The 57,671-nt window shown below is 65.9% G+C and carries 48 protein-coding genes and 1 pseudogene; 34 read left to right on the forward strand and 15 right to left on the reverse strand.

Features of this window, described 5'->3' with window-relative positions; genetic code table 11:
* Nucleotides 1-1,675 (reverse strand): annotated as a pseudogene (locus ASE43_RS15805) (RHS repeat protein); the annotation flags it as partial.
* A 456-nt stretch (nucleotides 1,676-2,131) separates the two neighbouring features.
* Here ASE43_RS15805 and ASE43_RS22180 point away from each other — a divergent pair.
* On the forward strand, nucleotides 2,132-2,434 hold the full coding sequence (locus ASE43_RS22180; protein WP_162258802.1) for a hypothetical protein: 303 nt from the start codon (nucleotides 2,132-2,134) through the stop codon (nucleotides 2,432-2,434).
* A 79-nt stretch (nucleotides 2,435-2,513) separates the two neighbouring features.
* Here the strand turns inward: ASE43_RS22180 and ASE43_RS15810 are convergent, their stop codons facing one another.
* The 7 genes from ASE43_RS15810 to ASE43_RS15830 form a co-directional block, all read right to left on the reverse strand.
* Nucleotides 2,514-3,440 carry an HNH endonuclease gene (locus ASE43_RS15810; protein ID WP_057161159.1) on the reverse strand — a complete coding sequence of 309 codons (927 nt, stop codon included), beginning with the start codon at nucleotides 3,438-3,440 and terminating at the stop codon, nucleotides 2,514-2,516.
* A 432-nt stretch (nucleotides 3,441-3,872) separates the two neighbouring features.
* Nucleotides 3,873-4,115: a hypothetical protein gene (locus ASE43_RS15815; protein ID WP_057161160.1), complete on the reverse strand. Its 243-nt coding sequence runs from the start codon at nucleotides 4,113-4,115 to the stop codon at nucleotides 3,873-3,875.
* 198 nt (nucleotides 4,116-4,313) lie between these two features.
* Nucleotides 4,314-6,341 carry a hypothetical protein gene (locus ASE43_RS21930; RefSeq protein WP_157500004.1) on the reverse strand — a complete coding sequence of 676 codons (2,028 nt, stop codon included), beginning with the start codon at nucleotides 6,339-6,341 and terminating at the stop codon, nucleotides 4,314-4,316.
* 13 nt (nucleotides 6,342-6,354) lie between these two features.
* Nucleotides 6,355-7,389, reverse strand: coding sequence for a metallophosphoesterase (locus ASE43_RS21380; protein WP_082607323.1), 1,035 nt, complete (start codon nucleotides 7,387-7,389; stop codon nucleotides 6,355-6,357).
* Between the two features lie 88 nt (nucleotides 7,390-7,477).
* The gene (locus ASE43_RS15820; RefSeq protein ID WP_057161161.1) at nucleotides 7,478-9,109 is read right to left on the reverse strand and encodes a DUF6119 family protein; all 1,632 of its coding nucleotides are present in this window, start codon (nucleotides 9,107-9,109) and stop codon (nucleotides 7,478-7,480) included.
* 54 nt (nucleotides 9,110-9,163) lie between these two features.
* Complete coding sequence (locus tag ASE43_RS15825) at nucleotides 9,164-9,709, reverse strand: hypothetical protein (protein WP_057161162.1); 546 nt, start codon at nucleotides 9,707-9,709, stop codon at nucleotides 9,164-9,166.
* A 558-nt stretch (nucleotides 9,710-10,267) separates the two neighbouring features.
* Nucleotides 10,268-12,289 carry a M13 family metallopeptidase gene (locus ASE43_RS15830; protein ID WP_157500005.1) on the reverse strand — a complete coding sequence of 674 codons (2,022 nt, stop codon included), beginning with the start codon at nucleotides 12,287-12,289 and terminating at the stop codon, nucleotides 10,268-10,270.
* A 392-nt stretch (nucleotides 12,290-12,681) separates the two neighbouring features.
* Here ASE43_RS15830 and ASE43_RS15835 point away from each other — a divergent pair, with 392 nt between their 5' ends.
* The gene (locus tag ASE43_RS15835) at nucleotides 12,682-13,167 is read left to right on the forward strand and encodes a hypothetical protein (RefSeq protein WP_157500007.1); all 486 of its coding nucleotides are present in this window, start codon (nucleotides 12,682-12,684) and stop codon (nucleotides 13,165-13,167) included.
* Nucleotides 13,168-13,541: 374 nt separating this feature from the next.
* On the opposite strand, the gene ASE43_RS15840 is transcribed toward ASE43_RS15835, so the two are convergent.
* Both ASE43_RS15840 and ASE43_RS15845 read right to left on the reverse strand, forming a co-directional pair.
* Nucleotides 13,542-14,759 (reverse strand): hypothetical protein, encoded by a 1,218-nt coding sequence (locus ASE43_RS15840; protein ID WP_057161165.1) that lies wholly within the window; start codon nucleotides 14,757-14,759, stop codon nucleotides 13,542-13,544.
* Nucleotides 14,760-15,030: 271 nt separating this feature from the next.
* Nucleotides 15,031-15,588, reverse strand: coding sequence for a DUF3228 family protein (locus tag ASE43_RS15845; RefSeq protein WP_057161166.1), 558 nt, complete (start codon nucleotides 15,586-15,588; stop codon nucleotides 15,031-15,033).
* A gap of 291 nt (nucleotides 15,589-15,879) precedes the next feature.
* On the opposite strand from ASE43_RS15845, the gene ASE43_RS15850 reads away from it, so the two are divergent.
* A complete protein-coding gene (locus ASE43_RS15850) occupies nucleotides 15,880-17,430 on the forward strand; it encodes an SDR family oxidoreductase (protein ID WP_235568801.1) in 1,551 nt (516 codons plus the stop codon).
* 172 nt (nucleotides 17,431-17,602) lie between these two features.
* On the opposite strand, the gene ASE43_RS15855 is transcribed toward ASE43_RS15850, so the two are convergent.
* Both ASE43_RS15855 and ASE43_RS15860 read right to left on the reverse strand, forming a co-directional pair.
* On the reverse strand, nucleotides 17,603-19,351 hold the full coding sequence (locus ASE43_RS15855; protein WP_157500009.1) for a hypothetical protein: 1,749 nt from the start codon (nucleotides 19,349-19,351) through the stop codon (nucleotides 17,603-17,605).
* A 39-nt stretch (nucleotides 19,352-19,390) separates the two neighbouring features.
* The gene (locus ASE43_RS15860; RefSeq protein ID WP_057161169.1) at nucleotides 19,391-22,876 is read right to left on the reverse strand and encodes a methylmalonyl-CoA mutase family protein; all 3,486 of its coding nucleotides are present in this window, start codon (nucleotides 22,874-22,876) and stop codon (nucleotides 19,391-19,393) included.
* Between the two features lie 396 nt (nucleotides 22,877-23,272).
* Here ASE43_RS15860 and ASE43_RS15865 point away from each other — a divergent pair, with 396 nt between their 5' ends.
* The 15 genes from ASE43_RS15865 to ASE43_RS15935 all read left to right on the forward strand — a co-directional run bounded on the left by ASE43_RS15865 (nucleotide 23,273) and on the right by ASE43_RS15935 (nucleotide 40,169).
* Complete coding sequence (locus ASE43_RS15865; RefSeq protein WP_057161170.1) at nucleotides 23,273-23,590, forward strand: YXWGXW repeat-containing protein; 318 nt, start codon at nucleotides 23,273-23,275, stop codon at nucleotides 23,588-23,590.
* A gap of 76 nt (nucleotides 23,591-23,666) precedes the next feature.
* On the forward strand, nucleotides 23,667-24,935 hold the full coding sequence (locus ASE43_RS15870) for a 2OG-Fe(II) oxygenase (RefSeq protein WP_057161171.1): 1,269 nt from the start codon (nucleotides 23,667-23,669) through the stop codon (nucleotides 24,933-24,935).
* A 799-nt stretch (nucleotides 24,936-25,734) separates the two neighbouring features.
* The gene (locus ASE43_RS15875; protein WP_057161172.1) at nucleotides 25,735-26,838 is read left to right on the forward strand and encodes a Glu/Leu/Phe/Val dehydrogenase dimerization domain-containing protein; all 1,104 of its coding nucleotides are present in this window, start codon (nucleotides 25,735-25,737) and stop codon (nucleotides 26,836-26,838) included.
* A 94-nt stretch (nucleotides 26,839-26,932) separates the two neighbouring features.
* Nucleotides 26,933-28,090, forward strand: coding sequence for an isovaleryl-CoA dehydrogenase (locus ASE43_RS15880; protein ID WP_057161173.1), 1,158 nt, complete (start codon nucleotides 26,933-26,935; stop codon nucleotides 28,088-28,090).
* Between the two features lie 723 nt (nucleotides 28,091-28,813).
* A complete protein-coding gene (locus ASE43_RS15885; RefSeq protein ID WP_057161174.1) occupies nucleotides 28,814-29,989 on the forward strand; it encodes a thiolase family protein in 1,176 nt (391 codons plus the stop codon).
* 122 nt (nucleotides 29,990-30,111) lie between these two features.
* Nucleotides 30,112-30,480, forward strand: a complete 369-nt coding sequence (locus tag ASE43_RS15890; protein ID WP_057161175.1) for a hypothetical protein — start codon at nucleotides 30,112-30,114, stop codon at nucleotides 30,478-30,480.
* A gap of 201 nt (nucleotides 30,481-30,681) precedes the next feature.
* On the forward strand, nucleotides 30,682-31,074 hold the full coding sequence (locus ASE43_RS15895; RefSeq protein ID WP_056173905.1) for a hypothetical protein: 393 nt from the start codon (nucleotides 30,682-30,684) through the stop codon (nucleotides 31,072-31,074).
* A gap of 176 nt (nucleotides 31,075-31,250) precedes the next feature.
* Nucleotides 31,251-32,861: a carboxyl transferase domain-containing protein gene (locus tag ASE43_RS15900; RefSeq protein ID WP_056173902.1), complete on the forward strand. Its 1,611-nt coding sequence runs from the start codon at nucleotides 31,251-31,253 to the stop codon at nucleotides 32,859-32,861.
* A 255-nt stretch (nucleotides 32,862-33,116) separates the two neighbouring features.
* A complete protein-coding gene (locus tag ASE43_RS15905) occupies nucleotides 33,117-34,808 on the forward strand; it encodes a molecular chaperone HscC (protein ID WP_057161176.1) in 1,692 nt (563 codons plus the stop codon).
* Nucleotides 34,805-36,094 (forward strand): J domain-containing protein, encoded by a 1,290-nt coding sequence (locus ASE43_RS15910; RefSeq protein ID WP_057161177.1) that lies wholly within the window; start codon nucleotides 34,805-34,807, stop codon nucleotides 36,092-36,094. The genes ASE43_RS15905 and ASE43_RS15910 overlap by 4 nt, the downstream gene beginning before the upstream one ends.
* Nucleotides 36,095-36,106: 12 nt before the next feature.
* Nucleotides 36,107-37,558 carry a hypothetical protein gene (locus ASE43_RS22385; RefSeq protein ID WP_057161178.1) on the forward strand — a complete coding sequence of 484 codons (1,452 nt, stop codon included), beginning with the start codon at nucleotides 36,107-36,109 and terminating at the stop codon, nucleotides 37,556-37,558.
* Nucleotides 37,559-37,853: 295 nt separating this feature from the next.
* Nucleotides 37,854-38,444, forward strand: coding sequence for a polymer-forming cytoskeletal protein (locus ASE43_RS15920; protein ID WP_057161179.1), 591 nt, complete (start codon nucleotides 37,854-37,856; stop codon nucleotides 38,442-38,444).
* A complete protein-coding gene (locus ASE43_RS15925; RefSeq protein ID WP_056173888.1) occupies nucleotides 38,441-38,803 on the forward strand; it encodes a hypothetical protein in 363 nt (120 codons plus the stop codon). Before ASE43_RS15920 ends, ASE43_RS15925 begins: the two co-directional genes overlap by 4 nt.
* 156 nt (nucleotides 38,804-38,959) lie before the next feature.
* Entirely contained in the window at nucleotides 38,960-39,157 is a 198-nt protein-coding gene (locus ASE43_RS15930; protein ID WP_057161180.1) for a hypothetical protein, read from the forward strand.
* The gene (locus ASE43_RS15935) at nucleotides 39,144-40,169 is read left to right on the forward strand and encodes a zeta toxin family protein (protein WP_057161181.1); all 1,026 of its coding nucleotides are present in this window, start codon (nucleotides 39,144-39,146) and stop codon (nucleotides 40,167-40,169) included. The genes ASE43_RS15930 and ASE43_RS15935 overlap by 14 nt, the downstream gene beginning before the upstream one ends.
* Before the next feature lie 919 nt (nucleotides 40,170-41,088).
* Here ASE43_RS15935 and ASE43_RS15940 read toward each other — a convergent pair.
* From ASE43_RS15940 to ASE43_RS15950, 3 genes are read right to left on the reverse strand one after another with little or no spacing between them, the layout of a single operon-like run.
* On the reverse strand, nucleotides 41,089-41,331 hold the full coding sequence (locus tag ASE43_RS15940; RefSeq protein ID WP_056173878.1) for a DUF6587 family protein: 243 nt from the start codon (nucleotides 41,329-41,331) through the stop codon (nucleotides 41,089-41,091).
* 2 nt (nucleotides 41,332-41,333) lie between these two features.
* Nucleotides 41,334-43,208 carry a ferrous iron transporter B gene (locus ASE43_RS15945; RefSeq protein WP_056176471.1) on the reverse strand — a complete coding sequence of 625 codons (1,875 nt, stop codon included), beginning with the start codon at nucleotides 43,206-43,208 and terminating at the stop codon, nucleotides 41,334-41,336.
* A gap of 14 nt (nucleotides 43,209-43,222) precedes the next feature.
* Nucleotides 43,223-43,477, reverse strand: coding sequence for a FeoA family protein (locus ASE43_RS15950; RefSeq protein ID WP_056173873.1), 255 nt, complete (start codon nucleotides 43,475-43,477; stop codon nucleotides 43,223-43,225).
* 148 nt (nucleotides 43,478-43,625) lie between these two features.
* Between ASE43_RS15950 and ASE43_RS15955 the strand changes: the two genes are divergently transcribed.
* From ASE43_RS15955 to ASE43_RS16030, 16 genes are all read left to right on the forward strand, one after another.
* On the forward strand, nucleotides 43,626-44,408 hold the full coding sequence (locus tag ASE43_RS15955; RefSeq protein ID WP_057161182.1) for an enoyl-CoA hydratase-related protein: 783 nt from the start codon (nucleotides 43,626-43,628) through the stop codon (nucleotides 44,406-44,408).
* Between the two features lie 48 nt (nucleotides 44,409-44,456).
* A complete protein-coding gene (locus ASE43_RS15960; protein ID WP_056173866.1) occupies nucleotides 44,457-44,846 on the forward strand; it encodes a VOC family protein in 390 nt (129 codons plus the stop codon).
* 115 nt (nucleotides 44,847-44,961) lie between these two features.
* A complete protein-coding gene (locus ASE43_RS15965; RefSeq protein ID WP_056173862.1) occupies nucleotides 44,962-45,348 on the forward strand; it encodes a VOC family protein in 387 nt (128 codons plus the stop codon).
* A 50-nt stretch (nucleotides 45,349-45,398) separates the two neighbouring features.
* On the forward strand, nucleotides 45,399-47,408 hold the full coding sequence (locus ASE43_RS15970; protein ID WP_057161183.1) for a biotin carboxylase N-terminal domain-containing protein: 2,010 nt from the start codon (nucleotides 45,399-45,401) through the stop codon (nucleotides 47,406-47,408).
* Nucleotides 47,405-48,031 carry a hypothetical protein gene (locus ASE43_RS15975; RefSeq protein ID WP_057161184.1) on the forward strand — a complete coding sequence of 209 codons (627 nt, stop codon included), beginning with the start codon at nucleotides 47,405-47,407 and terminating at the stop codon, nucleotides 48,029-48,031. Before ASE43_RS15970 ends, ASE43_RS15975 begins: the two co-directional genes overlap by 4 nt.
* Complete coding sequence (locus ASE43_RS15980) at nucleotides 48,028-48,921, forward strand: hydroxymethylglutaryl-CoA lyase (RefSeq protein WP_056176469.1); 894 nt, start codon at nucleotides 48,028-48,030, stop codon at nucleotides 48,919-48,921. The genes ASE43_RS15975 and ASE43_RS15980 overlap by 4 nt, the downstream gene beginning before the upstream one ends.
* 29 nt (nucleotides 48,922-48,950) lie before the next feature.
* A complete protein-coding gene (locus ASE43_RS15985; RefSeq protein WP_235568773.1) occupies nucleotides 48,951-51,494 on the forward strand; it encodes an EAL domain-containing protein in 2,544 nt (847 codons plus the stop codon).
* 214 nt (nucleotides 51,495-51,708) lie between these two features.
* Complete coding sequence (locus tag ASE43_RS15990) at nucleotides 51,709-53,070, forward strand: amidohydrolase family protein (RefSeq protein WP_057161186.1); 1,362 nt, start codon at nucleotides 51,709-51,711, stop codon at nucleotides 53,068-53,070.
* Between the two features lie 31 nt (nucleotides 53,071-53,101).
* Nucleotides 53,102-53,872, forward strand: a complete 771-nt coding sequence (locus ASE43_RS15995; RefSeq protein WP_056173852.1) for an SDR family NAD(P)-dependent oxidoreductase — start codon at nucleotides 53,102-53,104, stop codon at nucleotides 53,870-53,872.
* 123 nt (nucleotides 53,873-53,995) lie between these two features.
* Nucleotides 53,996-54,562 (forward strand): elongation factor P-like protein YeiP, encoded by a 567-nt coding sequence (yeiP, locus tag ASE43_RS16000; RefSeq protein WP_056173850.1) that lies wholly within the window; start codon nucleotides 53,996-53,998, stop codon nucleotides 54,560-54,562.
* Nucleotides 54,563-54,791: 229 nt separating this feature from the next.
* Nucleotides 54,792-55,073, forward strand: coding sequence for a hypothetical protein (locus ASE43_RS16005; RefSeq protein WP_057161187.1), 282 nt, complete (start codon nucleotides 54,792-54,794; stop codon nucleotides 55,071-55,073).
* Between the two features lie 57 nt (nucleotides 55,074-55,130).
* Entirely contained in the window at nucleotides 55,131-55,673 is a 543-nt protein-coding gene (locus ASE43_RS16010; protein ID WP_057161188.1) for a CbrC family protein, read from the forward strand.
* Nucleotides 55,674-55,929: 256 nt separating this feature from the next.
* On the forward strand, nucleotides 55,930-56,655 hold the full coding sequence (locus tag ASE43_RS16015) for a hypothetical protein (RefSeq protein ID WP_057161189.1): 726 nt from the start codon (nucleotides 55,930-55,932) through the stop codon (nucleotides 56,653-56,655).
* A 46-nt stretch (nucleotides 56,656-56,701) separates the two neighbouring features.
* Nucleotides 56,702-56,986 carry a hypothetical protein gene (locus tag ASE43_RS16020; RefSeq protein WP_057161190.1) on the forward strand — a complete coding sequence of 95 codons (285 nt, stop codon included), beginning with the start codon at nucleotides 56,702-56,704 and terminating at the stop codon, nucleotides 56,984-56,986.
* 19 nt (nucleotides 56,987-57,005) lie between these two features.
* On the forward strand, nucleotides 57,006-57,293 hold the full coding sequence (locus ASE43_RS16025) for a hypothetical protein (protein WP_162258803.1): 288 nt from the start codon (nucleotides 57,006-57,008) through the stop codon (nucleotides 57,291-57,293).
* Between the two features lie 48 nt (nucleotides 57,294-57,341).
* Nucleotides 57,342-57,650: a hypothetical protein gene (locus ASE43_RS16030; RefSeq protein WP_057161192.1), complete on the forward strand. Its 309-nt coding sequence runs from the start codon at nucleotides 57,342-57,344 to the stop codon at nucleotides 57,648-57,650.
* Nucleotides 57,651-57,671: the final 21 nt, after the last annotated feature.

A 57,671-nucleotide genomic window follows, 5' to 3' on the forward strand; every position in this document is an offset into this window, starting at 1 on the left:
CGTTGGGGTCTTTGACCGACAGCGGACGACCGGCGCCGTCGTAAGCCAGGGTTTCCGTGACTTGGCCCAGCGCGTTGGTGACCTTCCACAGGTCGCCTTTGCGATGCGGACAGGTGGCCGGGGCGCTGGCGCAGGTGGCGTCGTCGCTGGCGTAGTAGGTGAGCTGGGTGGTGTCGGCCACGTCGGTTCGCGGGCCGTTGACCGACGTGACCAGACCCAGCAGCGGGCAGGTGCCGGCGGTGATGTCGCCCTGCTCGCAGTAAGTGGTGGTGCTGGTACGGGTACTAGCGGGTGTCGCCGGGTCGGTGGCGGTCGACGTCAGCGCTTGGCCGCGTGCGTTATAGCTGTAATCCTGCTTGGCCAGCAAGGCACCGCTGGCGGTGTAGGTCTGACGCAGCGTGGGCAGGTCCAAGGCGGTGTCCCAGGCCGTGGTTTCGCTGCGAAGGCGGGTACTGGCTGCGGCCAAGACGTCGGTGGCCGGGCATTGGGCCGTAGTGGCCGCCGGGTAGTCGTAACGCGCGATTACGCGCAGCCAATCGGTGTCGTAGTACAGGCAGGTCAGCAAGTCGCCACGGCGGCGGTTGGAGACATTCGACTTGGTGTCGTAGACGGTGCCCGCAGCGATCGTCACCCCACCTGCCCCCGACTCCACCTGCTGGCTCGGCACCCGCATGCCGAACCGGGTCTGGAACTGGAACTGGGTATTGCCGCCCTGCGGCGTGGTGACGTTGACATTGCTACCGTCGGCGCCGTAGTTGACCACGTAGCGCTCGACACCGCCGGCATGCTCGGTGGTGATGGCGCGGCCGCTGCCGTCGTAGGTGAACGTGGCGTACGCCACGCCGTTGTACGCCACTTCGGTCAGGTACCAGCTGTTGACGATCTTGATGTAGCTGTAGGACGTGACCGAGTCGCCCTGGGTGACGCTGGCCAGCTGGCCGTCGGCGTTGTAGGCGTAGACGATGGCCTGCCCGTCGGGCAGGTCGATGCGGCTGAGCTGATCGTTGACGCCGTAGGTCATCGTGGACACGCGGCCGTTGGCGTCGGTGACAGAGGCCACCCGGCCGTTGGCGTCACGCGCGTAGGTCGCCACCACGCGGCCGTCGCGCAGATCGCGCTGGATCAAGCCCTGAGCGTCGTAGATCTCCTGTGCGTTGCCCGGCTTACGCAGCTCCCAGAAGCTTTGCCCGCCCACCTGATACGGAATGAGCCGGTACTGGCGCAGGTCGTCCTCGGGCTTCCATTGGCCATTGCCGTCATGGGTGAACGCCAGCGAGCGCCCGTCCGCACGCATCACCAGCGCCGCCTGGAACTGCGAGGGCCGCGCGTCGCTCACGACCAATTCGCGCGTCAGGTCGGAGAACCACGAGCCGCCATACGGGTTCGGTGAGCCGATGAAGGTGGGGAAGGAGTTGTAGCTACGCGCCAAGCTCAGCTGCGCGGTCAGCTCATCGCGCGCGTGCTTGATCTTGACGCCGCTGTTGACGGAAATGGGGTTGCCGACATCCGTGGGGCAGTGCTGGCAGGCCTTGGCGGGCGCCACCACCGATGAGTAGCGCACACAGGTGAACTGGTTCTTCAGGTAGTTGTACCCAGCCGGGCACACCTGTTTGAGCGCCACGTAGTTCTGGTGGAAAACGTTGTACTGCGTCTGCCCAGTCGAGCGATCGGTCACGTCGTAATAGCACCCTATGCCTGAGGTCGGATGGGTGCCGAATCGGCCATTCGCGTAGGTGATTGGCGGTTGAGGCGAGTTCCGGGTGATGGAGTCGCCGACCAGTCGACAGGCCACATTCGCGTTCGCAAAGAGCAAGGTCTTGCCGTCAACACCGGCTTGATACATGGTGGTGGACGGCAGCGTGTGCTCCTGTGCCCCAACGTTGGCCGTTGCGCACAGCAGCAGCAGCGCGAGCGCGAAGGCCCGTGTAATCCGTGTCATCCCCAGTCCCCGAAGTGTTGCGATCAGCAGACATGATCGCGGTCGGGGCCCACGTGGCACAAGGCGCGCGGCTTGTCTATTTATGGCGGAGTGGGTTTGTGTCCGCGTCGACAGGCCAGAACCGGCGCCAGCGTGGATTTTTCTCGCCCAAGCGGTGGCGCTGTCGCTACAGCGAGCTCGCCCCATATGTGTATGGTTGCTCCCACGCCCGGCCGCTATCGCTGGTCGAGCAACCATGCCAGCGCATTCGGCGAACACGCCCCACTGATCACCGCGCACCCCGCCTACCTGGGATTGGACCCGCAGACCGAACGGCGCTTACACGCGTATTGCGCGTTCGTCGAAGAAGCGCTCGACCCAGAAGAGTTGGATGTCATTCGACTGCGCCTACAACGCCAGCATGCATTCGGCGGAGATCGCTTCCGCACCATGATCGAGGAACAACTACAGCGTCGCGCAGGACCAGCGAAGATCGGGCGGCCACGTAAGGCGTGAGCTGACGGGGCGCTGTAGCTGAAAGTGCACTCTGACCCCTGTTTCCCGAGTGGAAGGCGGGGATTTCCCGCATCATCCGTCACCCCTTGAACTTCAAAGCCCGGTGTTTACGCAGGAAGTGCGCCTGCTCATCGGTGGGTGCCCTGCGCAAACGCGCCGGCACTCCTAGCAAGGCATGATGCTTGGGATTCACCTTATTCGATACCAGCATTTGCCCGTCGTCCTCGAAGGCGATCAGGCCCGCATCGAACAATGCGTCGATGTTGGCCAACAGCGGCAGGCCATTGTTGATGTCCAATCGCTCGCGATCGGACGCCTTACACCATGGCAAGGCATGCGAAGCCCGAAGCACTTTGGGCTCGTCGCATCCCGTCACCGCGCATGCATTGTCCCAGGCGGCTAGCAGGTCGTCTCGATAGCGCCCCTGCCCCACTCGCGCCTCCACCAACGCCTCGCGAGTCGTCTTATTCAGGTCTTTGCGATCGGCTAAGGCCTGAAGATCGTCAGCCACCGAGGAGTCGATCAGCAAGCTGTCGACAAAACTGAGGACTTGCGGCTGCCCCCCGAAGTAGCACGTCTTCCGCTCCAGCAGGACCTGATAGACCTCAGGGCGCGCGTCTTGGGTGAATGGGCGCTTGTCGTTCAACCAGCGCGCTGCACGCTCGAAACCCGCGAAGCCATGGAAGTCCGGCCGGTGCACCGGCTCGCTGGCCACCTGCGCGACATAAAACTTCTTGCGATGGGGCACCAGCACTACACCACCCACCGGCAACTCCCGCAAGAACCGCCACAGGTTCCCCGCCGCTGCGCCGGCCTTATTGAGTGTCTTCGCATCCGGGTAGTACTGCGCGCTTAAAGCATCGCGAAAGTCTTCGCGGGTGTTAGTGGGGGTGAGCAGCTGCGGCACCTCCCCCCAACCAATAAATAAGACATCGTCTTGCAGCGCCTGCGGCACCAAGTCTGTGAACTCGGGTTTGATGCGTAGCACGTACACGGATCTGGACATGCGGTCCGGCCTGATTGAGCTGGGTTTGGTCGTATGGGAGCACTGACGCGTGCGTCTGCACCAGAGCGCGGCGCGCCTTGCGGCGCGGCACCCAAGGTGAGCCTACTTGGTTTGAGCCCCCTAGCTTCGCTCCCATGCCGCGCGTTCGGCCCATCCTATTTGGACGGCGCCCCCGCGCGCCGGAGGTTCGCGGTGCCCAGGCACGCATGGAGTGAGCAAAAGATACCTACCACCACCTCGCTCAGCTTTAGTCATAGCGCCCGGATGCCTGGGGCCAGGGCTCCAGTGGCTACGTCCAAGCTCCGCGATCGCGTCCATAGCTCAGGGCGGTCATGAAAGTGCACTCTCACCCTGTTCCGGCAGCTGAAAGTGCACTCTGACCCCTGTTTCCCCACCGCAAAGTGCGCAGCGCGCCGACGGCGCACCGGCGCCCTACTCCGCCGACGCGCGGGCCGCGTCCGCGATGCGCTCCAGGTCGTCGGCCAAGCGGTCGAAACACACCGCCAGCGCTTCGGCCGAGATCGACAGCTGGTCGGGCGCGTCCGGGGCCTGCGGCTCGGTCAGTTGGGCGAGCAGGCGCAGGTGGTCGCGGGTTTGGGTTAGGGCTTGGTGGGCGGTGGCGGGGAGCGTGTAGTCCAGGGGCGCAGTTGCCTGCGAGCCATATCCGTTATGCATGGTTGTCCTCAACCTTTCTTAGGTTGACGACAACGTATCCTCCAGTTGCGAATATTCAAAATTCGAATACGGATGCACTCGTCCTCAACCTAGCGCTCACAGTGCAAAAGAACATACCTATAAGACTTCCCCAAAAGAACTCGACCTCATAATCACCATCAAAACGACAACAAACAGCCCACCTAGAGCTATAAATAGCTAACTATTAGGCGAATACCCCACCTTTTTTTGCACCAATGGAATAAAAGGCCGCCTGACTATACCGAACGAATCACAGATCGACATACGCAGCTCGTCCCTAGATGGAAACAAATAGAATCTTCGGATAAGGAATCGACGCATGATCGCGTATGGCAACACGTCCTGCGAACCGATCATATTCTCTTTGAACTCCTTTATTTCGCGCTCGGGGAATTTTGAAAAATGCTCAAGCTCTGTAATTATACGAATGAGTCGTCTCGTTTTATCGCCTTGCAATACTGAGTCTAGTGTAGGCGAAAGCTCTTCAGACCCAATTGCCGTACCAATTCGGATTAATGTACCAACTGCGTTAACCGCTACCATTGACGGCAAGTACTGCTCCAAGGCCTGAGCAATATCGTCGTCCGTCAACCGACCATCTTCTGCTCGAAGTTGCAATGCGCGAAACTGGATCATTTCTCGTCCATGACGATCCACCATATCAATCAGCAATCCCATGACGCGCAGCCCCAACGACACGCAGGAACCTGCGAAAGCTCGCTTCTCTTCTTTAACAGTTGATCCAGAATGATTCCGCAGGACTTGACCCAAGACCTGGAGAGTTTTAAAGGCCCCGTTAAGAGCAAGCGCTTCGTGAAGCCGTGATTCCAACTTCTCGGCCGCAATCTCAGCCAACTCTTTAGTCATTTCATCGCTAAGCCGCGCATCTTCCTGATGAGCCTCAATCTGAACAGAACGAGGTCCTTCAATAAGAATTTGCTTCACGTCAGAAAATGAGTATTTTGAAAGGAGGGCGTTCTGTTTGTAGATATCAGCCTCCGAGTATGTAGATAATATTGAATCGGCGTGCAGGAGAATTTTTTCGCCGATCTTAGGATTACGCCCCAGATGAGCCAAGAACAATAATATATTTGCGCTTTTCTCTGTGTGAACACTACTTACAAGCCCATCAACATGGGGTTCAAGCTTAGCCCATGAATCAAAGCCAGATAGATGCCTGGCAATAAAATAATAATAGTGATATGGGTACTTAAACTCTACAACTTGATCTCTATATTTCAGTATCCCGGCGTATTCCATTTGAGTTTGGAAGTCTCGAACTGGAATATTGAGATCATATTTCGCACAGTGTTCGCTATGAAAGGCCTCGTACTTCATTTGCTGAAGCACTACAGCTCCAGACTGGTACAGTCTTCCAGCAAACTCTGTCAAATAGGTTAGCGCTGTATCAACAGTGCATAAGTTGACATTCTTCGTAAGCGATTGGGTAATTAAAGCTTCATATAGAAATCCATGAGACCCACTACGGACGACTGTATCTAAATCTGTCTCAAGCTCCGTTCTCTGCAAAATAATAATAACGAACAAAGGAACTGGCGGAATCAAGTTTCGACCAAGAGTTTCATCAACAATCTTTGAGAACTTCGCAGCGCTCGTTTTTACATGATCCACCTCCTCCACCCCACCACGCCCAATCAATAACCACTTCTCGATCATATCGAGCCGGCTTGCATAGCTCATCGGCTGCAGATCATAGACCTCAGAGTCAACGAAGCTCTCATCGAGAAGAAACTCTGTCACCGCTACTTCCATGCCAGGCTGAGAGTGCAAGAAGATAATTATCTTCCCGAACTGCTGACGAAGCGCTTTTATGCCATCGACGTAACCCTTCGTGAGATTACCAAATTCGAAATCATCAATGATTAGGCACTTTTGCGCATTGTCGAGCTGCTTGTAGCAGTCAATGCTGCCAGCCCCATATGTCGAACGAATAATCTCATCAAGACGTCCTTCAATACTTCGCGGCCTCCATGACGATACGTCTCTGGCAGCAAGTATCAAAGGGTATATGCCTTTCTTACAAAGGCTAAGCATTAGCATCTTACCCAAAGCGGTTTTTCCGAACTGCTCGCCACCTTTAATTACCACTATTGGCTGCAGCTCTGAGTATCCTTGAACACACACCTCAAAACTAGACAGCACGGAGTTGGCCGTGTATCCACCCCCGTTATCTCTATCACCCATCAATACGCGAAATTCAGGCCATATATATATCTGGCAGAGTCAGCGACGATTTAAGCCTGTGCGAAAAATTGGCGCCAGGGTCCATCAACCTGCGATACGCGTCCTCTGCAAGGACAGGACCTTTCGTGGATTTTTGCCGCCATGCAATGTGCTTCTCAGCTTCAGATGAAGCAACTTGGCAGTAGGCCCCTCCATCCAATCGATATTTTCTAACTAGAAATCCTTGCTCACCATCAATTTCCACAGTCTGAAACTCACTGTCTAGAAATCTTTTCGAATCCTTCAGAACGTGAGCCTTGAGATAATAAACAGATGAGTCTTCGTACAGATCGCTGATTTTCTGCGAAACGGAAACGTGTTCGTGCCCCATGAGAAATATATTCGCCGACACCGCAGCGAACTGCGCCAACTCCCGCGCATTGTCGGGCGAGAGCCAGTTGTACGGATGGTGCATCACATAAATCGTCAATCCGCCTTCAATCGAAATGTCACTCGACTTCGGCACCGGCACAAAAAGCGCTCCTTGCTTCTCGCTCTTAGTCGAAAGCACTGACGATGAGAGCACCACGTAATTTATGCCACTGCCTCCACAGTTCTTATACAGAGCGAGCCATGGTGATTTAGTATCAACACCTGGCGACATCTCCTCTCGAAACTCAAAAAAATTGCTCAGCACGCGCGAGTATTCAGCGGCTATCTCAGGCTCAAAGTCTTCAGCGACCCCTTTCACACCAGAAAGCAAGCGATCCCGCACGTTCTGGCTTCCAGTGAAGTCACATTCATGATTACCTGGCGCTAAAACAAAGTGCACGCTAGCGTTCGCCTTAGCCTCAATCGCGGCCTTCAATGCCGCCAAGAATTTCTTCGCGACTCCAAATTCCGCCGACTGACCTGATTGAACAAGGTCGCCGCTCACGACGACATGGATTTGCTCGTAGTTAGTTACAGCTGACAAAGCAGCATCCGCAATTTTCTGCGACCTGTTTACAAAGGAGTCGTCATCCTTCGTCAAGTGCACGTCACTAAGATGAACAAGCAATGTTGCCATACAGTTCCCTCGCCCTGGCTTGCATCACAAATATCGGCTCTAGAGTCCGACGCTCCTTTCTACTTTTACAAAGCACTCCACAGCAGTCTCACTCTTCGTCTTCGCCAGATTCAGAAGCAGGTTTTTCAATCAGTTCAATCGCGACCTTTATCCCCAACTTCTGAATCTTCTCCGCGGTAGATTGAAAACTTACTTTGCTAAAGAATGGGAGATCGAGCCCTCCGCTCACATAACGCTTTCTCATAATCCCAAAAACAACCCGGTACTTTGATCGCACTATCGCATCACGCCTACCTGGAAGTAGCGCCCTGAATCGCCCTGAAGCTTTCTGCTTGAGTTTTTGACGATAGACTCCGTCACTGATTAACGCATCCGTGCTCACAAGCCCCTGCGACCACAAATGACTGATGGGCCCCGACGAGTGGCCGTCCTTTAGATGAATAAAATCGCCGCGCTCAGATAGAAAGTCACACGGCTCGATAAAAGCATGTGCCGTCCCTTCTGGATTAATCTTCACCTGATCAAGCTTGAGAAGATCACGGCGATTCGAATTTAGATCGTCGATAAGCTCTTTCTCATTTACACACGACGTCTTCCCAACTATATCCACACGCTCTATCGAGTTAAAAAATTCCTCGACACGACGCTTGAAACTTCTTTCAACACAGTACCAGTCGCCGGCGAAAATTATGTAAGTTTTCGCCGACGCCCCGGCGCCAAGCGTCGTCTCAAGAACAAAGCAATCGTACACACGCCACTTTTCTGAGAAACCTCCCCCTTCAGGGCTTCTAGCACTGATTCGATGCAGCCGCTTCACATCATCCATCGCACCGTCGAAGCCGGCATCATTTAGTTCGTATACGTAGTCTTCAATCGAAAGACTGTGGTAGTCGACGCCATGACTACCGAATCCGTTGTAATGAAGCACTCCACCTTCGTTATAGCTCACAATTTCGGGCGGAGCCATGTGAAGATCTGATTCTTCGCCCCGCCTTATTGCTTCAATTTCATTAAATAATTTCGCATCTAGCCGCGCTTGCAGATCGCGCTCCGCAACCACCTTAAGGTTATCGACCCACGCAAATTCCTTCTTATACTCCTGTCGTCTATATGTACGACCAACTTCTGCGCACTTGTTAACTATTGACCGAGCATCAACTGAACAAGTAAGCGACAAGGAATCTTTGCCAGCCACGAATTTCGCGAAGCCAGCGTCAGACGGGGTTCCGCCTGCGACCCGTGCCAGGTCGCGCAGCATGTCGACTCCGAACTCTTGCAGATCTGAGTCTCGGCTCGCTTGAACACGCTTCTGAAACGTGACGGCATCAGGAGTAGCAAGATCGAGAGTCCGAAGATTACTTCTCGGCACGCAGTTCAAGACCACTCTCAACCCGAAGCCCCTTTCGAATGCGTCATCGTCCAAGGCCATATGAATATGACCGAAGCATGCAGCGTATACTCGACCATCGACTGGAATAAATATTGCGGCTCCAGCTCCACCGGTAAATAGGTCCTCTCCTATCAGTGGAACACCGCCCCTTATGAAGTCCAGCCACTTTGGCGAGCTTGAATAGATTTGACCGAAATATAGCTCTCCGCCCTCGACGCCGGGCCATGGTCGTGCCGCAAGAGGATTAGCGACACCGTCCCTGTATTTCTCAGTGAATGCGGAAGCGATCGCCCGCCCCCTCCGCAGCATCCTTAGTGTCATTGTCTCCATAACACCTCCCTCGTCCCTGATCAGGCTTACCGATTAAAGCTCGCCCGCACCGCCTCAACCGAATTCAAGCGTGAAGTAGCCCTGCTCCAAGGTGCTGGTATCGCTAATCGCCGTCACCGTCGCATTGGGATTGGCCGTGCTGAACGTGTCGGTGGTGACCCCGTTCACGACCGCATAGACATAGAAGGTGTCGCTGATATCCAGGGTTTGCATCGTGAAGCTGTCGGCCACCACCACCGCCTGCATGGGCACGCCGTCCTTTTCGATGGTGAAGGTGACCGGCGCGATGGTGGTCTTTTGGAACTGCATCTGGTCGGGGCGGGTGCTGTAGCCCTGCACTACCTCGAATTCGTAGGTGCCTTGCTCGCGCACTTGCCGCACTTGGGCCAGGAAGCTGACGGCGCCGGTCACGTCCATCGGGGCGGAGGTGTAGGTGTTGCCGTCGATGATGGTCATGGCGGTGACCTGGTAGCTGTCTGCGGTGGGCACCGTCATCTGCGCTTCGGGCGCGATGCCGGGCAGGCGCGCGATGATCAGGCCGCCTTTGCGCACCACGAACTGGGCGATGTACTGGGTGGTGTTGCGTAGGGTGATGGGCATGGGGCGTCCTGAGGGATGAGTGATGTGTAAGGGCGGTGGCGCTTAGCGCGGGACTGCGTGCACAGGCGCGCGTCGCCGGCCGATGACTGGCGCGGTGGCCGCAGCGGTAGACAGCGCAGCTACGCGGCGTTCGGCGGGGTGCGGTTGATGGATGCGGGAACCGGTGCGGCGCGCGCGGGCTGCGCAGCCGATGGCCGAACGCGTGGCGGGCTGTCCAGCCCGACCGTTGAGGCGCATGAGCATCGATCCCCTCCCTAGATTCGATGACGGCGTGCCGCCCGGCCGTGTGGAGCCGGGTTGCGTGGTGTATGCCGGTGTTACCCCTAGTGCCGCATGCTGCTACGAAATGTGCGCGCGATCAAATTTCGGTGGGTGCCGGCCGGTGGGCCGCGTCCCTATCTGCTTGCTGGGTGGGAGGGGCGCGGTGTGTGGGTGTCGGATCGCGGCTTACGCCGCTCCCACAGGAAGCAGGAGGGTGACCGGCGGCGGGCCGGGGCCACCCTGGGTGCGACGACGGGGCGCAAGGCGGGCGGGGCCCGCCTTGCGCGTTGGGTCGGCTCACCAGACTTCGCAGCGGTCCTTCGCCGGGCGCACCATCGGCGCGTCGGCCTTGCACTGGAACGCCTGTTGGAACGCGGGCAGGTTGGAGAGCGGGCCGTTGACGCGGTACTTGGCGATGGGGTGTGGGTCGCCCTGGATCATGCTGCGCTGGGTTTCCAAGCGGGTTTCATCGCCGCGCCATTGGCCCCAGGCGATGAAGAACTGCTGTTCGGGGGTGAAGCCGTCCAGGGTGGGCTCGGGGCCTTTGCCTTCGCGCGATTTGAGGTAACCGCGGTAGGCGAGCTTGGCGCCGGCGAGGTCGCCGATGGATTCGCCTAGGACGAGCTTGCCGTTGTGGTGGACGCCAGGCTCGATGAAGTAGCCCTCGAACTGGTCGACCACGCATTGGCCCTTGGCGGCAAACTGTTTGCCGTCGGCGGGCGTCCACCAGTTGGCCAGGCGGCCCTGGGCGTCGAACTGGGCGCCCTGGTCGTCGAAGCCGTGGCTGATCTCGTGGCCGATGACCACGCCGATGGCGCCGTAATTGACGGCGTCGGTGGCGGTGACGTCGAACGCGGGCGGTTGCAGGATGCCGGCGGGGAAGACGATCTCGTTCTGCAGCGGGTTGTAGTAGGCGTTAGAGGTGGGCGGGGTCATGCCCCAGCGGCTGCGATCGGTCGGCTTGCCGATCTGGCTGCGGCCGTCGGTGACGTTCCAGCGTTGGGCGGCGACGAGGTTGTCCCAGGCCGATGCGCGCGAGACGACCACGCCTTGGTAGTCCTTGAATTTGTCCGGGTAGCCCAGCTTGGGGAAGAAGGTGGCGCGCTTTTCCAGCGCCTTTTGCTTGGTGGCGTCGTCCATCCAGTCGAGTTCGCGGATGGTGTCGTCCATGGCCAGCAAGATGTTCTTGACCATCTCCTGCATGCGCGCCTTGGCTTCGGGCGGGAAGTATTTTTCGACGTACTTCTGGCCCAGCGCTTCGCCCAGCTGGTTGTCGGTGAGTTCGGCGCAGCGCTTCCAGCGCGGTTTGATCTCGGTGGCGCCGGTGAGGAACTTGCCGTTGAAGGCGAAGTTTTCCTCGACGAACGGGGTGGACAGGGAGTCAGCGGCGTAGTTGAGCAGCTGCCACTCCAGGTAGGTTTGCCATTGCGCGACCGAGGTGGTGGCCAGCTCCTTTTCGAACTGGCGCAGGAACTTGGGCTGGGTCACGTTGACGGCGTTACGCGGGATGCCGGCGGCGTCGAAGTACCGGCCCCAGTCGAAGCTGGGTGCGAGCTTGGCCAGGTCGGCAAAGGCGGTGGTGTTGTCCTGCAGTTTCGGGTCGCGCAGTTGCACGTTGTCCAGCGAGGCTTCGGCCAGGCGTTTTTCGAAGTCGAACACGACCTGGGCGTTCTGCTTGGCCTGCTCCACCGGCAAGCCGGCCAGCTCGAACAGCTTGGCCACGTGCACGAGGTACTTGGCGCGCGCTTCGACGAAGCGCAGCTCCGGTTTCAGGTAGTAGTCGCGGTCGGGCATGCCCAGGCCGCCGGCGTAGAGGTGGGCGATGGTGCGCGAGGGCTGGTGCAGGTCCTCGCCGGCGAAGACGCCGAAGGGCACGGGCACGCCGACGTCGTGCAGCTTGCCGATCATGCGCTGCACGCCGTCCTTGCCGCTGAGGCTGCTGATCTCGTCCATCCAGGGCTGGATCGGCTGGCTGCCCAGCGCGTCGATGCGGGATTCGTCCATGCAGGCGGCGTAGAAGTCGCCGGCCAGCTGGCCGGCGCTGCCCTTGGGCCAGTCGGTGCGCGCGGACAATTCGTTGAGGATGTCGCGCACGTGTTCCTTGTTGACCTCACCGGACTGCCAGCGCCGGCTCCAGCGGTCCATGTAGGCCGGGATCGGGTTCTGTTTGCGCCAGGCGCCGTTGGCGTAGTCGAAGAAGTCGGTACAGGGGTCGCCGGCGCGGTTGATGTCGGCGGGCTGGATGCCGTGCACGGCGCCGGCGGAGGCGGTGGTGGAGGCGGCGAGCAATACGACGAGCGGAAGACTGGACCTGATCACGGCAACGTCCCTGCTGGAAGGTAGGGCCACTATAGCCAGGGGATGCGGGCGGGCTTGTCCCAGAAGTCCTGGCTTTGGGTTGTTTGCGTTGGTCTGGGGTGGGGGCAGTGCGAGCCGCGACCGCGAACGGTGGTTTGCGGCGCGAGCTCCTCGCGAGCTTGGTCGCGGCTTACGCCGCTCCTACCCCAAAGCTGCGAGATGGGAATGGCGCTGTGTGGGGTGGCGGGTTGCGGCTTGCGCCGCCCCTACAGGGAGCACGGGAAGCGGCCTCGTCCGGGCTGGCTTCTCGCTTAAGCTCGTGGCGTTCCGGGCCGCGCCTACTGGCTGCCGCTGTCGACAGGTAAGGCTACGCAGGCAGCCGTTTGCGTGGATGCATACAACAGGGGGATGAGATGAATCGATACTTGAGTAGCTGCGGTCTGGTGGTGATGGCGGCGGTTGGGCTGTGCGCGCTGACGGGTTATGCGTCGGCGGGACGGGATGCCGAGGCTGGCGTTCCGATGTCGGAGCGTGTGACCAAGGTAGGCGTGGGTGCCGCAGTCTCGGCGCGCCCGGACGGCTGGCCTGAGGCGGTGCCGCTGCCGGAGGGTGTGCAGATCGACGGTGCGCGTTGCGCGAATCGCTACTGCACCTTGTGGTTCGGCCTGATGAACTACGACCAGATGGTCGCGCTGCGACGCGATTACGTTGCGCTGATTAACGACAGCAAGCAATGGGAGCGGTTGGGCGTGGACTACGGCCCGTTCGAGCCCCATGCCTACCGCTATACCGGCACGATGCCGGCCGGCGGTTGCGGGTACACGGTGGAGATGCGCAGCGGGTCGATCTCGGGCGATGCGTTGCATCGGTTCCGCGTGCATTTGACGGTGACCTGGTAGTCGGACCCGTCGGGATAGGAGCGGCGTCCGCTTGAGATTTCCTTCGGCCATTAGCTGCGATCGCGTGGACTCGGAATCGCCGCGCCAACCACGTGCCAGCCAATCACGGCTTACGTCGCTCCCACAGGAAACTGGCAGGCACGGTTGCGCCGGCATGTGGGCGCGCGCGGTCGCGGCTTACGCCGCTCCTACAGGGGCGGCTGCAAAGGGTGTTTGGCCTTGGGGTAGGAGCGGCGTAAGCCGCGACCTGGCCTCCGAGCTGGCGCCGTGGTCGAAATAGCGCGGTCGCCGCTTACGCCGCTCCTACCCCACAGCGTCGATATCGCAAATGCCGGGACGCTCGCTCAGGAGCGTCCCGGGTGCGACGCGCGGGCTTACTTCACGTAGATCGAGGTGATGTGCGAGCCCAGCGCGGTGCCGTTGAGGCTGGTCATCGCGCCGTTCTTCCAGATCACCGCCTTGGCGTACTGGTTGAGGATGTTGTTGGTGCTGCCGCCGACGTAGACGTCGTTGCCGTGCACGAACACCGAGGTGGCGATGGCGCTTTCGCTCTCTTCCGACAAGTCGACGCCGGACTGGTTGATCCACAGCTTGGCCACGTACTTGCCGCTGGGGCGCAGCTCCCAGCCGACAGCGTAGATGCGGGTGCCGACGATCTGCATGTCGGTCACGCGCGAGGTCATGCCTGCCTTGCCCAGGATCACGCCGTAGAAGATGCCCGGCGAGCCGGTGCCCGCGGAGACCGAGCCCAGCGACAGGGCGCGGTAGATGTACCCGGCGCGGTAGACCGTTTCGTTCGCGTAGGGCGCGAGCGCGCCGCCGACGTAGAGCTGGGTGGTGGTGGTGGTGACGGTCTCCGGGTACGGCATCGGTGTGTACAGCACCTCGGTGCCGTTGACCCACAAGGCCCCGCTTCCGAACGCGCCCGGGGTCGCCGGGTGGCCCTCTTGGGTGAACGCATGGGTGCCGATGACGTAGGTGTTGCCATTGCGCACGGTCATGCGCGTGCCCATGCCGCGATAGGCGCTGGGGTTGATCGGCAGCAACGTCATCTGGCCGTTCTTCCAGTACACCGGCTTCATGTCGGCGAAGTTGGGCTGCGGACCGGCGATGCTGCTGAACTTCGCGTCGGTGTAGCCGGCGGTGTAGATATTGCCGTTGTCGATGAACAAGCCCTTGGCGCCGGCGAACTGGTTGACGTAGGTGCTGGAGATGCTGGGGATCTGACTGTGGATCTCGCCGTTCTTCCAGACCATGGCGGAGGAGTCGGCGGCGGCGGCGTTGTTGGTGGTGATGTTGGCGGTGCCGGCCACGTAGATGTCGGGCTCGCCGGTCATGAAGTTGTCGACCACGACCACGTCGTTGGCCTCCTTGGCGCCGGTGTTGTAGGCGTTGACCAACGGCGGCAGATCGGTGCGCACGCCGTCCACCCACATCGCGGCTTGCCAGTTCGGGGTGTAGGCGGTGCCGACGGCGTAGACCTTGGGTGGGTCGACCGGGTTGCAGGGGTTGCAGGGCTCCAATGCGAGAGCCGGCAGGGAGAGCGCGGACAGCAGCAGGGACGCCAGCAGGCGCGGCTTGAGCTTGTTCATGGGTTGCCTGGATTCCTTGGTGGGCAGACGCCGCAGTCATTGCGGCGTGCTGTTTCCTCAGACGGGGGGACAGGCGGGGATATGACAGGGGCGGCGGTGGGGGTTGCGGATTTGTGGGGTGGGTTGCAGAACGCGGGATGGGGGCTTGCGTTGGTGCGGGAGGGCAATAGGGGGCTGTGTGGCTCTGCGGGTGGAGCAAGAGCAAATCCCCCTTAATCCCCCTTTTTCAAAGGGGGAGACTTCCGTTGGGGAAGACAGCGAGGGGCTGTGCTTAGCCGCGCCAGTTGGCGTGGGTGCGCCAGAACTCGACGCTGCGTTGGTAGGCGGCGCGGTCCAGCGTTACGCCGGAGCCGCCTTCCTCCACGCCGAGGGCGTTGCGCATCATGGTGATGGGCGCCATCGGGGTTTCGATGGGTTCGGCGGTGTACATGCAGCCGACCACGCCCCAGTCGGCGTCGGTATGGGTGCCCTCTTTCGCCAGTTGTTCGCGGCTGTAGAGGATGACGATGAGGTAGTCGGCCACGGGCGGGTCCAGGCCTTCGAACCAGCGCACCAGCACGGGCAGTTCGTCCTTGGTGCGCGCGTCGTAGTCGGTGCGCAGCAGGTGGCGGTTGGCCTCGGTGATGGGCACGGCCAGGCAGCGCGTCGAGGTCCAGTTGCGGTGCACGTGCAGTTTGCAGAACGGCGCGTAGCCGTCCAGCACCTGCAGCGGCGTGACCTCGTTGAGGTGGCGCTCGAACTGCTCGGGCGTGCAGTCCTGGATGGTGTTGCGGCGCGGTTCGCGCGGGAACAGGCGCGGGCGGGCGAAGTCGGTGAGAACGATGGTCATGGGCGCATTATCGGGCAGCCGGGGTCAGGGACGCGCCGGGAACCCGGCGACTGGCGGCCGCCGTGCTTCGCTCAGCCCCCGGAAAGCGGCCTGAGCGCTGGGATCGCAATCAGGCCGAGCGTGCGATCGCGTTCAGGGCCCGGCTGCCGCACTATTTTGGCGAATAAATCACCGCAGCCCGCTTTTCCCGTACCCTTTGCCACCGTTTCGGCATGCAACACGGACCTGTCCTTGAACACCAACGCTGCACCTACCCCGCCCCTCTCGCCGGCCTGCGACACCGAGGCTGCCCTGTCCGGCGATCGCCTGCGGGCCACCCTGGCGCTGCTGGAAGCAATCATCGCCGACCGTAGCCTGCTCGATGCGCTGCCCGCGGACGAACGCGAGCGCTTGATGCAGGCGATCGCGCTGGTTCACCACCCCGAGCCGCGGGCGCGGCGACGCAAGTCCAAGGATCAGGCGCGCGAACGGGCGCAGGAGAAAGCCCGCGCAACCGAGGCGCTGCTGGATCAGACGGGCATCCGCACCCTGCGCCGCAAGCCGGTGTTCACCACGCCCAACTATTTCCCGCCGCAGGCCCCCGGCCTGCACGACCCCAGCAACCGTGCGACCGATCCGGTGGGCCATAACGAGTCGCCGGAACTGCTGCATTGCTATGTGTGCAAGCAGAAATACACGCGCATCCATCACTTCTACGATCAGCTGTGCCCGCCCTGCGCGGAACTGAATTTCTTCAAGCGCACCGAAACCGCCGACCTGCGCGGACGCGTGGCGCTGCTGACCGGCGGGCGCGTCAAGATCGGCTACCAGGCCGGTTTGAAATTGCTGCGCGCGGGCGCGTCCCTGATCGTGACCACCCGCTTCCCGCGCGATTCGGCCGCGCGCTACGCCGCCGAGCCGGATTTCGGCGAATGGGGCGATCGGCTGGAAGTGTTCGGACTGGACCTGCGCCACACCCCCAGCGTGGAAGCGTTCTGCACCCAGCTGCTGGCCACGCGCGAGCGCCTGGACTTCATCATCAACAATGCCTGCCAGACCGTGCGCCGCCCACCGGCGTTCTATGCGCACATGATGGCCGGCGAGACCGCCGCCTTGCAGACCCTGCCCGAGCACGTGCGCAAGTTGATCGGCCAGTACCAGGGCCTGCGCAGCAGCGACTTGTTGCCAGGTGCCGAGGCGACCGGGCTGCAAGCCAGCCGCTCCGACCTGGGCGCGATGGGCCTCGCCCGTGCCGCCGAGCTCTCGCAAGTACCGCTGCTGCCCGATGAGCTGCTCGGTCAGACCCACCTGTTCCCCGAAGGCCGACTCGACCAGGATTTGCAGCAGGTCGATCTGCGCGGGCGCAATTCATGGCGCCTGCAGATGGACGAAGTGCCGTCGGTGGAGTTGCTGGAGACGCAACTGGTCAACGCGGTCGCGCCCTTCATCGTCAACGCGCGCCTGAAGCCGCTGATGCTGCGCGAACCCGAGGGCGCACAGCCCGCGCGCGACAAGCACATCGTCAATGTCTCGGCTGTCGAAGGCCAGTTCTACCGCAACTTCAAGACCACCAAACACCCGCACACCAACATGGCCAAGGCCGCGCTCAACATGATGACGCGCACCGCGGCCGCCGATTATCACGGCGACGGCATCCACATGAACAGCGTCGACACCGGCTGGGTGACCGACGAGGATCCGGTCGAAATCGCCGCGCGCAAGATCGTCGAGGAACGCTTCCATCCGCCGCTGGACATCGTCGATGGCGCCGCGCGGATCGTCGACCCGATCATCCACGGGTTCAACACCGGTGAGCATGTGTGGGGGCAGTTCCTGAAGGACTACGCGCCGACGGATTGGTGAGCCTTATCGCGTAAGCGAAGGCGGCTGGGTGCGGTGACGGCGCATTATCCGGCGTGCGCGCGCGCCGGCGGGTCGGCGCCGGTGTGCGGTCCACGTTCAAGTCGGGGTTCCGCCGCGTGGCGACGGAACCCGGCCCAGCTGCAACGCCAGTCCTGCGCGTTTGCGGCAGCCATTACAGCGCGGAGAACTCCGCTTCCCATTTACCGTCATGCAGGCCGAGGATGCTGGCATCCGGCGCGAAGCACAGCACCGGCAAGTCCGGGGCGATGCGCATCAGGCGGCAATTGAACGGCGCCTCGCCCGATTTGTCCCAGTCGTTCTTGGCCGGCACGAAGGTGTAGGTCTCCCACACGCCGCTGAAGGCATTCATGTTCCAGCGGCTGGCCCAGCCGCGGTCGGCGCTGTCCATCTGCACGTCGTGGATGATGTAGGGCGGACGGCCGATCTGGGTCCAGGTGTCGCCGTGGTCGGAGGAGATATGGACCTTGGAGAAGGCGCCCTGGCTCCAAAGCGCGCTCACCACGCCGGTGGTCGGATCGATGCGATGGGAGGAAATGCGCGCGCCGGGGGTGATGGTCTTCCACTGCCCGCTGGCCAGATCCAGCCGCTGCAGGGCCGTACCGGCCAGGACGTAGTAGCGTCCGCCCGCCAACTGCCCGCGCGCGCCGAGCCAACCGGCCTGATCCTTGGGCGCCAGGACGAATTCCTTGGACAGGGCCAGGTCGGCGAGATCGTCGCTGCGCCCGGTGTAGACGCGCAGGCGCACCGAGGGCGTGCCTCTCGCGGCGGCCACCAGCCCGTTGCCGCGCGGGGCCTTGGAATCCTCGAACTTTTCGGTGGAGGTGACGATCCAGGTGCCGTCGGCGTGGTCGATGTCGATGATGGATTCCAGACGGCCCAGGGCCTTCAGCTCCGTCCAGGTCGCGCCGCCGTCGCGGCTGGCGCGCAGGTGGCCGTCGTCGCTGCCGGCGATCAGGCGACCATTCGCGTACTCCACCGCCAATATCTGGCGCAGCGTGTCCATGCCCAGGCTGCTCCACTGACCGTCCGGCGTGCGCTTACGCAACTGTCCAAGGTCCGCGGGGAAGTACAGCGTGCCGTCGTCGAGCCTCGCAGGCTCGTCCTGCAGCGGCGGCGTAATGCCACGGAGCAGGCGCAGGAACTCCTTGGGGTCCTTGGCGGCGATCAGCGCGTCCTGTGTGGAGGGCTTGTTGACCTTGCGATCGTGAGCTAGCAGCAAGTCGGCGATCAAACCCAGGCCCGAGCTCTGCTGCTGGATCGTGATAGCCCCGGATACCGAAGTCATCGTGTACGGAACGGGGGTTGGGTCCTTCAGCACCGCCGCGATCGGCTTGATGGCTTCCGCCAGCGATCCCGCATGCTCCGGATGCGGCACCGGCACCACGACGAATTGGTACCCGCCCACATTCACCGGCATCAGGTCGCCCAGGTCCGTCACTCGCCCAGCCTGGACATCGAACTCCAACCCGTCCGGCCAATCGGACGCAGGCTTGTCTGGCGGGCCGAATGCAGGCGTGATCGGCCACTTGAGCACACCCCAGAGTTTGATCTTGTACCGGCCCGCGGGCAGCCACTTCGCGAATGCATGCGCGGCGGGCAACGACGTCGTAGCCGCCGGCGTGTCGATCACCACATCCTTGCCACCCGCCACCGGAGCGACAGTGATCGCTTCGCCGCCGCCCTTCGGAAAGGCCACATAGACATAACCGTGCGTAGGCGCCAACTCGGCCGGCACCTGCGGTTTCTCTTTGGCGGTTGCCGGCAGCGCCAGCATCAGGCCCATCGCAAACAATATGGCTCGCACTCGAACTCCCCCTGGACGAATCGCATTCATGCCGAGGGAGCCGAGCAGATGCGTCCCCCCGGCGCATCGAACACCGGCGCGCGTCAGCGCCGGCACTACGGGCGGGCGCGGCAAAGCTCCCGCGCCCACGCGACCTTACATATTGCGGCGGTACTCGCCACCCACGTCGTACAGCGCGTGGCTGATCTGGCCCAGGCTGTGGGTCTTGACCGCTTCCATCAGGCTGGCGAACACGTTCTTGCGCTCGCGCGCGGCGGACTGCAGGCCCTTGAGGCCGTCGGCGGCGTAGGCGTTGCGGCCAGTCTGGTAAGCCAGCACGTTGTCGATCTGCTGGCCCTTCTCGCCTTCGGTGGAGCGGATCAGTTCGATCTCGGTGACGATGTCGCCGCCGTGGTCCTTGGGCAGGAAGGTGTTGACGCCGACCAGCGGCAGCGAGCCGTCGTGCTTCTTGTGTTCGTAGTACAGCGACTCTTCCTGGATCTTGCCGCGCTGGTACATGGTGTCCATGGCGCCGAGCACGCCGCCACGTTCGCTGATGGCCTCGAACTCCTTATAGACGGCCTCTTCGACGATGTCGGTGAGGTAGTCGACGGCGAAGCTGCCCTGCCAGGGGTTCTCGTTGAAGTTCAGGCCCAGCTCTTTGTTGATGATCATCTGGATCGCCACGGCGCGGCGCACCGACTCTTCGGTCGGGGTGGTGATGGCTTCGTCGTAGGCGTTGGTGTGCAGGCTGTTGCAGTTGTCGAACAGCGCGTACAGGGCCTGCAACGTGGTGCGGATGTCGTTGAACTGGATTTCCTGGGCGTGCAGGGAACGGCCCGAGGTTTGGATGTGGTACTTCATCATCTGGCTGCGCGGGTCGGCGCCGTAGCGCTCGCGCATGGCGCGGGCCCAGATGCGGCGGGCGACGCGGCCGATCACGGTGTATTCCGGGTCCATGCCGTTGCTGAAGAAGAACGACAGGTTGGGCGCGAAGTCGTCGATCTTCATGCCGCGCGCGAGGTAGTACTCGACGATGGTGAAGCCGTTGCTGAGGGTGAAGGCGAGCTGGCTGATCGGGTTGGCGCCGGCTTCGGCGATGTGGTAGCCCGAGATCGACACCGAGTAGAAGTTGCGGACGTTGTTGTCGACGAAGTACTGCTGGATGTCGCCCATCATGCGCAGGGCGAACTCGGTGCTGAAGATGCAGGTGTTCTGGGCCTGGTCTTCCTTGAGGATGTCGGCCTGAACGGTGCCGCGCACGGTGGCCAGGGTCCGGGTCTTGATGGCTTCGTAGGTCTCCGCATCGACGACCTGGTTGCCGGTGACGCCGAGCAGGCCCAGGCCGAGGCCGTCGTTGGTTTCCGGCAGCAGGCCGCCGTACTGCGGGCGCTGCTTGCCTTCGTACAGCTTTTCGATGGCGTCGTGGGCGGCGTCCCAGCGCGCGCCGTCCTCGCGCAGGTACTTCTCGACCTGCTGGTCGATGGCGGTGTTCATGAACATCGCCAGCAGCATCGGCGCGGGGCCGTTGATGGTCATCGACACCGAGGTGGTCGGGGCGCACAGGTCGAAGCCGGAGTACAGCTTCTTCATGTCGTCCAAGGACGCGATGTTGACGCCGGAGTTGCCGATCTTGCCGAAGATGTCCGGGCGCACGGCCGGGTCTTCGCCGTACAGGGTGACGCTGTCGAAGGCGGTGGACAGGCGCGCGGCCGGCTGGCCCACGGACAGGTAATGGAAGCGGCGGTTGGTGCGCTCGGGCGTGCCTTCGCCGGCGAACATGCGGATCGGGTCTTCGCCGGTGCGGCGGTAGGGATACACGCCGCCGGTGTAGGGGTAGTAGCCCGGCAGGTTTTCCTTCTGCAGGAAGGTCAGCAACTCGCCCCAGCTCTTGTAGGTGGGCGCGGCGATCTTGGGGATCTTCTGGTGGCTGAGCGAGTCGCGGTAGTTCTCGACGCGGATGGTCTTGTCGCGGACCTTGTACTCGTTGACCTCGTCGGTGATCGACTTCAGGCGCGCGGGCCAGTCGCGCAGCAGCTTGAGGGCTTCGGAGGTGAGCGATTGGACGGCGTCGTTGTAGCGCTGGCGCAGGGTCAACAGGGTGCGGTCGACGGCAAGAGCGCCCTCATCCGCCCTGCGGGCACCTTCTCCCGCAGGCGGGAGAAGGGCATCGGCTGCGTAGAGATCCAATTGCTTGGGCAGGGCTTCGTCGCCCAGATCGTGCAGCGACTGCCAATACGATTGGACGCGATCGGCAATCTCGGCCTGGGTTTCGATCTGGCGGTTGATCGCCCTGCCCTGTTCGGCGATCTCGGCCAGGTAGCGCACGCGCGCGCCCGGGATCAGCACGGTGGCGCGCGGTTCCTTGAGGTCGGTGTTGACGTCCGGGGTCCAGCGCTGCGCCGGTAGCGACAGCTTCTCGCGCAGCAGGCGGCACAGGTTGGCGAACATCCAGCTGATGCCGGGGTCGTTGAACTGGCTGGCGATGGTCGGGTAGACCGGGATGTCTTCGTCCTTGGTGGTGAAGGCGACGCGGTTGCGCTTCCACTGCTTGCGCACGTCGCGCAGCGCGTCTTCGGCGCCGCGCTTGTCGAACTTGTTGAGCACGACCAGCTCGGCGTAGTCGAGCATGTCGATCTTTTCCAACTGGCTGGGCGCGCCGAAGTCGCTGGTCATGACGTACATGGGGAAGTCGACCAGGTCGACGATCTCCGAGTCGCTCTGACCGATGCCGGCGGTCTCGACGATGACCAGGTCGTAACCCAGGCCCTTGAGGAAAGCGATGCAGTCCTTGAGCACGGCGTTGGTGGCCACGTGCTGGCGGCGGGTGGCCATGGAGCGCATGTAGACGCGCGGGCTGCGCAGCGAGTTCATGCGGATGCGGTCGCCGAGCAAGGCGCCGCCGGTGCGGCGACGGGTCGGGTCGACCGAGATCACCGCGATGCGCATCTCGGGGAAATTGGCCAGGAAGCGATTGAGCAGTTCGTCGGTGACCGAGGACTTGCCGGCGCCGCCGGTGCCGGTGATGCCGACCACCGGGGTCTTGCCGCCGGACAGCTGCCATTGCTTGCGCAGGTGGGCGAGCTGGGTTTCGTCGAGCAGGCCTTCTTCGATCGCCGACAGGGTCTTGCCGATGGTGATCTCGTCGTCGATGGCGGCCGGCTTGTCGGGCGCGGTATCGGCGATGCGGCCTTCGTTGGCGCGCCGGATCACGTCCTCGATCATCGCCACCAGCCCCATGTGCATGCCGTCGTTGGGGTGGTAGATGCGCTCCACGCCGTAGGCCTGCAGCTCGCGGATTTCCTCGGGGGTGATGGTGCCGCCACCGCCGCCGAACACGCGGATGTGGCCGGCGCCGCGCTCCTTGAGCATGTCGACCATGTACTTGAAGTACTCGACGTGGCCGCCCTGGTAGCTGGACAGGGCGATGCCGTCGGCGTCTTCCTGCAGGGCGGCGCGCACCACGTCCTCGACCGAGCGGTTATGGCCCAGATGGACCACTTCCGCGCCCTGCCCCTGGATCAGGCGCCGCATGATGTTGATCGCGGCGTCGTGGCCGTCGAACAGGCTGGCGGCGGTGACGAAGCGCAACGGGGTGGCGTCGGTCTGGGCGGCGGGGACTACGGCAACGGGAGTGCTCATGGCGCGCTCAATACGAAAAACGGATAGCGCGCATTGTAGCGCGCGGGGGTGGCGGGGCTGGAGGCCGGGGACGTGCGGGCGGGTATGGGGGGGCGCTGGACGAGGCGGCCGCCCTTGAGCTTTCTGCTTTCTGTGGGAGCGGCGTGAGCCGCGATTCGCCACCGCACACGCCGGCGCCACGTGGCGATTGGCTGCGACACCGCACACCGATCACGGCTCACGCCGCTCCCACAGAGAGCTGGAGCCCGCGCCACAGCCAGAGCCGTTCACGCGCAGCGAGCTGGGCTTCAGCTAGCTGGCGTGGCACTGAATCGCGGTGCGGGCCACGTCAACAGTGCGCGCGACGCGGGCGTTGTCTGGGCTGACGGCGGATGGCGCCGGTAGCGGAGCGGAACCATGACGATGCGTACTTGGGTGGTGGCGGCGGCGATCGCGGTGGCGGCGGCGGGCACGGTGCATGCGCCGCCGGCGCAGGCGCGCGGCTATGTGGATGTGAGCGTGCGGGTGGCGCCGCCACCGGTGCGTTACGAGCGGGTACGGGTGCGGCCCGGCTATGTGTGGGCGCCGGGCTATTGGCGCTGGACCGGGCGCCAGCACGTCTGGGTCGGCGGGCACTACGTGCGGGTGCGGCCGGGCTATGCCTATGTCGCGCCGCGCTGGTACCGGCACGGGCCGGGCTGGCGCTTCAACGACGGCCACTGGGCGCGGCGCTGAATCCGTCGCGGGCGTTGCGAAACCGTAACGCCCGCGGCGTCTGCCCAGCGACGTGCGCCTCGGTTACGCTCCGGCGATGACCGACGATCCCGAACTCACCCGCCTGCGGCTGGATGCCGAGCGCGGTTCGCCGCAAGCCCTGTACCACCTGGCGACCGCGCTGGTGGTGCGCCAGCGCCTGGACGAAGCCTGCATGCTGCACCGGCGCGCGGCCGAGGCCGGGCTGGCGAACGCGCAGATCGAGTACGCGCGCATGCTGATGTTCGGGGTGGGCACCGAGCCCGACCCAGAACACGCGGTGGAATGGCTGCTGCGCGCGGAATCGGCGGGCAGCCCGATCGCGGGATATTTCCTGGCCCTGATCGCCCTGGGCGGCAGGGCCCTGCCGCACGATGGGCGCAGCAACGAACGCCTGCTGGCGGCGATCCAGGCCGACTATCCGCCGGCCTTGCGAGCGGCCGCGATCCACTTCGGCCGGCGCGCCAACGAGCGCGACCAGACCCTGTGCCTGCAGTTGCTGGAACGCGGCGCGGGGCGCGGCGACGTGGTCGCCGCGCGATTGCTGGCCGAGCGCCTGGCGCGCGGCGAAGGCTGCCCGGCGCAACCGCGCGCGGCGCAGGAAATCCTGCAGCAGTTGGCCGCGCATGGGGTGACCCGTTTGCCGGCCAGTACGCCGCCGCAGCCGACGATGCGGGCGCAGATCGTGCCGGGCACGCTGGCCCTGGAGGAGGCGCTGCAACCCGTCGCGATCACCCCGCGCGCGTCGGCGCCGCGCGTGGCCACGGTCGACGGCCTGCTGTCGGCGGACGAATGCCGATTGCTGATTGCGACCGCGCAGCCTTCGCTGCAGCGTTCGCAAACCATCCATCCGGACACCGGCGCGCCGATGCCGCACGAGCAGCGCACCAGCAGCGACTCGGCGCTGGACCCTATCGTCGAGGACTTGGCGCTGCGCGTGGTGCAGCTGCGCATGGCGCACGCGGCCGGGGTGGCGCTGCCGCAGGCCGAGCACCTGACCGTGCTGCGCTACGCGCCCGGCGAGGAGTACCGCCCGCATCGCGACTACCGCCCGCCGGGCTCGCTGGAGCGCGACCGGCCCGAGGCGGGCAACCGGCTGCGCACGATCTGCGTCTACCTCAACGCGGTCGAGGCCGGCGGCGAGACCGAGTTCCCGGTCGCCGGGCTGCGGGTCGCACCGCTGCCGGGGCGCGCGGTGATCTTCGACAACCTGCACGCGGACGGGCGGCCGGATACGGATTCGCTGCACGCGGGTTTGCCGGTGCAGCGCGGGGAGAAATGGTTGGCGACGCTGTGGCTGCGCGAGCGGCCGTATCGGTTGTTTTGAGGGGCGGTTCGATATTCGGTATTCGGCAATGCCTGCGCGCGTACTGCTTTGGGGTAGGAGCGGCGTGAGCCGCGACAGGGTTCCCGAGCTGGCGCCGTTGTTGCGATACCGCGATCGCGGCTTACGCCGCTCCCACAGAAGGCAGGGAGCTGCGCCGAGGCAGGACTGTCGCGGACTCCGTGACTGCCGCGCGCTTCTTGTGGGAGCGGCGTGAGCCGCGATTCGGTAGCCGCGGGGGCGTGGCGCTGGCACGTACGGTAGCGCGGTCGCGGCGTGTGCCGCTCCTACAGTGAGCGACCGCAAGGCGCTTCGGCTTTGGGGTAGGAGCGGCGTGAGCCGCGACGGGGTTCCCGAGCTGGCGCCGTTGTTGCGATGACGCGATCGCGGCTCACGCCGCTCCCACAGAAGGCAGGGCGCTGCGCCGAGGCAGGACTGTCGCGGACTCCGTGACTGCCGCGCACTTCTTGTGGGAGCGGCGTGAGCCGCGATTCGGTAGCCACGGGGGCGTGGCGCCGGCGCGTGCGGTGGCGCGGTCGCGGCTTGCGCCGCTGCTACAGGGTGCGGTTGCGGAGGATGCTGCCGGGCTGGCCGGAGGCGCATTCATCTTCGCGCCGGACCGGGGCCGGTTCTGGCGGTTGGGCACGCATACGTAGCCGTATCCCCCGATTGCTTTAGACTGTCGCCCCTGCGGCGCCGGTAGCGCGGGCTCCGCGCAGGCGAATTCCTTCTTTTTCACCGACTTACCAGACATTCCTGGCGTTAAGCGCAACGCGCGATCCACGCCGTTTCGGAGCACCCGATGATTTTCGAAACCCTCGACACCTTCGGCCATGAGCAGGTCGTGTTCTGCCACAACAAGGACGCCGGCCTGAAGGCCATCATCGCGATCCATAACACGGTGCTGGGCCCGGCCCTGGGCGGCCTGCGCATGTGGCCGTACAAGACCGAGCAGGACGCGCTCAACGACGTGCTGCGTCTGAGCCGCGGCATGACCTACAAGAACGCGGTCGCGGGCCTGAACATCGGCGGCGGCAAGGCGGTGATCATCGGCGACCCGGCCGCCGACAAGTCCGAGGCGCTGTTCCGCGCGTTCGGCAAGTTCGTCGATTCGCTGGGCGGCCGCTACATCACCGCCGAGGACGTCGGCATCGACGTCAACGACATGGAATACGTCTACCGCGAGACCGAGTACGTGACCGGCGTGCATCAGGTCCACGGCGGTTCAGGCGACCCCTCGCCGTTCACCGCCTACGGCACTCTGCAGGGTCTGATGGCGGCGCTGAACAAGCGCTTCGGCGACGAGGAAGTGGGCAAGTACAGCTACGCCGTGCAGGGCCTGGGCCACGTCGGCATGGAGTTCGTGAAGCTGCTGAAGGAACGCGGCGCCAAGATCTTCGTCACCGACATCAACAAGGGCCTGGTCGACAAGGCCGTGAGCGAGTACGGCGCCGAAGCGGTGGGCCTGGACGAGATCTACGACGTCAACGCCGACGTCTACTCGCCGTGCGCGCTGGGCGGCACCATCAACGAGCAGACCCTGCCCCGCCTGAAGGCCAAGATCATCTGCGGCGCGGCCAACAACCAGTTGGCCAACAACGCGATCGGCGACGAAGTGTCCAAGCGCGGCATCCTGTACGCGCCGGACTACGCGGTGAACGCGGGCGGCGTGATGAACGTGGCGCTGGAACTCGACGGCTACAACCGCGAGCGCGCCATGCGCATGATGCGCACGATCTATCACAACCTCGGCCGCATCTTCGAAATCGCCGAGCGCGACGCGATCCCGACCTACAAGGCCGCCGACCGCCTCGCCGAGGAGCGGATCGAAGCGATCGGCAAGCTCAAGCTGCCGATGGGCCGCACGGCCCCGAGCTTCCGGGGTCGAATCCGCGGCGGCCACTAAGCGATTCGACGACGACGGGGCCGCAAGGCCCCGTCGCTGTTTGTGCGCCCATACACACATTTTGTGCAACCAGATCAGATCGACAGGAGTTCCGATGCGTCCGTTCCCCCTGGGTGAAGAGATCGATGCGCTGCGCGAGGCCGTGCGCCGCTTCGCCGAAGCCGAAATCGCGCCGCGCGCCACGCAGATCGACCACGACAACGCCTTCCCGCAGGACCTGTGGCCCAAGCTGGGCGAGATGGGCCTGCTGGGCATGACCGTGCCGGGCGAGTACGGCGGCAGCGAGATGGGCTACCTGGCCCACCTGGTCGCGATGGAAGAGATTTCGCGCGCATCCGGTTCGATCGGCCTGTCCTACGGCGCGCACTCCAACCTGTGCGTGTCCAATCTGTACGCCAACGCCAACGAGGCGCAGCGCCAGAAGTACCTGCCCAAGCTGTGCACGGGCGAGTGGAAGGGCGCGCTGGCGATGAGCGAGCCGGGCGCCGGTTCCGACGTGGTCGGCTCGATGAGCTGCCGCGCCGAACTCAAGGGCGAGGTCTGGGTCGCCAACGGCAACAAGATGTGGATCACCAACGGCCCCGAGGCCGACGTGCTGATCGTCTACATGCGCACCGCCGGCAAGGACAGCGGCAGCCGCTGCATGACCGCCTTCATCGTCGAGAAGGGCATGCCGGGCTTCAGCACCGCGCAAAAGCTGGACAAGCTGGGCATGCGCGGCTCCAACACCTGCGAGCTGGTGTTCGAGAACTGCGAGATCCCGGTCGCCAACGTGCTGGGCGAGGTCAACCAGGGCGTCAAGGTGCTGATGAGCGGTTTGAACACCGAGCGCCTGGTGCTCAGCGGCGGTCCGCTGGGCCTGATGCAGGCGGCGATGGACAGCGCCCTGCCCTACGTGCGCGAGCGCAAGCAGTTCGACGCGGCGATCGGCACCTTCGGCCTGATGCAGGGCAAGATCGCCGACATGTACACCGCGCTGCAGTCCAGCCGCGCCTTCGCCTATCAGGTCGCGCGCGATTTCGACGCCGGCCACAAGAGCCGCGTGGATGCGGCCTCGTGCCTGCTGCACGCGTCCGACAGCGCGGTGCAGGTGGCGCTGGAAGCGATCCAGACCCTGGGCGGCAACGGCTACATCAACGAATACCCGACCGGCCGCATCCTGCGCGACGCCAAGCTGTACGCGATCGGCGCGGGCACCAACGAGATCCGCCGCATGTTGATCGGGCGCGAGTTGTTCGACGGCAAGTCGTGAGGTAGATCGCGCCCGCTTCGGGATACCGGAGTGGGCGTGGGGTACGGTGGCCGCGGCGGTGCGATTCGCTTGCCGCGGCTTCGATGCATTGCGCTGCCCGCTTTCTGTGGGGGCTGCTGTGTGTGGGAGCGGCGTCCCACTGGGATTTCCTTCGGCCATAAGGCGCGATCGCGCAAGCGTCGGAATCGCGGCGACAACCACACCTGAGCAATCGCGGCTTACGCCGCTCCCACAGGAAGCTGGGGGCGCATGGTTGCGCCGGTGTGTGTGGTTTCGCGGTCGCGGCTTACGCCGCTCTTACAGGGAGCGGTTGCGAAGGGCGCTTAGCTTTGGGTAGGAGCGGCGTGAGCCGCGACTGGCCTCCGAGCTCGCGCTGTAGTCGAGTAACGCGGTCGCGGCTTGAGCCGCCCCTACCCCGAGACCTCAGGCCAGCCCGGCGGGGCACCCGGACGCTGCCAGGGCCGGCGCATTCGGGCGCAGTTACCTTCGTGGGCGTTTCGTTGGCGTACACCAAGCTGAGCGGGATTGCGAAGATTTCGTTAGTCCGCTCTCAGCGATCCCTGCGACGCAATCCACAGTTTTGATGCCCCGCTCAGCCCGTCCCGGGCCGGACTTCGACCCGCCCGAACCCGGCCCTTTCCGGCATTTGCGGCAGTGCAGCATCGGGTCGCATAATCGGAAAGTTCCGGCCGCCGCGCCGGCCGCACTATTTCGGAGTCCGCCATGAGCGACATCGTCATCGTCGGTGCCAAGCGCACCGCCATCGGTTCCTTCCTCGGCCAATTCACCGGCGTCCCTACCCCGACCCTGGGCAGCGCCGCGATCTCGGCCGCGCTCGAGCAGGCCGGCGTGGCCGCCGACCAGGTCGACGAGGTGATCATGGGCTGCGTGCTGCCCGCCGGCCTCGGCCAGGCGCCGGCGCGCCAGGCCGCCCTGGGCGCCAACCTGCCGACCGCGGCAGGCTGTACCACCATCAACAAGGTCTGCGGTTCGGGCATGAAGGCGATCATGCTGGGCCACGACCTGATCAAGGCCGGCTCGGCCACGGTCGTGGTGGCCGGCGGCATGGAGTCGATGACCAATGCCCCGCACCTGCTGAATAACTCGCGCACCGGCATCCGCTACGGCAGCGCCGAGATGCTCGACCACATGGCCTGGGACGGCCTGACCAACCCCTACGACGGCAAGGCCATGGGCGTGTTCGGCGACGCCACCTGCGCCGAATACGGCTACGACCGCGCCGCGATCGACGCCTACTCCGAAGAAAGCGTGAAGCGCGCCCAGGCCGCGATCGCCAGCGGTGCCTTCAAGGACGAGATCGTCCCGGTCACCGTCAAGGGCCGCAAGGGCGATGTCGTGGTCGACAGCGACGAAGAGCCGGGCAAGATCGACGTCAGCAAGATCCCGGGCCTGCGCCCGGCGTTCGGCAAGGACGGCGTGCTCACCGCCGCCGCGTCCTCGAAGATTTCCGACGGCGCGGCCGCCGCGGTGCTGATGTCGGCCGACCAGGCCGCCGCGCGCGGGCTCAAGCCGCTGGCCCGCATCGTCGCCCACGCCGGCCACGCCCAGGCCCCGGAATGGTTCACCACCGCTCCGGTGAAAGCGATTTCAAACGTGCTCGAGAAGGCCGGCTGGACGGTCGCCGATGTCGACCTGTTCGAGGTCAATGAAGCGTTTTCCGTGGTCGCCATGGCCCCCATGAAGGACCTTGGGATCCCGCACGAGAAGCTCAACGTCAACGGCGGCGCGGTGGCCCTGGGCCACCCGATCGGCGCCAGCGGCGCGCGTTTGGTGGTCACCCTGCTGAACGCCCTGCGCGCCCGCGGCGGCAAGCGCGGCGTGGCCTCGCTGTGCATCGGTGGCGGCGAAGCGACCGCGATCGCGGTCGAGCTCCTGTAAAAAGTTAAAAACGCGTTGTGCAAAAAAAACCGGCCAGCCGCTTGACACGCGTCACTGGCTTGTCATCATGTTATCGGCGCGCAACTGCGCGTTGCCTAACTAATCGACGAGGAAACCGAATCATGACTTTCAACAAGGCGCTGCTCGCCCTGGCTCTGGGCCTGGCCCTGGCCGCTTGCTCGAACCAGAAGCAGGCTGATGAAGCTGCTGCTGATGCCGCCGCTGCTTCGACCGAAGCCCAGGCCACCGCCGACGCCGCTGCCGCCACCGGCGACACCGCCGCTGCCGACGCTGCTCAGGCTGCTGCCGACACGGCCGCTACCGCTGCCGACGCCGCTGCCACCTCGGCCGACGCGACCGCCGCTGCCGCTACCCCGGCCGCTGCTGACGCCGCTGCCGACGCCGCTGGCAAGGCTGCTGACGCTGCCGCCGACGCCGCTTCGGCCGCGACCAACGCGACCGACGCTGCTAAGGAAGAGCCGAAGAAGTAATGCCCTCCTCGGTTCGCTAGAACCGATCGGGTACGCAAGTCAGGAAGAGCCGCCGGTTTACCGGCGGCTTTTCCGTAGCTGAAACAGTGGTCAGTGAACGATAGAACCGGCACAGCCCGGGTCGCTGCGCGCACTGGCGTTGCCTGATGTACGTCCGCGCTTACACAGATAATCCTTCAGACAACTCCTCCGGAGACAACCATGAACACCAAGCTCCACGTCCTCCTCGCCGTCGCCGTCCTGGCTCTGTCGGCTTGCACCAACAACACCGACGCTGCGAAGGACGAGGCCGCTCAGGCCGCGACCGCAGCCGAGCAGGCTGGCGACGCCGCCGCCCAGGCCGCTGACGCTGCCGGCACCGCCGTCGCCGAAGGCGCCGACGCCGCTGCTGCCGCCACCGGCGAAGCCGCTGCCGAAGCCGGCGCTGCCGTGAACAACGCTGCTGACGCCGCTGGCGCCGCTGCCGCGAACGCCGCTGCCGGCGCCGCCGCTGCGACCGCCGACGCCGCCAACGCCACCGCCGACGCCGCTCAGAAGGTCGCCGACAAGGCCGACGCTGCTGCGACCGAAGCGAAGGCCGAAGCGAAGAAGTAATTCGCTGCTAGCCCGCAACACCGAGAGGCCCGCGCAAGCGGGCCTTTCTTTTTGTGCCATGCGTATGCGCAGCCCCGCTCCGTACGCCGGCGCCCGGTCGCGCGCCGGCGAAAGCGTCATTGGCCGGCGCCTACGCTTTGTGGTTTGATGCCGCGTCTTTCGAACAGCCCGCATCGATGCCCGCGATCACCTCCCAGCTCGACCCGCGCTCGCAGGATTTCCGCGACAACGCGGCCTATCACCAGGCCCTGGTCGAGGAACTCGACGCCCGCCTCGCCCGCGCCGCCCACGGCGGCGGCGACAAGGCCCGCGACAAGCACACCGAACGCGGCAAGCTGCTCGCGCGCGACCGCATCGCCGCGCTGCTGGATCCGGGCTCGCCGTTCCTGGAGATCGCGCCGCTGGCCGCCGAGGGCATGTACGACGGCGCCGCGCCGGCCGCGGGCATGGTCGCCGGCATCGGCCGGGTCCAGGGCCAGGAAGTGGTGATCGTGGCCAACGACGCCACGGTCAAGGGCGGCACCTACTTCCCGATGACGGTGAAGAAGCACCTGCGCGCGCAGGAAGTGGCGCGCGAGAACCGCCTGCCCTGCATCTACCTGGTCGACTCCGGCGGCGCCTTCCTGCCGCTGCAGGACGAGGTGTTTCCGGACAAGGAGCACTTCGGCCGCATCTTCTACAACCAGGCCCGGCTGAGCGCGGAAAACATCCCGCAGATCGCCGTGGTCATGGGCAGCTGCACCGCCGGCGGCGCCTACGTGCCGGCGATGTGCGACGAGTCGATCATCGTCAAGGAACAGGGCACGATCTTTCTGGGCGGCCCGCCGCTGGTGAAAGCCGCGACCGGCGAAGTCGTCGACGCCGAGGCCTTGGGCGGCGCCGAGGTCCACACCAGCGTGTCCGGCGTGGCCGACCACTTCGCCCAGGACGACCGCCACGCGCTGCAGATCGCGCGCGAGATCGTCGGCAACCTCAACCGCCGCAAGACCCTGCCGGTGGCCGTGCAGCCCGCGCGCGAGCCGCTGTACGCGGCGCAGGAGCTGTACGGCATCGTACCCAAGGACACCCGCCGCCCGTTCGACATCCGCGAGGTGATCGCGCGCATCGTCGACGGCAGCGACCTGCACGAGTTCAAGGCGCGCTACGCCAAGACCCTGGTCACCGGCTTCGCCCATGTCCACGGCTACCCGGTCGGCATCGTCGCCAACAACGGCATCCTGTTCGCCGAGAGCGCGCTCAAGGGCGCGCACTTCATCGAGCTGTGCAACCAGCGCGGCATCCCGCTGGTGTTCCTGCAGAACATCACCGGCTTCATGGTCGGCAAGAAGTACGAGAACGCGGGCATCGCCAAGGACGGGGCCAAGATGGTCACCGCGGTGGCCTGCTCGCACGTGCCCAAGTTCACGGTGGTGATCGGCGGCAGCTTCGGCGCCGGCAACTACGCCATGTGCGGCCGCGCCTATGGGGCGCGCTTCCTGTGGATGTGGCCGAACGCGCGCATCAGCGTCATGGGCGGCGAACAGGCCGCCTCGGTGCTGGCCACGGTGCGCCGCGACGGCATCGAGGCCGCCGGTAAGGTGTGGACGCCGGACGAGGAAGAAGCCTTCAAGGCGCCGATCCGCGAGCAGTACGAATCGCAGGGCAACCCCTACTACGCCAGCGCGCGCCTGTGGGACGACGGCATCATCGACCCGGCCGACACCCGGCGCGTGCTCGGCCTGGGCCTGTCGGCCAGCCTCAACGCGCCGATCGAGGACCGCACGCGCTTCGGCGTGTTCCGGATGTAAGCCGTAGGGCCGAGGGGATACTCCGGCGGCGCCTGCGCGCGCCGTCCGCTATCCGTGCGCCCTACCCGCCTCCGCACGGCGAGCCACCGCCTTGCCGCAGAACCGCCCGGCCGCGCCCGCGCGCGCCGCCGAGCCGCCCCGCGGCAGGGTATCTTCCCGAGCTGCGCGCAGATGCGCCGCCGTGGGCGCCCGCGCCCGACCAACGCGACGTCCACGCACTGCCTCATTCCGACCCACCCACGCACATCCCTGACTATGATCGTCGGCATCGACCTCGGCACCACCCATTCCCTGATCGGCAGCTACGGTCCGGACGGCCCGCGCCTGATCCCGAACGCCCTCGGCGAGCTGCTGACGCCGTCGGTGGTCAGCGTGGACGACGACGGCGCCATCATCGTCGGCCGCGCCGCCCAGGAGCGCATGGTCTCGCACCCGCAGCGCAGCGTCGGCGCGTTCAAGCGCTGGATGGGCACCGACCGTCGCACCGCGCTGGGCAAGCACGCGTTCCGGCCCGAGGAACTGTCGGCGCTGATCCTGAAGTCGCTGCTGGCCGACGCCGAGGCCCAGCTGGGCCGCAAGATCGAGGAGGCGGTGATCAGCGTGCCGGCCTACTTCTCCGACAGCCAGCGCAAGGCCACGCGTATCGCCGGCGAGTTGGCCGGAATCCGGGTCGAACGCCTGATCAACGAACCCACCGCGGCCGCGCTGGCCTACGGCCTGCAGCAGCGCAGCGAGGGCCGCTACCTGGTGTTCGACCTCGGCGGCGGCACCTTCGACGTCTCGATCCTGGAAATGTACGACGGGGTGATGGAGGTCCACGCCAGCGCCGGCGACAACTTCCTCGGAGGCGAGGACTTCTCGCGTTGCATGCGCGATGCCTTCCTGCGCGACAACGAACTGAATCTGGACAGTCTGTCCCTGGCCGAACTGGCGCAGTTGGAGCGCCGCCTGGAGCTGGCCAAGCGCGAGCTGGCGCACGGCCAGCCGGCCGAGGTCGAGCTGGTGTTGCACGGCCTGGCGCGGCGCTGGCGCATGGACGAGCACGCCTTCGCCCAGCTCTGCGACCCGTTGGTGCAGCGCCTGCGCGCGCCGCTGGAGCGCGCCATGCGCGACGCCAAGCTGCGTCCGGACCAGCTCGACGAGATCGTGCTGGTCGGCGGCGCCTCGCGCATGCCGCTGGCCGCGCGCCTGGTCTCGCGCATGTTCGGGCGCCTGCCGCTGCGCCATGTCAATCCGGACGAGGCCATCGCGATGGGCGCCTGCGTGGCGGCTGGCATGAAGGCGCGCGACGAATCGCTGGAGGAGATCATCCTCACCGACGTCTGCCCGCATACCCTGGGCGTGAACACCTCCGAGGAAACCGGCAACGGCCAGCTCGCCAACGGCATCTTCTCGCCGATCATCCACCGCAACAGCACGGTGCCGGTGAGCCGGGTCGAGCGCTACTACCCGTTGCGCGACGGCCAGCGCCAGGTCGAGTTCGAGATCTACCAGGGCGAGAGCCCACGGGTGGAGAACAACGTGCGCCTGGGCAGCGTCGCCATCGACATTCCGCCCAAGCGTCGCAACGAGAACCCGGTCGACATCCGCTTCACCTACGACATCAACGGCCTGCTGCAGGTCGAAGCCACCGCGCTGTCGACCGGCCTGACCCGTGAAGTGGTGCTGGAAAAGAACCCTGGCGTGCTCAGCCCCGACGAGATCCGCGCGCGCCTGGCGGTGTTGGAGGCGCTGAAGGTGCACCCGCGCGACCAGCAGGAGAACATCGCCCTGATCGCGCGCGCCGAGCGCTTGTACGAGGAACTGTTATGGGCGCGCGAGCAATTGCAGAGCGCGCTGGTGCAATTTCGCGGCGTGCTCGACGGCCAGGATGTACGCGTCATCGCCGATCACCGCGGCCAGCTAAGCGTGTTCCTGGATCAGATCGAGGCCCAGGGCCACGCATGAATCCGTTCGAAGTGCTGGGGCTCGACGAGCAGGCCGACGCGCGAGAGATCAAGCGGGCCTACGCGGCCGCTGTGCGCGTGACGCGCCCCGATCAGGACCCGGAACAGTTCCAACGGGTGAACGAAGCCTATCGGGCCGCGCTGGAACTGCAGCAGCAGCGCGGCGACGTACGCGGCGCGCATGCGCTGCCCGTCGGCGCGGTGCGCACGGGCTGGAGCAGCGGCCCGATCTCGATCGACCCGACCCAGGCGTCGCCGGCCGCCACGACGGCGACGCTGGCCGAATCGGTGTCGCTCGCTCAGATGGTGGTCGCGGTGTTCGAGGCGGCGTCGACGCAGCCCGCAGCGACGTTCGCGCAATGGTTGCAGCGATACACGCCGCTGTACTCCCTGCAGCGTAAAACCGACGTCGCGATCGCCCTGGTCCGAAAGCTGGTCCTGCAAGCCGACTCGGCGCTGTCGCCCGCCGCTCTGGATGCGATCGCGGACTTCTTCGACCTCGGCAGCGTCGGGAATTATCCGGCGCCGGTGCAGTCCGCCTTCCAATCGCTGCGTCTGTTCGCGCACTTCGATTACGAGCGCTTCCAGGCCGAGCTGATCGCGCAATCCCGGGATCAATCGCTGTACCGAGTACATGCCTGGCTGCGTTCGCAGCATGCCTTGAACGACCGTGGCGTCAGGGACTACGTCGGCCAGCGCCTGCACGTTTGGTTATGGCTCGACGATACCCCTTACCTCTCCTCGCCGATCCTGGATCTGCTCGGTTCCTTGTTCGGCTATGAAGACTCCACGCAGTTACAGGCACGCAGTACGGCGCGTTGGAGCATCGAGAGCGAAAACACCGGGCACCTGGGCGAGAATGCCAAATGGCCGATTCGCCAACTCAAGCGCCGCTTCGGCCTGCCGCGCGCGCTCGCGATCGCCGTGATACCGGAGTGGTCGCGCCGGGTCGCGCGACTGGCCCATCGTCTGAGTCAACGTTATGGGGAACGACCATCGCAATTGAATGCCGCTCAGTGCGAATTCTTCCTTCAAGTCGCGCGCAAGAGCTATTTCGGACGCTGGCGTTGGGTCGTCGCCGCTTTGCGCGCGATCGTGCCGGCCCTGGGCGTCCTACTGTTGGGCAGGCTGTTGCTCGGCGAATATCCGCTGGACGCCGGTCTTTGGTTCCTTAGCATCGGCGCGATCGTAGGCGCGACGACGATAGGTTTCGACGCCATCAACGCCTGGCGCGACCGCCGCCAGGCGGCGCGGCAGGCGGCCGCAGCGCCGACACCGGCACGCTGAGCGGCCACCGATATGCACGTCGACCCGTTCGCCGCACTGGGCTTGGATCGCGACGCCGACGAACGCGCGATCAAGCGCGCGTATGCGCGGCGCCTACGCACGACCCGGCCAGATGAAGACCCGGTCGGCTTCCAGCGCCTCAACGAGGCGTACCAACACTGTCTGGCGTTCGCAACGGCGTCGTTGGAATGCGAAGACGAAGACAACGACGAGGAACTCGTCGAAGAGCCCACCGTCGACGCCAGCGTCTTCACCGCCACACTGAGCCACGACGCGCTTCTGGCCGCTACCGGCGAGCCGCCTGCGCAACCGCAGACGGACCATGAACCCGGGGACTCGGACCGCTTCGACGCGCAGGCCTTCCTCGCCGAATTGGTGCGGCGCACGCGGCAAGACTCCGCGCGCAGCCTGGAGCGCTGGCTGCGCGAATTGCCGGCGCTGTACGCGCTCGACCTCAAGGCGGCGCTACGCCTGCCGGTGGCGCTGGAGATGTCCCAGGCCGATCCGCCCCCGCGCGCCGCCAACGCGCGCGCCGTGGTGGCGTTCTTCGGCCTGGACACGGTATCGCCCAGCGACGGCTGGCTGTACGCGCAGGCGGCATATGTGCTGCGGCGCGCGCAAGCCGTGGAGGACTACGATTACGAGATCGCACGTCTACGCAGCGAGCACACGACCTCGGTCGATCGCCTCTTGGTGCGCGAGCTCGAAGGCCCGGCCCATTGGCTGCGACGCGCGTTCATCGCGCTGATCCCTGGCCTGCCATCGCGCACGCTGGCCTGGTGGCGTCATCTGTCCGACTTGGGCGCCGAACTCGCGGAAGAGCGCCTGGATCCAAAGGCGGTCTCGTTCTGGCAGGCCGCGACCGACCGCACGCGCCTGGATTGGCGCCGCGCGCTGATCGGGTGCGTGCGGGCCGCGTTGTACTGCATGTCGCTGGTAAGCCTGGTCGCGATGTTGCGGGGCGACCGCGATTTCCTGGGCTTGGCCTTGCGCGAAAGCGGCATCGTCGCCGCGATCTGGTTGTTGTGGATATCGGGCGATGTCGGCGTGCGCAGGCTGGCAGCGGCGATCGAACGGCGCACTCCTTGGGACGGGCCGTTGACGCTGGCGCTGCCCAGCCTGGCCGCAGCCCTGTCTCTGCAATCGGCGCAGCCGGAAGTCTCGATGCTGCTATCGGGCATGGCCTTGATCGGCTGGACCAGCGCACGCACGCCGGCAACGCGACGCGCGATGGTGCTCGCCGGCCTGTTCTGCGGCGTGGCCGTGCTGCCCACGCTGGGCACGACCGACCATCCCGCCATAGCGGTCGCAATGGGCGCTGCGATCCCGATCGCGACCGATGTCCTGTATGCGGCGCTGCGCCGCATCCCCCTGCGCGAAGTCCGCAGCCGCTCGGCCTGGTTGTGGCCGCTGTTTGGCCTGGCATTGGCCACGCTGATGGCGACTTCCATCTACGCGCCTTGAGTGCCTTGCGCGATGGGGCAGTCGCGCTCGCCCTATTCATCGTCCTGAAAAATTTCTGAACCATTCTGGCCTCGCACCGGATGCAACGCTGCGGCGCGAAGCATGCAAATCCGCGTTGTTGTTGGTCGTGCGCAATCGACGGCGAAACTGAATCCGCGATGTGCGTTTTCGCTATGCGGATTGGTGAGGCGCATCACATCGGTCGCGTTGTATCAGCGTGTTAGGCTCCAAAGCTCAACCTCGCTGTTACTCGTTCTTCACCCGAACGTTCCCCCGAACTAGAGGACGCCGCGTCATGGCCATTTTCAACCAGCCCAACCCGCCCAAGCGTGAGACGCTTCCGCCGCTGCAGCCGGAGACCGCACTCAAGCGCGAGCCGGACACGGCCAACGAGATCAACTTCGGCCAGGCTTCGACGCCGGCACCCGCGCCGTTCGCCAGCGCCGCGCCCGCGCCCTCGTATTCGGCCAAGCCGGTCGAGCGCGAAGGCGGCAAGGAATCGCTGATCGCGTCCGATCTGTCGATCGAAGGCAAGATCCAAGGCTCGGGCCATATCCGCATCGCCGGCCGCTTCAAGGGCGACGTGCAGGTCGACGGCGATCTCACCATCGAAGTCGGCGCCAAGTTGAACGGCGGCGTGAGCGCGCGCAAGGTCGTGATCGCCGGCGAGCTCGAAGGCAACATCAACTCGGCGCAGCGCGTCGAGCTGCTCGAAGGCGGCAGCATGGTCGGCGACGTCAAGGCCGGCGTGGTCACCGTCGCGCCGGGCTCGCGCATGCGCGGCCAGGTCGAGTTCGGTTTCGACGACAAGGACAGCAAGCCCGGCGGCGACAAGTCCGCCAAATCCGACAACGGCGGCAAATCGGAGAACGGCGCCGGCGCATGAACGCCGCACGCCCGGGCCTGCCCGGGGCGACGCGCACCTGTCCGCATTGCAAGACGACCATCCTCGACAGCGCCAACGTCTGCCCCGCCTGCAAGCACCATCTCAAGTTCGACCCGGACGCGCTGCAACAGGCGGCGGCGAAGTTTTCGCCGCTGCATGTCGAGGGCACGATCCACGCGCCCGCCGAGGGCGCGTGGGAGTACACCATGCTGCTGTCTATCCGCGACGAGGACGGCCACGAGATCACGCGCCAAGTGGTCGGCGTGGGCGCCTTGTTTCCGGGCGAGCAACGCAGTTTCACCTTGGCCGTCGAGGCGGTCGCCGCGACCGGCTACAAGGCGGTCAAGCGCAAACGCTGATCCGCTATCGGGATCACGCTTCGGCATGGCCGGCGCTGGTTGCGCCGGTCGGCCCGCGTTAGCATGCCCAGGACACACCGAATCCGCCCCTGCGCCAGCGCGCACGCGGTCCGACGGTGCCAGAGAACGGACAGCCCCTACAAGGAGACGTAGCCGATGACCAAGTCATTGATCGACCAGATCGGGCGCGAGCGCGCCGATCAGATGATAGAGAAGGCGGTGACCGACGCGGTCGACGAAGCGCAGGCGCGCGGCCTGCCGGAAGCCGTGAAAATCGATGGCGTGTGGGTCAAGCGATACCCGGACGGTCGGATCGAACCGATCGATGGGGAGGCTTCCCATGCCGACCGGTGACGACGCACCGTTGATGGTGGTGCTGGCCGGACCGAATGGATCCGGCAAGAGCACCATCACCCGCGAACTCCGCCAGAGCGAGCACTTCCCCAAGAACTACATCAACGCCGACGACATCGCGGTGACGCTCAAGGAGCGTGTCCCCGACGAGAACCTGCGCAATCTGCAGGCGGCCAACATGGCCGAGGACCAGCGCAAGGCCGCGGTCAAAGGCGACAAGCCGTTCGCGTTCGAGACGGTGATGTCCACGCCCGGCAAGCTGGCGCTGTTCGACGAGGCGCGCGGCCGGGGCTTCGGCGTCGACCTGGTGTTCGTGACCACCGAAAGCGCGCAGATCAACAAGGTACGCGTGGAGAACCGCGCCGCCGAGGGCGGGCATTCGGTCGACGGCGCCAAGATCGTCGAGCGCTACGAGCGCGCCATGGGCCTGCTGCCGGTCGCGGTGGAGAAGGCCGACACCGCGCACATCTACGACAACACCGGCAAGAAGCCGATGCTGGTGGCCGAGAAGCATCCCGACGGCCACATGAGCTATCCGCTCGGCGACCAGACGCCGGCCTGGGTGGTGGAGCGCCTGCAAAAGCCCTTGGAGCAGCGCGAGAAGTCGCGCGCCGAACTGGCGACGCTGGCCGAGCAGATTAAGCCCGGTTCGTCGTCGATGATGGTCGACGCCGACATCGGCCGCGGCCTGAGCTACAAGGGCCTGGTCGCCAAGACCACCGACAGCCATGTGATGCAGTTCGTGCCCGAGCACGAGAGCGGCAAGCCCAAGCTGGTGGTGCACGACCGCGGCGTGGCCCCGACCGGCGACTACGCAGCCCTGGCCCGGCCCGAACACCGCGGCACCCAGGTCGAGATCGGCTACGCCTTCGGCGCGGACGGCAAGCACCCGGCGACCTCGCACGTGGTCGCGCCGGCGCTGGCGCAGGGCCAGCAGCAACAGCAGCAACAAGGGCAGATGCCGCCGCCCGGGCAGGAGCCGCCATCGCAGGGGCCGCGCTCGAAGCTTTGAGGCGGTTCGGACCGTCACGAAAAACCCCGCGCTTGCGGGGTTTTTCTTGCGCGTAGTAGCGCTCTGGCCTCCTCCTTTGCAAAAGGGGGATTTGCTTTTCGACTGCGGTGGAGCAAATCCCCCCTAGCCCCCCTTTTGCAAAGGGGGGAATGCGACGCGGGGGTTGGTRGTCGTGCGGCGGGCTTGYTCGCTGCCGGCATCTATCTGCGCGACKCTRCGCGAAATAACGCTCTGGCCTCCCCCTTTGCAAAAGGGGGATTGAGGGGGATTTGCTTTTCGACTGCGGTGGAGCAAATCCCCCCTAGCCCCCCTTTTKCAAAGGGGGGAATGCGACGCGGGGTTGGTGGTCGTGCGGCGGGCTTGTTCGCTGCCGGCATCTATCTGCGCGACTCTGCACGAAATAGCGCTCTGGCCTCCCCCTTTGCAAAAGGGGGATCGAGGGGGATTTGCTTTTCGACTGCGGTGGAGCAAATCCCCCCTAGCCCCCCTTTTGCAAAGGGGGAATGCGACGCAGGGGTTGGTGGTCGTGCGGCGGGCTTGTTCGCTGCCGGCATTTATCTGCGCGACGCTGCGCGAAATAACGCTCTGGCCTCCCCCTTTGCAAAAGGGGGATTGAGGGGGATTTGCTTTTCGACTGCGGCGGAGCAAATCCCCCCTAGCCCCCCTTTTGCAAAGGGGGGAATGCGACGCGGGGGTTGGTGGTCGTGCGGCGAGCTTGTTCGCTGCCGGTATCTATCTGCGCGACGCTACGCGAAATAGCGCTCTGGCCTCCCCCTTTGCAAAAGGGGGATCGAGGAGGATTTGCTTTTCGACTGCGGTGGAGCAAATCCTCCCTAGCCCCCCTTTTCCAAAGGGGGAAACCGAAACGTTTCAAAGCGGAAACCGAGATCGGGTTTCAGAGTGGGAGGGGACCGCGACGTCAGTCCGACGGCCCGCAGGTGTCGCAGCCGGCGCAGTTGGGGCCGGAGGCGCTGGGTACCGGCGCGATCGTACGGCCGAGGCGGCGCATCCAGTGCGGACGGCCCTCGCGCACCAGCGGCAGCGCGCAGGCGATGCGCAGGCGGCGCACGGCGCCGGGGAACTGCTTCTTCGCGACCACGGCCGCGCTGACGATCACCGCCAGCGCGATCACCAGGTATTGCGCGAGCAGGCCGGCGTCCATGCTCAACCCGCGCCCAGGGCGACGGCGACCTGGTAGGTCACGAACGAGGCCAGGTAGGCCAGCGCGAACAGGTAGCCGGCGCTGATCGCGACCTGCTTCCAGGAGTTGGTCTCGCGCCGGATCGTGGCCAGGGTGGAGATGCATTGCGGCGCGTAGATGAACCACACCAGCAGCGACAGCGCGGTCGCCAGCGACCAGCCGTCGCTGATGATGGGCGACAGCGCCTGCGCGGCCGCGTCGTCGTCGGCCGCCGACAGCGCGTACACCGTGGCCAGCGAGGACACCGCGACTTCGCGCGCGGCCAGGCCCGGGATCAGGGCGATGCAGATCTGCCAGTTGAAGCCGATCGGCGCGAACACCGCGGTCATGGCGTGGCCGATGCGGCCGGCCAGGCTGTAGTCGATCGCCGGCAGGGTCGCGTCGGCGGGCGCGCCCGGGAAGTTGAGCAGGAACCACAGCAGGATGGTCAGGGCCAGGATGATGCCGCCGACCCGGCGCAGGAAGATCCAGGCGCGCTCCCACAGGCCGATCAGCAGATCGCGCGGATGCGGCAGGCGGTACGAGGGCAGTTCCAGCAACAAGGCATGCTCGCCCTTGTCGCGACGCCACTTCTTCATCACCCACGACACCATCAGCGCGCTGAGGATGCCGGCCGCGTACAGCGCGAACAGCACCAGGCCCTGCAGGTTGAGCACGCCCAGCACTTTCTGCTGCGGGATGAAGGCGCCGATCAGCAACGCATACACCGGCAGGCGCGCCGAGCAGGTCATCAGCGGCGCGACCAGGATGGTGGCCAGACGGTCGCGCGGGTCCTGGATGGAGCGCGTGGCCATGATGCCGGGGATCGCGCAGGCGAAGCTCGACAGCAGCGGGATGAAAGAGCGTCCGGACAAACCGGCGCCGGCCATCATGCGATCGAGCAGGAAGGCCGCGCGCGGCAGATAACCGGATTCCTCCAGCGCCAGGATGAAGGCGAACAGGATCAGGATCTGCGGCAGGAACACGATCACGCCGCCGAGGCCGGCGATGATGCCGTCGACCATCAGGCTCTTGAGCGGTCCTTCGGGCATGACCCCGCCGACGAAGGCGCCGAACCAGGCCGTGCCGGCTTCGATCAGGTCCATCAACGGCGTGGCCCAGGCGTACACCGCCTGGAAGATCAGGAACATCACCACCGCCAGCGACAGCAGGCCCAGCACCGGGTGCAGCAGCCAGCGGTCGAGGCTGTCGTCGATCTCGGCGGTGCGGCGCGGCATCGTCACCGCCAGCGCGAGCAGGCGGCGGGTCTCGGCGTGCAGATCCTCCGGCTGCAGGCCTTCGGTCGGCGTGGCATGCGGCGCATGCGCGAGTTCGGACACGCGGTCCAGCATCGCTACCAGTTCGCGCGCGCCGTGGCGGTGCACCGCCACCGTCGGCACCACCGGCACGCCGAGCTCGCGTTCGAGCACGGCCAGATCGACGTCGATGCCGCGGCGCTTGGCTGCGTCCATCATGTTGACCGCCAGCACCATCGGCCGGCCGAGCTCGCGCAGTTCCAGCGCGAAGCGCAGATGCAGGCGCAGGTTGGTGGCGTCGACCACGCAGACCAGCACGTCGGGCGCGGGCTCGCCGGGATAGAAGCCGCGGCAGAGATCGCGGGTGACCGCTTCGTCCAGGCTGGCCGCGTGCAGGCTGTAAGCGCCGGGCAGATCGAGCACGGCGTAGCTGCGGCCGGAGGGCGCGTGCAGCCGGCCTTCCTTGCGCTCGACGGTGACGCCGGCGTAATTGGCGACCTTCTGGCGGCTGCCGGTGAGCAGGTTGAACAACGCGGTCTTGCCGCAGTTCGGGCTGCCGACCAGGGCCACGCGCGGAATCCCGGGCGTGGCGGCGGCTTGCATGGTTGCGGCGTGACTCATGTGTCGCTCCCGCCAGCCTCGGGCTGGACCTGGATCCGCGCCGCCTCGCTGCGGCGCAGGGCGAAACGGGTGTAACCGATCTGGATCAGCAGCGGCTCGGCCGAGATCGGCCCGGCCGCCATCACTTCGACCCGCTCGCCCTTGACGAAACCCAGCTCGCGCAGACGCCGCGCGATCGCGTCGTTCGGGGCCTGGTCTTCGACGGATTCGACCGTGGCCGCGACGCGACGCGGCAGTTCGGACAATTTCAAGGCTTCACCAATGGACGCGGCGGGGTGTCCGAGCGGACATCACGAATAGGAATAGTTCTCATTCTAGCATCGCCGGCCGTACCGGGGCGGATCGCGGCGGACGCCGCGTATCATTCGCCAGACTCCATACAGCCAGCCCCCGCCCGCGATGAACCATCCGTTGCTGAGTTTGCGCGAGGGCCCCGTGGCCCGGCTGCGCCTGAACCGCCCCGCCCTGCACAACGCCTTCGATGCGGTCCTGATCGCCGCCCTGACCGGCGCCCTGGAGGCGGTGGGCCACGACGACAGCGTGCGGGTGGTGGTGCTGGAAGGCGACGGCGCCTCGTTCTCGGCCGGCGCCGACCTCAACTGGATGCGCGGCATGGCCGCCGCCAGCGAAGCCGCCAACCGCGACGACGCCCTGGCCCTGGCGCGGCTGATGCGGACCCTGGACGAGCTGCCCAAGCCGACCGTGGCGCGCGTGCACGGCGCGGCCTTCGGCGGCGGCGTCGGCCTGGTGGCCTGCTGCGACATCGCCATCGGCGCGCCGGAGGCCAAGTTCGGCCTGACCGAGAGCAAGCTGGGCCTGCTGCCGGCGGTGATCTCGCCTTACGTGATCGAGGCGATCGGCGCGCGCCAGGCGCGGCGCTGGTTCGCGACCGCGGAAATCTTCGACGCCGACACCGCCCTAGCGATCGGCCTGCTGCATGCGGTGGTGCCCGCCGATCAACTCGACGCCGCGGTGCAGCGCCAGATCGACCTGCTGCTCAAGGCCGGCCCGGTCGCCGCGGCCCAGGCCAAGGCGCTGGTGCGCCGGGTCGCCGCGCACGGCGACCGCGACCGCCACGATGCCGACAACGCCGACCTGATCGCGCGCCTGCGCGTCTCGCCCGAGGGCCAGGAAGGCCTGGGCGCGTTCCTCGACAAACGCAAGCCAGCCTGGATTCCCTGAGCCGAGCGCACCGCCGCACCGCCCCCGACCGCTACAAGGAGCCGTACCGTGATCGACCATATGGGTATCAACGTCGCCGACTATCCGCGCAGCCGCGCTTTCTACAGCCAGGTGCTGGCGACGCTGGGCTACGCCGAGGTGATGGCGGTGACGAAGGAACAAAGCGGCGGCTACGAAGGCTGCGGTTTCGGTCCGCCGCAGCAGCCCAAGTTCTGGGTCGGCACCGGCCCGGCGCACGGCGGCGGCGTGCACATCTGTTTCAACGCCGGCTCGCGCGAACAGGTCGACGCCTTCCACGCCGCCGCCCTGGCGCAGGGCGCGCGCGACAACGGCGCGCCCGGCATCCGCGCCCACTACCACCCCAATTACTACGGCGCCTACGCCTACGACCTGGACGGCAACAACATCGAGGCGGTCTGCCACCTGCCACCGGCTTGATTCACGCAGACCACAGAAACGGTGCAGGCTGCTCGCGCGCAGTTGACCGCGCGCGGCGCCGCCGCGTTCACTAGCGTCCCCAATCGCGATTCGCACGGAGGCCGTAGGTAGCCGCATGCTCGACCACATCGACTTCGCCGTCTCCGACCTGGCGCGCAGCCGCGCCTTCTACACGCGTGCGCTGGCACCGCTGGGGATGGTGCCGGTGCTGGAGATCGCGCGCGACGACGACGGCCACGAAGGCACCGGTTACGGCCCGCCCGGCCGGCCCTTGTTCTGGATCGGTCGCGGCGACAGCGTGTCCGGGCGGCTGCATGTGGCCTTCAGCGCGGACTCGCGCGAACAGGTCGACGCCTTCCACCAGGCCGCGCTGGCCGCCGGCGCACGCGACAACGGCGCGCCCGGTGTGCGGCCGCGCTACCACCCGCATTACTACGCCGCGTTTGTGTTGGACCCCGACGGGCACAACATCGAAGCGGTCTGCCATCGGCCGCCGGCATGAACCGTCGGCCCCTCGTCTCGCCCATCCCTGACCGGGAAGGATAGCCCCGCATGTTCAGCAAGATCCTGATCGCCAACCGCGGCGAAATCGCCTGCCGCGTGATCCGCACCTGCCGCCGCCTCGGCATCCGCACGGTCGCGGTGTATTCCGATGCCGACGCCGACGCCCAGCACGTGCGCCAGGCCGACGAGGCCTATCCGATCGGCGGGCCGCGTCCGGCCGACAGCTACCTGCGCGGCGACGCCATCATCGAGGTCGCGCTGCGCAGCGGCGCCCAGGCCGTGCACCCGGGCTACGGCTTCCTCAGCGAGAACGCCGACTTCGCCGACGCGGTCGCGGCCGCGGGCCTGGCCTTCATCGGCCCGGCCGGCGGTTCGATGCGCAAGATGGGCAGCAAGGCCGGCGCCAAGGAGCTGATGCAGGCCGCCGGCGTGCCGGTGGTGCCCGGCTACACCGGTGCCGACCAGGCCCCCGAAGTGCTGCATCGCGAAGCCGACGCGATCGGCTATCCGCTGATGATCAAGGCCGCCCACGGCGGCGGCGGCAAGGGCATGCGCATCGTGCGCGCCAGCGACGAGTTCCTGGCCCATCTGGAGAGCTGCCAGCGCGAGGCGCGCAACGCCTTCGGCCGCGACCGCGTGCTGCTGGAGCGCTACGTCGAACAGCCGCGCCACATCGAGATCCAGATCTTCGGCGACCGCCACGGCCAGGTGATCCACCTCAACGAGCGCGAGTGCTCGGCCCAGCGCCGCTACCAGAAGGTACTGGAGGAATCGCCGTCCTCGTTCCTGAGCGCGGAACTGCGCCAGGCCATGGGCGCGGCCGCGGTCCAGGCCGGTCACGCGATCGACTACGTCAACGCCGGCACCGTCGAGTTCATCGTCGGCCAGGACGGCGGTTTCTACTTCATGGAGATCAACACCCGCCTGCAGGTCGAACACCCGGTCACCGAGTACGTGACGGGTCTGGACCTGGTCGAGTGGCAGCTGCGCGTGGCCTCCGGCGAACCGCTGCCGCTGGCGCAGGACGCGATCGTGCAGCGCGGCCATGCGATCGAAGTGCGTCTGTACGCCGAAGACCCCGAGGCCGGCTTCCTGCCCGGCTCGGGCAAGCTCGAGCGCCTGCGCCTGCCCACGCCCAGCGAACACGTGCGCATCGACTCGGGCGTGATCGAGGGCGACACGGTCACGATCTTCTACGACCCGATGATCGCCAAGCTGATCGTCGCCGACATCGACCGCCCCAGCGCCCTCGCCCGCCTGCGCGCGGCGCTGGCCGAATGCGAGATCGCCGGGCCCAAGTCCAACATCGAATTCCTGGAGCGCCTGGCGCGCCATCCGGCCGTGGTCGAGGGCCGCATCGACACCGGCTACCTGGACCGCCACCTCGACGAGTTCATGCCCGCCGCCGACGGCAGCGACGCCGAGGAGGCCGACGACCTGCTGATCGCCGCGACCGTGGCCGAACTGCTGGCCCAGGAGCGCGAGACCCGCCGCACGGCCGCCGCCTCCAACGACCCGGAATCGCCCTGGGCGATCGCCGACGGCTGGCGCCTGGGCCACGGCGGCCGCCGCAGCCTGGCCTTCCTGCGCCGCGAGGAACGCCTGGAGCTGCACGCTCAGGGCAGCGCCGGCGATTACCGCATCGAACAGGCCGGCCGCACCCGCCAGGTCCAGGGCGCCCGCCACAGCGCGGATGGCCTGAGCCTGCGCATCGACGGCCGCGCGCGCCGCTTCGCGCTGCTGGGGGATGAGCGCCGGGTGGTGGTCCACGACGGCGAACGCAGGCTGCGCCTGTTGCCGGTCCCGATGTATCGTCACGAATCGGCCGCCGCCGCCGGCACCGGCAACCAGGTGGTGGCGCCGATGCCGGGCCGGGTGGTGGTGGTCAAAGCCGCCGCCGGCGACACGGTCGAAGCGGGACAGGAGGTCATGGTGATCGAAGCGATGAAGATGGAACTCAGCCTCAAGGCCCCGCGCGCCGGCACGGTCGCCGAAGTGCGCGCGGCCGCCGGCGAATTCGTCGAAGCCGATGCGGTGCTGGTGGTGCTGGACGCATGAACCTGCGCTCCGCCCTCGTCGCCGCGGTCCTGCTCGCGCTGTCGCTACCGGGCTGCGTCGCGTTCGAGCACGCGCCCGTGAAAACGCTGGCCTGCGACCCGGACCTGGTCGGGCGCTGGCACGCCGACCGCGACGGTCCCGGCCCCGGCCGCGAGATCGTGGTCGACGCGAAATGCGGGGCGCGGTGGCCGGTGCACGAGCGCGCGGTTGAGGTCAGCCTGCGCGGCTACACCCAGGGCGCGACCCGCTACGTGGTGCTGTCGCCCGAGCATGCCCAACGCATGCTCGGCAGCGAAAGCGAAATCAAGCTCGAGGACAGCGTGCCCAGGCACGCGGTGTTCATGGTGGCCTATCGCATCGAAGGCGACCGCCTCCAGGCCTGGCTGCCCGATCCGGACCGGGTCAACGCCGCGATCCGCGACGGCAAGGCACGCGGGCGACCGCTTCAGAATGGCGACGCCTCCTCGGTGCTGGTGCAAGGCAACGCACGCAACATCGCCCAACTGCTCGCGCAGGGCCCGGAACCGGTGTTCGGCCCGCTCAAGCCCGAGGTCTCGGCACTGCAACTGCAACGCGTGGCCGGCACCGTGCCGGTCGCGATCTCGCCTGGAGCCGCACCATGACCCCTTCGGTCCGCATCGTCGAAGTCGGCCCGCGCGACGGGCTGCAGAACGAGAAGGCGCAGATCGCGACCGCCGACAAGATCGCCCTGATCGATCGGCTGTCCGCGACCGGCCTGCGCAGCATCGAGGCGACCAGCTTCGTCAGCCCCAAGTGGGTGCCGCAGTTGGCCGACGCCGCCGAGGTCTTCGCCGGCATCCAGCGCAAACCCGGCGTGCACTACCCCGTACTGGTGCCGAACGAACAAGGCTACGAACGCGCGCGCGCGGTCGGCGTGGAGGAAATCGCGGTGTTCACCGCGGCCTCGGAAGCCTTCAACCAGAAAAACATCAACGCCAGCATCGACGAATCGCTGGCCCGCTTCGCGCCGGTGCTGGCGCGCGCCAAGGCCGACGGCGTGGCGGTGCGCGGCTACGTCTCGACCGTGCTGGGCTGCCCTTACCAGGGCGCGGTGCCGGTGGCCGACGTGGTGCGCGTGGCCAAGGCCCTGCACGCGATGGGCTGTTACGAGATTTCCCTGGGCGACACCATCGGCGTCGGCACGCCCGGCAAGGCGCGCGCGATGCTGAAGGCGGTCGCCGCCGAAGTGCCGATGCCGGCGCTGGCGGTGCATTTCCACGACACCTACGGCCAGGCCCTGTCCAACCTCCTGGCCTGCTTGGAAGAAGGCGTAGCGGTGGTGGATTCGGCGGTATCCGGCACCGGCGGCTGCCCCTACGCCAAGGGCGCCAGCGGCAACGTCGCCAGCGAGGACGTGGTGTACATGCTGCACGGCCTGGGCATCGAGACCGGCGTGGATTTGAACGCGCTGGCCGAGACCGGGCGCTGGCTGGCCGGCCTGCTCGGCCGCGAGACCGGCAGCAAGGTCGGCAAGGCGCTGGCGGCGGCATGAGCCAGCATCCGCCCGGGAACGAACCGACCGTGTCGCCGTCCCCGGTGGACGCGGCCTCGACCCTGGCGGCGCTGGAACTGGCCAGCCACGACAGCAGCCTGTCCGACGCCACCCGCGCGCTGCTGCTGGAAGCCGCCGAAGCGATCCGCAGCAGCAGCGACGACGCCGATGTCGCGCACACGCGCTACCGCGCAGTGTTCGATGCGGTGCCCGACCCGGTCAGCATCCTCGACGAAGCCGGCACCGTGCTCGACCTCAACAAGGCCGGCATGGCCGCCTACCGGCGCCCGCGCGATCAGATCGTCGGCCAGCCCATCCACGTGCTTAACCCGGAATTGCCGCACGACCACCTCAATCCGGTCTGGGAAACGCTCAATCGCGGCGAGACCTACGTCATCGAAGTCACCAACATGCGCGGCGATGGCACCCGCTTCCCGGTCGAGGTGCATTCGGCCGGCTTCGAGCACGAAGGACGGCGCTGCATCGTCGCGGTCGCGCGCGACCTCAGCGGCCGCCGCGACGCCGAGCTGCGCTACCGCGAGCTGATGGAAACCATCGACCGCGGCATCGTCGTCCACGACCCCGACTTCCGGGTGATCTACGCCAACGGCGCGGCCATGCGCATCATGGGCCTGGGCCACCAGCACAGCGCCGACGAGGAAATGCGCTCCGAGCACTGGATGGTGATCGACGAGCACGGCCGCGAACTGAGCCAGAAGGAATTTCCGGCCCAGCGCGCGCTCGACACCGGCAAGCGCGTCGACAGCATGGTGCTGGGCCTGTACCACCGCGAGCGCCGCAACCTGATCTGGCTGACGGTGACCGCGCTGCCGCAGTTCCCGGCCGGCGGCGACCGCCCGAACCAGGTGCTGTCGATGTTCACCGACGTCACCGCGATCAAGCGCGACAGCGCCCTGTTCGACCGCGCCCAGAGCCTGGCCCAGATCGGCGGCTGGGAATGGGAAGCCGGCCCGGACCTGCTTTACCTCACCGAGGAAGCGCAGCGCATCCTCGGCCACGATCCCGCGCCGGCCAGCATGGGCGAGATGCTCAACTGCCTGCGTCCCGGCGACCGCCTGCGCCTGCGCGACGCGCTCGACCACGCGATCGCGTTCGGCCGCAACATCGATCTGGAACTGCAGGGCATGCGCGCCGACGGGCGCGGCTTCTGGGTGCGCACCATCGCCCAGGCCGAAGCCGCCGACGCGCTCAACGCGCGCCTGATCGGCACCCTGCAGGACATCACCGAACGCAAGCACGACGAGGAGAACCTGCGCATCCAGGCGCGCAGCGATCCGCTCACCGGCCTGCTCAATCGCGACGCCGTGCTGTCGGAGCTGGAAAGCCGGCTGGACGACCCCAACCGCGCGGCGCTGGCGGTGCTGTACATCGACCTCGACCGCTTCAAGGTGGTCAACGATGTGCTCGGCCATGCCGCCGGCGACCGTCTGCTGGCCTCGGCCGCGCGCCGCATCCAGCGCGCGGTCGGCAGCGAGGGACTGATCGCGCGCTTCGGCGGCGACGAATTCCTGGTGGTGTGCGAAACCGGCAACGACCCGGCGCTGTCCGAACGTCTGGCCGATTCCATCCTCGAAATCTTCGGCGACAGCTTCCGCCTGGACGGCGAGGAATTCAGCATCACCGCCAGCATCGGCATCGCCCAGGCCCCGATCGACGGGGTGCGGTCGCAGCAGCTGATCCAGAGCGCCGACGTCGCCATGTACGACAGCAAGCGCCGCGGCCGCAACGGCTGGCAGAGCTTCACGCCGGAGCTGGCCGAACAGCAGTTGCACCGCCTGCAGTTGGAAACCCACCTGCGCCGCGCGGTCCACAACGACGAGTTCCATCTGGTCTATCAGCCGCAGGTCAATCTGGCCGACGGCTCGGTGGTCGCAGTCGAAGCGCTGATCCGCTGGCGCAACCAATCGCTGGGCGAGATGCGCCCGGACCGCTTCATCGACCACGCCGAAACCACCGGCGACATCGTCGGCATCGGCGGTTGGGTGCTGAAGGAAGCCTGCCGGCAGTTGCGGCGCTGGCACGAGCGCGGCCTGGACGTACACCGGGTCGCGGTCAACGTGTCCTATCGCCAGTTCCTGGGCGAGGACCTGGCCAGCTCCGTGGCCGCGGCCCTGGCCGAGTCCGGCCTGCCCGGCACCGCGCTGGAACTGGAATTCACCGAACGCGTGCTGATCGAGGACGTGCCCGACACCATGCGCACCTTCCACGCCCTGCGCGAGATGGGCGTGATGCTGACCATCGACGATTTCGGCGAGGGCTACAGCGCGCTGAATTACCTGCGCCGCCTGCCCATCCACGGCCTCAAGCTCAGCCAGCTGTTCGTGCAGGGCGTGCCCGACAACCAGTCCGACGTCGCGGTTTGCCAGGCGGTGACCGGCATCGCCCGCAGCCTGGGCCTGGGCCTGGTCGCCGAGGGCGTGGAAACCGAGCGCCAACGCGCCTTCCTGCTCTCGCTCGGCGTCGAGATCGGCCAGGGCTTTTTGTTCGCGCCGGGCCTGATGCCGGACGAGCTGCAGCAGTACTACCGCTCGCCGCTGGTGCTGCCGGGTTAAGCGCGCAAAAGACGGCCTCTGCTCTCGCTCCGACTTTCACGTTCCTGCGTCATCCCGGGTCTGGTTTCTTTGCATCGCCCAGGCGTTTTTGCCGTCGCCCGCCTTCTTGCCGTCGCCCGCCTTCTTGCCGTCATCCCCGCGAAGGCGGGGATCCAGTGACTTCAGCGCCAGACCGCGCCAAGCCCCTCAACCCCATTCCCCGCAAGGTCCGCCGATGAACCACCGCCTGCGCCTGTCGCTTTCCGGTTTGTTGCTCGCCCTGACCGCCGGACTCGCCCACGCTGCCGACCCCAAACCCGCCGCACGCGGCGAAACCCTGCTGCTGCGCCCCGAGCGCGTCTGGACCGGCGACGACAGCCCCTCGCACGCGAACTGGGCCGTGCTGGTACGCGACGGCGCCATCGTCGCGGCCGGGCCCGCCGATGGGATTGAAGCGCCCGCCGACGCACGCCGCATCGACCTGCCCGGCGCCACCCTGACGCCGGGCCTGATCGACCTGCACGCGCATCTGTTCCTGCACCCCTACAACGAGACCCCCTGGAACGATCAGGTGCTGAAGGAGCCCGAGGCCTACCGCACCCTGCTCGCCGCGCGTCACGCCGACGCGACCCTGCGCGCGGGCTACACCACCCTGCGCGACCTGGGCACCGAAGGCGCCGGCTACGCCGATCTCTCGCTCAAGCGCGCGATCGACGAGGGCCTGATCCCGGGCCCTCGCCTGTTCGTGGCCACGCGCGCCATCGTCGCCACCGCCAGCTACGGCCCCGGCCCGCGCGGCTTCCGTGACGACATCGAACTGCCAGGCGGCGCGCAGGAGGTCAGCGGCGTCGACGAGACCGTGCGCGCGGTGCGCGAGCAGGCCGGCCACGGCGCCGACTGGATCAAGGTCTACGCCGACTACCGCATCGGCGCCGACGGCAGCGCCCGACCCACCTTCAGCGCCGCCGAACTGCGCGCCCTGGTCGACGCCGCCCACCTCAGCGGCCGTCCGGTCGCCGCGCACGCGGCCAGCGACGCCGGCATGCGCCTGGCGATCGAAGCCGGCGTGGACAGCATCGAACACGGCTACGGCGGCAGCGCCGCGACCTTCCGCCTGATGCGCGAACGCAACGTCGCCTACCTGCCCACCCTGACCGCGGTGGAGTCCACCGAGCAGTATTACGCCGGCTACGTCCCCGGCCAAACCCCGCCCACACCCAAGCTGCGCGAAGCCGAACAGGCGTTCCGCACCGCGCTGGCGGAAAAGACCACGATCGGCTGCGGCAGCGACGTCGGCGTGTTCCGCCATGGCGACAACTACCGCGAGCCGGTGTGGATGGCCCAACTGGGCATGTCCCCGGCCCAAGCCCTGCGCGCCTGCACCTCGGTGGCCGCGCGCATCCTGCGCCAGTCCGAGCGCCTGGGCCGGATCGCGCCGGGCCTGCGCGCCGATCTGGCCGCGTTCGCCGGCGACCCCAGCCAGGACATCGCGGCCCTGAAACAGCCGGTACTGGTAGTGAAGGACGGCGTGGTCTATCGCGAACCGGGCCGCGACGCGCCGGCGCCGGCGCCAGCGGCGGCCCAGCCAGTCCGGTAAAATCGCCGTTTTCCCCGACCCGGACCTTCCTATGCAACTCGACACCGTGCGCGCCATCGTCACCGGCGGCGTCTCCGGCCTCGGCCTCGCGGTCGCCCAGCACCTGGTCGCCCACGGCGGCAAGGTCGCCCTGTTCGACCTCAACGACGACAAGGGCGCCAGCGCGGTCGCCGAACTCGGCGCCGATAATGCCCGCTACTTCCGCACCGACGTCGCCGACGAAGCCGGCGTGGTCGCCAACGTCGCCGCGGCCCGCGACTTCCTCGGCGGCCTCAACGTCGCCATCAACTGCGCCGGCATCCTCGGCGCCGGCCGCGTGCTGGGCAAGGACGCGCCGATGCCGCTGGCGCAGTTCCAGGGCACGGTGATGGTCAACCTGGTCGGCAGCTTCAACGTCGCCAAGGCCGCCGCCAACCTGATGCAGCACAACGAGGCCGGCACCGACGGCGAGCGTGGCGTGATCGTCAACACCGCCTCGGTCGCCGCCTACGAGGGCCAGATCGGCCAGGCCGCGTACTCGGCGTCCAAGGGCGGCGTGGTCGGCATGACCCTGCCGATGGCGCGCGAACTGGCGCGTTTCGGCATCCGCGTGATGACCATCGCCCCGGGCATCTTCTGGACCCCGATGGTCGACGGCATGCCCGAGTCGGTGCAGCAGTCGCTGAGCGCGTCGATTCCCTTCCCCTCGCGCCTGGGCCGCCCGCAGGAGTTCGCCGACCTGGTCGCCTACATCCTGGGCAACACCTACCTCAACGGCGAGACCATCCGTCTCGACGGCGCGACCCGTTTGGCGCCTAAGTAAGTCAGGAGCCGGGATTCGGGATTGGAGATTCGGGATTTGCCATAAGCACCCGCTCCATCCCGAACCATCGCCGCCCGACCTGCTCCTGCCAATCCCGAATCCCTAATCTCGAATCCCAAGCCCATGAAAGCCTACGACGTCAAAAAAGGTAACGTAATCGAGCACAACAACACCGTGTACCAGGTGCGCGACATCGAACGCAGCTCGCCGCAGGGCCGCGGCGGCAACGTCAAGTTCCGCTTCACCATGTACTCGGTTCCGGGCGGCACCAAGTTCGACCTCAGCGTCGGCGGCGACGACGAACTCAAGGAAGTCGAACTCAGCCGCCGCCAGGTGACCTATTCGTACAAGGACGGCGACGCCTTCGTGTTCCTGGACGACGAGGACTACACCCCGTACACGCTCGACGCCGACGTGATCGGCGACGCCGCCGGCTACATCGTCGACGACCTGTCGGGCTGCTATGTGCAGATCATCGACGACCAGCCGGTCGCCATCCAGCTGCCAGCCAGCGTGACCCTGGAAGTGATCGAGACCCCGCCGGAACTCAAGGGCGGCACCGCCACCAAGCGCCCGAAGCCGGCTAAGCTCTCGACCGGCATCGAGATCATGGTCCCCGAGTACATCGTCAACGGCGAACGCGTGCTGGTGAACACCGCCACCGGCGAGTTCGCCGGGCGCGCGGATTGATCGACGCGTAGCGAGCCTGCGGGCCGCCGCGACCTACGCACCGGCGACGGACGCGGCGCTCCCGCGTTTGTCGCCGATGCGGCGCAGGCTCCAGGCAATCGATCGACGGCACCGGTGCATACACAGGCTGTGCGCTGGCGCCCCTCGGCCGCATACTGCAGCGACATGCGCCGCCTCCGCGGCCAAGCCGCCGGGCGGCTGGCCCTAGGCCCGAACATCGGACGTCGCCATGCAAGCCAAGGCTAGATTCCTCACAGCGTTTCTGCCGGCGGCTGGCATCGCCTCGTTAGCCAATGCGCTGCCCTACCTGCTCACGCGCCATGCGTACCAGCGCGACGGCCAGGAAGTCGCCGGGTTTCCCCTCGCCTTTCACAGAATCGGCGGCGATTGCTCGCCCTCGGCTTGCGATAACTACGATTTCCACCTGGCCTATTTCACTGCCGACCTGTCGCTTGCGCTGATCTTTGCGGCGGCAGCGGGCTTGCTTGCGGCACGGACAGGCAAGCGCTAGCGATATCCGCGCACGCAGCTGTTCTGTGCGAGAGCGCGCCAACCTTGAGGACACCGCATGGAGCTGCCCAAGTTCAAATACCACGAGGATCCCATCGCTTCCGGCAACATCATCGAAGCGGACACGGCCTGTGCCTGCTGCGGCAAAGTCGGGGGTTACGTCTACATCGGCCCGGTCTACGCCGAAGCTGAGCTCGACGAGACGCTTTGCCCGTGGTGCATCGCCGACGGCTCGGCGCACGACAGGTTTGGCGCAAGCTTCATCGACGAAGACGGCATCGGCGATTACGGCAACTGGGAGGCAGTGCCCGATGGCGTGGTTCGGGAAGTCGCGCACCGGACGCCGGGGTTCTCTGGATGGCAACAAGAACGCTGGTGGACGCATTGTGGCGATGCTGGCGCTTTCGTCGGCCGGGTCGGACACAAGGAACTGCTCGCGTACGGGCCGGAGGCCATATCGCCAATCCAAGCATCGACCGGCCTGATGGACGATGCCTGGCAACGCCAGTTCGTTGCTTTGGACAAGAACGGCTCGCCCAGCGCGTATCTGTTCCGCTGCTTGAAATGCGGCGCTTTCGGCGGCTATCAAGACTGCGATTGAGTGCTCTTAGCAGCGGCACCCGCTGAACAGGACGCCTCCGGGCACAATCGGTTGCGTCTCCAGTCGTAGATAGCACGACCGGTCAGGCGCAAACCATGCGGACCGGCTCGCCGCGTACGGGCATCGCAGCGCGCTATGTGATACATCCTAGGCAAGCGCAGCCGCCCGTGGGCGCGACTGCGGCTCGATCCTGTCTTCGAGCCTGGTTGCGTCGCTATCCCGCATCACTCGGGCGCCTGGCCAAGGGGGAGTCCGCATGATCAAATTTTTCCGCAACATGTTTGGCAGCAAGACCTCGGGCGCCGACGGCACCACGCCCGCAGCAGGGCCCGTACTCAACGAGTCGCTGCCGGCCGTCCAATGGCTGGAAAAGGACGACCCGAAGAATCCCTTCACCGTGAACGGCTACGACTGCCTGGCCTTCGTCCGGTCCATGCTGTCGGCCACCCAGGACCCGGCCGTCGCCTCCTCCTTCTCGGCCCTGCGCGCCAGCCTGGGACAGGAACACATCGGCCTGGTGCCGTCCGGCGCGGTCGCCCTGGAATGCCGGCTGGAGTATCCCTTCGACGGCGAAACCACGGACGGCGTCCTGTTCCACTCCTCGCGCATGGAAGAGAAGTGGGACATCTACCTCTACGCCGACCGGATCTACTTCTGCCGCAGCTGGACCGGCGCGCTGACCTTCCTGGCGCACTTCACCACCACCAGCAGCGCGCTGGTCATCCATCAGATTTTAGCCACGTCCAGCGGCCCGGGCATGGACTACCGCTACGTGGTCAGGCAGGTCGACTACCTGGTGCGCAGCCATATCCTGAAACAGGCCCATCCGCATCCGCTGCCAGCCGGCTTGGAACGCGATCCGGCCAGCGTCGGCCTGTACTCCTTCAGTCAGTACGGCTGGCTATGCTGCTTCGGCACCTTCGACGACACTTTGCGACGCGATATCAGGAAGCCCCAGGCTGAATCGATAGAAGAGGCCTGACAGCCCAGACAAAGCGGGCAGGTTTCAAACTCTAGGTAAATAGCTCATGCGCACAGACACCGTCGAGATCTACTCCGACCAGAGCAACGCCGCCGTTCTTCGACACCCTCAGCGCAAGTTTCCTGGGGTCCTGATTCAGGGCGACTCTCTCCATGCGATTTGCCGCCAAGCCGACGATATCCTGGCGGATGTCGATTCGTTACGTGGTACCGGCGCGTATGACGATCTCAACGACCTTCGCAACCGCCTGTGGGACTACCTCATTCACTGCAAAGTCGTGCTGGGAGAGCATGGAATCCCGTTGCCCTTCAGCGAAAACACCCGCTTTTAGAACCATGCGCACCGTTTCGATGAGCATCCAGCGCAAACACGCCATGAAACGAATCTTCTACCCAGGAACGAGCACGCCTGTGGAAATCGGTGATCTCGTTCAATGGCTCAACGATGAAGAGCCCTCCAAGGTCATCTTCATCGTCAGCACCGGCCAATTTCCGGAGGACGAGGCGAACTCCAGTGAATGGTTCCGATCCGAATACGGCGAGGGCATCATGATCGATACGCCCGAGGCGGGGTGGGTTCTGGAGAGCGAGGACTGCGAGAACATCGTTTTGTTGCGCTCGGTCCTCGGGACCCGATAACGGGCGTATACAGCCCATAGCGCGACGCCATCGGGAACTCCAGACAAAATGGCAAAGTGGCACCCCTTCCGATACAAAGAATTCTGGGATCAACCCCGGGCCATCTACACCTCGGATGGAAAGCGGTCGTTCTTCCTCGACTGCTCATTCGACGAGGAGCTCGACGAGTATCCCGATCGCTACAAGGTGTACCTGATGCCTGAACTAGACGAACTGGAGCTTGCCGGCTCGTGGGCAGACCTCGAGCGCAAGGCGCTGGCCCAGCTGGGTACCGTGGATCTGCCACGCACCGCGCTCGACCCCACGCTTCGCAAGCTGATCGACTTCGACATCTTCGACCACTTGCTACCGCTGTAATGCGGATTACTCGATCCGGTC

It is taken from the genome of Lysobacter sp. Root983, assembly GCF_001429345.1.
Taxonomy (GTDB): Bacteria; Pseudomonadota; Gammaproteobacteria; order Xanthomonadales; family Xanthomonadaceae; genus Lysobacter.

Bases quoted from the DNA above. Each gene is read 5' to 3' on its own strand.
- ASE43_RS15865 (WP_057161170.1), top strand. From the start codon at position 23,273: ATGACGATGCGTACTTGGGTGGTGGCGGCGGCGATCGCGGTGGCGGCG.
- ASE43_RS15970 (WP_057161183.1), top strand. From the start codon at position 45,399: ATGTTCAGCAAGATCCTGATCGCCAACCGCGGCGAAATCGCCTGCCGC.
- ASE43_RS16020 (WP_057161190.1), top strand. From the start codon at position 56,702: ATGCGCACAGACACCGTCGAGATCTACTCCGACCAGAGCAACGCCGCC.
- ASE43_RS21930 (WP_157500004.1), bottom strand. From the start codon at position 6,341: ATGGGTGATAGAGATAACGGGGGTGGATACACGGCCAACTCCGTGCTG.
- ASE43_RS15940 (WP_056173878.1), bottom strand. From the start codon at position 41,331: ATGGACGCCGGCCTGCTCGCGCAATACCTGGTGATCGCGCTGGCGGTG.
- ASE43_RS22180 (WP_162258802.1), top strand. From the start codon at position 2,132: ATGGTTGCTCCCACGCCCGGCCGCTATCGCTGGTCGAGCAACCATGCC.
- ASE43_RS15825 (WP_057161162.1), bottom strand. From the start codon at position 9,709: ATGCCCATCACCCTACGCAACACCACCCAGTACATCGCCCAGTTCGTG.
- ASE43_RS15845 (WP_057161166.1), bottom strand. From the start codon at position 15,588: ATGACCATCGTTCTCACCGACTTCGCCCGCCCGCGCCTGTTCCCGCGC.
- ASE43_RS15910 (WP_057161177.1), top strand. From the start codon at position 34,805: ATGAATCCGTTCGAAGTGCTGGGGCTCGACGAGCAGGCCGACGCGCGA.
- ASE43_RS15820 (WP_057161161.1), bottom strand. From the start codon at position 9,109: ATGGAGACAATGACACTAAGGATGCTGCGGAGGGGGCGGGCGATCGCT.
- ASE43_RS15875 (WP_057161172.1), top strand. From the start codon at position 25,735: ATGATTTTCGAAACCCTCGACACCTTCGGCCATGAGCAGGTCGTGTTC.
- ASE43_RS16005 (WP_057161187.1), top strand. From the start codon at position 54,792: ATGCAAGCCAAGGCTAGATTCCTCACAGCGTTTCTGCCGGCGGCTGGC.
- ASE43_RS15920 (WP_057161179.1), top strand. From the start codon at position 37,854: ATGGCCATTTTCAACCAGCCCAACCCGCCCAAGCGTGAGACGCTTCCG.
- ASE43_RS16025 (WP_162258803.1), top strand. From the start codon at position 57,006: ATGAGCATCCAGCGCAAACACGCCATGAAACGAATCTTCTACCCAGGA.
- ASE43_RS15885 (WP_057161174.1), top strand. From the start codon at position 28,814: ATGAGCGACATCGTCATCGTCGGTGCCAAGCGCACCGCCATCGGTTCC.
- ASE43_RS15840 (WP_057161165.1), bottom strand. From the start codon at position 14,759: ATGAACAAGCTCAAGCCGCGCCTGCTGGCGTCCCTGCTGCTGTCCGCG.
- ASE43_RS15895 (WP_056173905.1), top strand. From the start codon at position 30,682: ATGAACACCAAGCTCCACGTCCTCCTCGCCGTCGCCGTCCTGGCTCTG.
- ASE43_RS15880 (WP_057161173.1), top strand. From the start codon at position 26,933: ATGCGTCCGTTCCCCCTGGGTGAAGAGATCGATGCGCTGCGCGAGGCC.
- ASE43_RS15835 (WP_157500007.1), top strand. From the start codon at position 12,682: ATGAATCGATACTTGAGTAGCTGCGGTCTGGTGGTGATGGCGGCGGTT.
- ASE43_RS15810 (WP_057161159.1), bottom strand. From the start codon at position 3,440: ATGTCCAGATCCGTGTACGTGCTACGCATCAAACCCGAGTTCACAGAC.
- ASE43_RS22385 (WP_057161178.1), top strand. From the start codon at position 36,107: ATGCACGTCGACCCGTTCGCCGCACTGGGCTTGGATCGCGACGCCGAC.
- ASE43_RS16030 (WP_057161192.1), top strand. From the start codon at position 57,342: ATGGCAAAGTGGCACCCCTTCCGATACAAAGAATTCTGGGATCAACCC.
- ASE43_RS15955 (WP_057161182.1), top strand. From the start codon at position 43,626: ATGAACCATCCGTTGCTGAGTTTGCGCGAGGGCCCCGTGGCCCGGCTG.
- ASE43_RS15980 (WP_056176469.1), top strand. From the start codon at position 48,028: ATGACCCCTTCGGTCCGCATCGTCGAAGTCGGCCCGCGCGACGGGCTG.
- ASE43_RS15900 (WP_056173902.1), top strand. From the start codon at position 31,251: ATGCCCGCGATCACCTCCCAGCTCGACCCGCGCTCGCAGGATTTCCGC.
- ASE43_RS15995 (WP_056173852.1), top strand. From the start codon at position 53,102: ATGCAACTCGACACCGTGCGCGCCATCGTCACCGGCGGCGTCTCCGGC.
- ASE43_RS15930 (WP_057161180.1), top strand. From the start codon at position 38,960: ATGACCAAGTCATTGATCGACCAGATCGGGCGCGAGCGCGCCGATCAG.
- ASE43_RS15975 (WP_057161184.1), top strand. From the start codon at position 47,405: ATGAACCTGCGCTCCGCCCTCGTCGCCGCGGTCCTGCTCGCGCTGTCG.
- ASE43_RS15925 (WP_056173888.1), top strand. From the start codon at position 38,441: ATGAACGCCGCACGCCCGGGCCTGCCCGGGGCGACGCGCACCTGTCCG.
- ASE43_RS15990 (WP_057161186.1), top strand. From the start codon at position 51,709: ATGAACCACCGCCTGCGCCTGTCGCTTTCCGGTTTGTTGCTCGCCCTG.
- ASE43_RS15870 (WP_057161171.1), top strand. From the start codon at position 23,667: ATGACCGACGATCCCGAACTCACCCGCCTGCGGCTGGATGCCGAGCGC.
- ASE43_RS16015 (WP_057161189.1), top strand. From the start codon at position 55,930: ATGATCAAATTTTTCCGCAACATGTTTGGCAGCAAGACCTCGGGCGCC.
- ASE43_RS15945 (WP_056176471.1), bottom strand. From the start codon at position 43,208: ATGCAAGCCGCCGCCACGCCCGGGATTCCGCGCGTGGCCCTGGTCGGC.
- ASE43_RS21380 (WP_082607323.1), bottom strand. From the start codon at position 7,389: ATGGCAACATTGCTTGTTCATCTTAGTGACGTGCACTTGACGAAGGAT.
- ASE43_RS15890 (WP_057161175.1), top strand. From the start codon at position 30,112: ATGACTTTCAACAAGGCGCTGCTCGCCCTGGCTCTGGGCCTGGCCCTG.
- ASE43_RS15860 (WP_057161169.1), bottom strand. From the start codon at position 22,876: ATGAGCACTCCCGTTGCCGTAGTCCCCGCCGCCCAGACCGACGCCACC.
- ASE43_RS16010 (WP_057161188.1), top strand. From the start codon at position 55,131: ATGGAGCTGCCCAAGTTCAAATACCACGAGGATCCCATCGCTTCCGGC.
- ASE43_RS15935 (WP_057161181.1), top strand. From the start codon at position 39,144: ATGCCGACCGGTGACGACGCACCGTTGATGGTGGTGCTGGCCGGACCG.
- ASE43_RS15965 (WP_056173862.1), top strand. From the start codon at position 44,962: ATGCTCGACCACATCGACTTCGCCGTCTCCGACCTGGCGCGCAGCCGC.
- ASE43_RS15905 (WP_057161176.1), top strand. From the start codon at position 33,117: ATGATCGTCGGCATCGACCTCGGCACCACCCATTCCCTGATCGGCAGC.
- ASE43_RS15815 (WP_057161160.1), bottom strand. From the start codon at position 4,115: ATGCATAACGGATATGGCTCGCAGGCAACTGCGCCCCTGGACTACACG.
- yeiP (WP_056173850.1), top strand. From the start codon at position 53,996: ATGAAAGCCTACGACGTCAAAAAAGGTAACGTAATCGAGCACAACAAC.